The organism is Parvibaculum sp., from assembly GCF_045863935.1.
In the GTDB taxonomy this organism is placed as follows: Bacteria; Pseudomonadota; Alphaproteobacteria; order Parvibaculales; family Parvibaculaceae; genus Parvibaculum.
Map to the genome: position 1 here is coordinate 1 of NZ_BTVP01000006.1, position 53,755 is coordinate 53,755.

Here is a 53,755-nt window from a genome sequence, read left to right on the forward strand (position 1 = left end):
CAAATGGTCACGAGACTCTACTTCCGACTGGATGAAACTTGGGGCGCAGGTCAGCCGGCCTCGCGGAGCCGCTCCGCGGCGAGCAGGGCGCTTGCCACCCTCGACATCCCGCCCCTTTTCCTTCATATTCCGGCGCGCTTACTGACAAAATTGAAGGCAGCGGGAAGCGGCCCGGGTGAGCGCCGTTGACGTAGCGGCTGGAGGGGCTTAGGCCTTTTCAACCTCGTCATGACCCGGCCCTCCCTTGGTGGCTAATCCGCCAAGGGCGGATAAAGGCGGGTCATCCACGTCTTTCTTCCGGCCTTCTGGCAAAGACGTGGATGGCCCGCATGAAGCGGGCCATGACGGACAAGTTCAGAATCTCGCAGACACAATTAGAGCCCGACCCAAAAGGAGCGCGCCCATGCCGAGCTACAAGGCCCCCGTGGAAGACTTCATGTTCCTGTTCCACGAGCTTCTCGAAATCGACAAGCGCGGCGAGGTGCCGGGCTTTGGCGACCTGACGCCCGACATGACGCAGGCGATCCTCGAAGGCGGCGCGAAATTCTGCGAGGAGGTTCTGCAGCCGCTGAACCAGGTGGGCGACGAACACGGATGCGTGCTGGAAAACGGCGTCGTGCGCACGCCGCCCGGATTTAAAGAGGCCTTCCAGAAATATTGCGAGGACGGCTGGAACCGTCTCGGCGCGCCGGAAGCGGCCGGCGGCGCGGGGCTGCCCTCCGTCATCACCTTCGCCTTCACCGAAATGGGCATGTCGGCGAACCAGGCCTTCTCGATGTATCCGGGGCTCACGACGGCGGCTTACTCGGCGCTCTGGGCGACGGGCGAGCCCTGGATGAAGGAACATGTCGCCAAGAAGATGATCTCCGGCGAATGGACCGGCACCATGTGCCTCACCGAGCCGCATTGCGGCACCGACCTGAAGCTGATGAAGACCAAAGCCGTGGAGCAGGAAGACGGCACCTACCGCCTCTCGGGCACGAAGATCTTCATCTCGGGCGGCGACCACGACATGACCGACAACATCATCCACATGGTGATCGCGAAAATTCCGGGCGAGGACGGCAAGCTCGCCAACGACCTCTCGACCGTGAACTTCTTCATGGTGCCGAAGATGCTGGTCGACAAGGAGACCGGCGAGATCATCGGCCGCAACGGCGTTTCCTGCGGCTCCATCGAAAAGAAGATGGGCATCAAGGGCAACGCGACGGCGGTGCTGAATTTCGACGAGGCCGTGGCCTACCGCCTCGGCGGCGCGCCGAAGGAAAAGAAGACCGAGACCGGCGAAGTGAAGAAGTCGAAATCGGCCGGCATGGCCGGCATGTTCGGCATGATGAACGGCGCGCGCATGGGCGTCGGCATTCAGGGCATCGCGATCGGCGAAGTGGCCTATCAGAACGGCGTCGCCTACGCGAACGAACGGCTCGCGGGCCGCGCGCTGACCGGCGCGAAGAACCCGGACGGCCCGGCGGACCCGATCATGGTGTTCCCGGATGTGCGCCGCCTGCTGCTCTCCTCGCGCAGCTTCGTGGAAGGCGCCCGCGCGCTCGCCATGTATGTCTCGATGCTCTTCTCGCTCCAGGTCTTCGGCAAGGACGAGAAGGAACGCGAGGAAGCCGCCGACATGGCGCAGCTCATGACGCCGGTCATCAAGGCCTTCTTCACCGACCGCGGCTTCCAGGCGGCGAACGATTCGATGCAGGTCTTCGGCGGGCACGGCTATGTGCGCGATCACGGCATGGAGCAGTTCGTGCGCGATGCGCGCATCAACCAGGTCTATGAGGGCGCGAACGGCATTCAGGCGCTCGACCTCGTCGCCCGCAAGATGACCGCGAAGGGCGGCCGCGCGACCATGACCTTCTTTGCGAAGGTGGAGGAATTCATCAAGGCGAACGAGAACGACGCCGAGATGAAGCCCTTCGTGGAACCGCTCCGCGCCGGCTACAAGCGCCTCGGCGAGGCGGCGGGCTGGCTGATGGAGAATGCGCCGAAGAATTACGACAATGCGGGCGCGGCCTCCTACGACATGCTGAACATCTTCGGCACGGTGGCGCTTGGCTGGATGTGGGCGCAGATGGCGAAAGTCTCGCTCGCCAAGATCAAGTCCGGCGAAGGCAACCAGGACTTCTACAAGCGCAAGCTGACGCTGGCGCGCTACTGGATGGAACGCGAAATGCCGCTGACAAGCGGCTGGCTCGAACGCGCCAAGCAAGGCGCGGACGGCTTCATGGAACTCGACGCGGCAGCCTTCTGAGGCTTCGTTCGACGAATTGCAGGAAGGGCGCTTCGCAAGAGGCGCCCTTTTTGTTTTTGCCCAATTCCCCTGCGTCAGATAGCTTTCGCGCCATCGAAAATCCATCAGGGGAAACGCAAGCATGAAAAATCTCTTCAGCGTCGAGGGCAAGACTGTCCTCGTCACCGGCGGCTCGCGCGGCATCGGCGAGATGATCGCGACCGGCTTCGTGGAAAACGGCGCGAAGGTCTATATCACCGCGCGCAAGGCGCAGGCCTGCAACGAGCTTGCGGAGGAACTGTCGAAGAAGGGCACCTGCATTTCGCTGCCCTTCGACCTCGGCACGATGGAGGGCATTCAGGGCATCGCGGCTGAACTCAGCAAGCGCGAGCCGAAGCTCGACGTGCTGATCAACAATGCGGGCGCGGCCTGGGGCGAGCCGATCGACGAGTACACGGAGAGCGGCTGGGACAAGGTGCAGAACATCAACCTGAAGGGCGTGTTCTTCCTGACGCAGAAGATGCTGCCGCTCTTGAGGAAATCGGCGAGCGCGGCAAACCCCGCCCGCGTGATCAACACGGCGAGCGTGAACGGCATCGAGCCGCCGGACCTCGAGACCTATGCCTATTCGTCCTCGAAGGCGGGCGTCATCATGCTGACGCGGCACCTCGCCAAGCGCCTCGCGCGCGAGCATATCCTCGTGAATGCGATTGCGCCCGGACCCTTCCCGAGCCAGATGATGAAGGCGACGCTCGAAACCTTCGGCGACGCGATCAAGGCGGGCAATCCGCTTGGCCGCATCGGCACGCCGGAAGACGCGGCGGGCGTTGCGATCTTCCTCGCCTCGCGGGCTTCGGCCTATACGACCGGCGCGACCATTCCGGTCGATGGCGGCTCGGCGGAGGTTTGATACCGTTTCGGCACTGCTACTTATAAAAACCTGTCACCCCCGGGCTTGACCCGGGGGTCCAGGGGCGACGGGTGAAGGCGGTTACCGAAACGCCGAAGAGTCTTTGTGAAGAAGGACGCCGCTCACGCGGCTACTGGATTGCCGGGTCAAGCCCGGCAATGACATTCATTTTTTGAAGCGAATGAAATAGCTCCGCACCTTCGTCCACCAACGGCGGAAGAAGCCCTCGCGCGGGGGCACGTCGAAGACCGGCGCTTCGGCATCCGGCGCGAGCGTCTCGGGCAGCGCCTCCGTGACGGCGGGCTCCTTGAAGGGACGCTCCGGCGCGGGACGCGGCACGGGGCGCCGCGGCCCCGTCGCGCGCTCCGCCGCCGCGACGATGGCATCCGCGATGACGGGCACGAGCGCAATCGGCATGTCGTGGCCCATGCCCTGCACGACGCGCATCTCGGCGCCGGGAATATTCGCCGCCGTGTCGAGCCCGCCTGCCACCGGCACCAGCGGATCGTCCTCGCCATGCACTACGGTGGCCGGCACGGCGATCCTGCGCAGCTTCGCGCGGCGGTCGCCATCGGCCATCACCGCCGCCATCTGCCGCATCACGCCCGCAGGATAATAGGCGCGCGAGGCATCGCGGATCACCCATTCGCGCAGCGTCTCGCGGTCGGTCGGGAAGCCGGGTGAGCCCAGCACCTCATAGGTCTTCACCCCGCGCGCGACGATCGCATGGGTGTCGTGGGCGGCGGGCGCGGGCGAGAGGAAGAGACTGTAGACGCGGGGCTTGGCGGGCGGCAGCAGCGGATTGCCCGAACTCGACATGATGGAGGTGAGGGAGAGCGTCCGGTCCGGGAAATCGAAGGCGACATGCTGCGCGATCATGCCGCCCATCGACGCGCCGACGATATGCGCGCGCGCAATGTCCAGCGCATCGAGCAGGCCGGCGGCATCCGCCGCCATGTCGGTGAGCGTGTAGGGCACGAAGGCGGACTTGCCTTGCATCAGCGCGAGCACCGCATCCGGCCAGACGAGCGCACGGTCGCGCTCCATGCGCGAGGAGAGACCGACATCGCGATTGTCGAAGCGGATGACGCGGTAGCCGCGCGAGACGAGCTCGCGGCACAGTTCGACGGGCCATTGGGTGAGCTGCGCGCCGAGCCCCATGATGAGGAGGATCGCTTCGTCCTTCTCGGAACCGAAGCTCTCATATTCGATCTCGATTCCGTTGGCACGGACCTTCGGCATGCGCTGGATGCTCCATTCAGGGCGCATCCTCCCCGAAAGAGTATGGGGATTCGCCAGGGCGGTGCCAAGGGCGGCGTCTCACTCTCGCATTGCAGTCCACCCTCCCCTTGGGGAGGGTCGAAATTCGTGCAGTGAAACGGAACGAATTTCGGGGCGGGGGCCGACCGGAACGCTGCTCCCCGCCCCGAGAAATTCTTCGCAAGCTCGAATTTCCCGACCCGCCCCAAAGGGGCGGGTGGGCTGCTAATTCAGAGACTCTGCTACTCCGCCGCCTGCTGCTTCAAGGCGTGGAGCGCCATGAGCATGCCATGCGCGACGCCCTCGGCCGAGGCCGGGTTCTGGCCCGTCACGACGCGGCCCTCGCGGCAGACATGGCGCTCGAAGGGCTTGCCGCCATCGAAACGCGCACCGAGACCGCGAAGCTGCGTTTCGAGCAGGAAGGGCACGATCCTGTCCTTCTCCGCCTTGCGTTCCTCCTCGTCGGTGAAGGAGTTGATGAGCCGGTCCTTCACGAATGGCGTGCCGTCGGAGAGCCGCGCGCCGAGAAGACCGGCAGGCCCGTGACAGACCGCGCCGACCACCCCGCCCTTCTCGTAGATTTCCGAGACGAGACGCGACAGCGCGTCATTGTCCGGCATGTCCCACATGCAGCCGTGACCGCCGGGAAGATAGACGGCATCGAAATCCTTCGCCGCGAGCTTCGCGACAGGCACCGTGTTGTTGAGCGCCTTGACGGCTTTCGGGTCTTTCAGGAAGCGGCGCACCGATTCCGGACGCTTCGCCTCGTCGTCGGGAAGGCTCGACGGGTCGGCCGGCGGCTCGCCGCCCTCGATGGAACCGAGCGTTATCTCCGCGCCGTCATCGGCGAAGACATACCAGGGTGTCGTGAGCTCCTCGTAATGGAAGCCCGTTTCCTTGCCGGTGTCGCCGAGCTTGCCATGGGAGGTGAGGACGATTGCAATGCGTGACTTCGCCATCTCTCGCTCTCCTTTCTCCAATATGGAAAGCGCCTCGCGGAAGCACTCCGCGAAACGCGAAAGCCCCCTTGAGGAGAGAGATAGGTTTTGCGAATGGCAGGAAAAGCCTTATGGAGCCGGCACGCTCATGTTTCGCATAATGCGGGAGCACACCACCCTCCCCATGTCATCCCGGCGCCAGTCCCGGCGAAAGCCGGGAACACCGGGATGACACCTGAGATGAACGGAGACGATGTCGAGATTACTCCGCCGCCTGCCGCGCTTCGGCGGCGCGGGCGTGGGTGACGATGAGTTTCACATATTGCGGGCAGAGCTCGGCGGGCAGGTCGTGCCCCATGCCTTCGATCAGCACGTGCTTCGCGCCGGGAACGCATTTCGCCGTGTCCTCGCCACCGGCGGGCGGGACGAGCGGGTCGGCATCCCCGTGAATGACGAGGAAGGGCACGCGCACCTTTTTCAGATCGTCCACGCGGCTGCCGTCGCCGACGATCGCGGCATATTGCCGGACGCCGCCTTCGGGGTAGTACATGTGGTCGTATTCGCGCGCGACGAGTTCATAAAGATCGTCTTCGGATTTCGGATAGGCCGAACTTTGATAGACGCGGCGGCCCTTCATGCGGTGACGGATGATGGCCTCGCGCTCTTCCGATTCCGGCTGCGCCTGCAGCGCCGTCATCGCCGCATCGGTCGCTCGCGGCAGGTCGGGATTGCCGGTGGTGGACATGATGGAGGTGACGGAGAGCAGACGCTCCGGGAAATGGATCGCCATGCGCTGCACGATCATGCCGCCCATGGAAATGCCCATGATGTGGGCGCGGGCAATGCCGAGCGCATCGAGGAGGCCGATGCCGTCCGCCGCCATGTCGGCAAGCGTATAGGGCATGTCGGGCGTCCGCCCTTCGCGCACGGCCGCGGCGACATCCGCCATCTTCGGCAGGCCGGTGAACTTCTCCGACTTGCCGACATCGCGATTGTCGTAGCGGATGACGCGGAAGCCTTCGGCCCGCAGGCCCTCCATCAACTCTTCCGGCCAGCTCATCATGGTGGAGGTATAGCCGTTGACGAAGAGAATGGGCGTGCCGTCCGCCGGTCCGCGATCCTCGTAATTGATCGTGATGCCATTTGCCTTCACGGTTTTCATGTTCACGCTCATGGACATCACTCCGCCGCTTTCGCCGCGGCAGCGCGCCGCGCCGCCGCTTCGATGGCATCGGCGAAGGTGCCGACCAGCGCGAGCGGGAAATCGTGGCCCATGCCCGGCACCTCGCGAAGCTCCGCACCCGGAATGCTCTTCGCCGTGTCGCGCCCGCCCTCGACGGGGACGAGCGGATCGTCGACGCCGTGCAACACGACGGTGGGGATCCGGACATTCTTCAGCTTCGCGCGGCGGTCGCCATTGGCGACGATGGCGGCCATCTGGCGCGCGACGCCGACGGGATAGAGCGAGCGGTTCACATCGCGCGTGACCCACTGGCGCAGCGTTTCCTCATCCGTGCGGTAGCCGGGGCTGCCGATCGTGTTCCAGGCGAGAATGCCGCGCTCGATGGCGGCGGGGATGTCGCCTTCGGGCGCCGGCGTCATCAGTACGGCCATGGCTTCGGGCTTGCCCTGCGGCACTTCCGGATTGCCGGTGGTGGACATGATGGAGGTGAGCGAGAGCGCGTGGCCTGGATGGTTCGCGGCGACGAGTTGCGCGATCATGCCGCCCATGGAGGCGCCCGCGATATGCGCGCGCTGAACGCCGAGCGCATCGAGGAGACCGACGGCGTCCTTCGCCATCTCGTCGAGCGCATAGGGCGCGGTGGCGGGCTGGCCCGTCATCAGCGCCGTGAAGATCGCCGTCATGTCCGGCATGCCGAGATCGTCGAACTTGTGGGAGAGGCCGACATCGCGATTGTCGTAGCGGATGACGCGGTAGCCGCGCGAGACGAGCTCGTCGCAAAGCTCGACCGGCCACATGGTGAGCTGCGCGCCAAGGCCCATGATGAGGAGGATCGTTTCGCGGTCCTCCGGGCCGAAGCTTTCATATTCGAGCGTGATGCCGTTCGCTTTTACCTGCGGCATGGATGGTCCTCCCTGATGACGATTTCGTGCGTTGTTTTGTCAAAAGCCTAGCAGCACTCTTGCGCGCGCCGCATCCCAAACGATACTAATGAAAAACATTAAAGGCCGGACGGGAGAAGCCGGCAAGCCCTTAGCCCGAGGAGACACCGGACCATGACGCTCGAATACGATCTCTTCTGGTCGTTCCGCTCGCCTTATTCCTATCTCGTGACGAAGCGCCTGATGGAATTCGAGCGCGACTACGACGTGAAGACGAATGTGCGGCCGGTCTATCCGATCGCCGTGCGCATTCCGGGCTTCTTCAAGCAGGTGAACCCGATGTGGCCGCCCTACCTGCTGAAGGACACGGTGCGGATCGCCGCAATGGAGGGCCTGCCTTACGCCTGGCCCTCGCCCGACCCCATCGTCATGGACATCAAGACGGGCGAAGTGCCCGCCGAACAGCCCTATATCCACCGGCTCACACGCGCGGGCGTGCTGGCGGCCGAGCGCGGCAAGGGCCTGCCTTTCCTCTATGAGGTCTCGAGCATCATCTTCGGCGGCGTGAAAAACTGGCACGAGAGAAGCCACCTGAAGGACGCCGCCGCGCGGGCGGGCCTCGACATGGCCGAACTCGACGCCACCGCCCTGAAGGAGAAGGACCGGCTCGAAGCCGTGATCGCGGAAAACGAGGCGGCGCAGAAGGCGTCTGGCCATTGGGGCGTGCCGCTGATGGTCTTCGAGGGCGAGCCCTTTTTCGGCCAGGACCGCTTCGGCCACCTCAAATGGCGGATGGAGCAGAAGGGGCTGGGGAAGCGGGGCTGACGCGGCGGCAAGCGCTGGACCCCAAGGGCCGCTCCGGATAGCCTCCGGGCTCACTCACAGAACCCGGACGGACCCCCCGAAATATGCAACGCGACCTCGAGAGAATGAGCGCCACCGACTACGACCTCGTGATCGTGGGGGGCGGGATCACCGGCGCGAGCACGGCCTGGGACGCGAGCTTGCGGGGGCTGAAGGTGGCGCTGCTGGAGAAGGACGACTTCGCCCATGCGACGACGTCGGGCTCCTCAAAGCTCGTGCATGGCGGGCTACGCTACCTCGTGAACGGCGAACTGAAGCTTGTGCGCGAATCGCTCCGTGAACGGCGCATCTGGGAAAATGTCGCGCCGCATATGGTGCATCCGCTCCCCTTCGTCATCCCGACCTATGGCTGGGGCATGAAGGGGCCGCTGGTGCTGGGGCTCGGGCTCGCGCTTTACGACCTCCTTTCCTTCGACCGCAACTGGCTCTCCGACGACGACAAGAAACTGCCGGGCTTCCGCCGCCTCTCCAAGGGCAAGGCGCTCGACCTCGTGCCCTCGCTGCGGCGCGAGGGGCTGACCGGCGCGATGATCTATTACGACTGCCAGATGTTCGCGCCCGAGCGGCTCTGCCTCGAATGCATCGAAGGCGCGGTCGAATATGGCGCCGATGTCGCAAATTATGCGGAAGTGACGGGCTTTACGACGGAAGCGGCCTTCGGGCGCGGCGTGAAGGTGACCGGCGTCACCGTCATGGACGAGGTGACGGGCGCGACGCATACGATCCGCGGACGCGTGGTGGTGAACGCCGCCGGCCCCTGGGCCGACAAGACGATGGCGATGGCCGACGAAACGCCGGCGCGCCGCCTCATCCGCTCCAAGGGCATCCACATCATCACGCGCGATCTCTCGGGCACGCATGCGCTGGCGATCCAGTCCGCCATTGGCGGGCATTTCTTCGTCATTCCCTGGCGCGGCTACACGATCATCGGCACGACCGACACCGTGTTCGAGGACGACCCGGACGAGCTTGGCGTGACGGAGAAGGACATCGAGGATTTCCTGCGCGTCGTGAATGACGGGTTGCCGGGCCTGCATCTGAAACGCGAGGACGTGATCCATTTCTATGCGGGCATCCGCCCCCTCGTCGACACGACGCCGCAGGAAGTGCCGGGCGTCGAGCAGGGCGAGAGCGCAAAGGAAGCCGAGAAAAAGGACAGCTACAATGCGAGCCGCGCGGCGGAGGTCTACGACCATGCGCCGGAAGACGCGATCGACGGTTTGATCTCGGCCATCGGCGGCAAGTGGACGACATCGCGCCACCTCGCCGAACAGGTGGTGGACCTCGCGCTGAAGAAGCTCGGGAAGAGCGCGAAATGCGAGACGCAATGCACGCCGGTCTATGGCGGCGACATGGCGCGGCTGAAGACCTATGTGGAGCGCGCGCAGAAGCGGCACGCTCATCTCGCGCCCGACATCGTGGAAAATCTGGTGAACTTCTATGGCAGCCGCATCGACGAGGTGCTGGCGACCGCGGATGAGCGGCAGGGCGAGCGCGATGTGCTGCTGAAACGGCTGGCGCCGGACAATCCGGTGATCGGCGTGCAGGTCGTCCATGCGGTGCGGCACGAAATGGCGCAACATCTCGACGACGTGATCTTTCGCCGCACGGGCCTCGGGACGCTCGGCCATCCGGGCGTTCCCGTGATCAAGCAGGTGGCCGAACTGATGGGCCGCGAACTTGGCTGGGACGAGACGGCGCTCGCAAACGAGATTTCCGGCACAGTGCGCCTGTTCGAGACGATACCAGGGCGCTAGATCGTTTCCGCTGAAACGACCTAGCCTCTTTGATTTACGCAATTCCGGACGGAAAACCGCCATCTCCTTTTCAAGGAGGCACTTTTCCTGGAATTGCTTTGAGGAGGAGGAGCCGATGAGCGGGGGGATGCCGCATGTTGCCGCGATCGTGAACCCGCGTTCGGGAGGCGGCCGGACGGGCCGCGCCTGGCGCGTGATCTCGGAGACGATCGAAAGGGAACTGGGCCCGGTGCGCGCGCATTTCACGGGCGGCCCCTCGACACCCCATTATCTGCCAGCCGCCGAACTGACGCGCGACGCGCTGCGGGCCGGTGCGCAGCTCGTGATCGCGGTGGGCGGCGACGGCACCATCGACGAGGTGGTGAACGGATTTTTCGAGAACGGCATGGCGATCAACCCGGAGGCGCATCTCGCGGTTCTGAATGCGGGCACGGGCGGCGACTTCCGCCGCACCTTCGACTTGCCGGAGGACGCAGCCGAAGGCGTGACACGCATCACCGCCGGCACGACGCGCCGGATCGACATCGGCAAACTCTCCTTCATCGCCGAAGACGGGCAGGAAACCACGCGCTACTTCAACAATATCGCGAGCTTCGGCCTGTCCGGTGAAACGGTGCGCGCGGTGAACGAGGCGACCTGGCAAAAATCGTTCGGCGGCAACTTCACCTTCACCTGGGCAACGCTGATGACGGCATGGCGGCACAAGCCGCGGCCTGTGAAGATCGAAACGGACGAAGGCTTCGAGACGGTGGCGAATATCGGCCTGACCGCAGTGGCGAACGGACGCTATTTCGGCAGTGGGCTCAAGATGGCGCCGGACGCGGAGCCCGATGACGGATTGTTCGACGTCGTCATCATGCGCGACCTGAAATTCATGGACCTGCTGACGGGAAGCGGAAACCTGCGCGAAGGCACGCATGTGAACGGGCCGAAGGTGCAGGTGGTCCGCGCGAGGACGGTGACGGCGACGCCGCTCGGCCCGGAGCCTGTGCTCATCGACGTGGACGGCGAAGGGCCGGGACGGCTTCCCGCGCGCTTCGAGATGATGCCCGGCGCGCTGACGCTGAGGTGTTGAGGTGTACAAGATACAATGCTGCATTCCTTTATCGTCATGACCCGCTTTATGCGGGTCATCCACGTCTTTGCAGTTGTTCATCAAGGAAGACGTGGATGTCCCGGACAAGCCGGGCCATGACGAATTAAGTTTAGGCGAGACGAACAAAGGGCGCTGAAACATGACCATCGACCGCACCACCCTGCGCTGGAACGGCTGGGGACCTGTGAAGCAGGAAAATCCGCTGCCGGCGGACGCGCCGCAATGGGCATGGATCGAGGAGGCGCTCGGCGTCTCGCGCCTGCCCTCGACGCCGGCCGTGGCGCTCCACGACATCCGCCTGCCGCATTGCCGCCTCTCCGACGATGTGCTCGGCAGGCTCAAGGGCATCGTGGGCGAGAACCAGCTCCGCACCGACGATTACGAGCGCGCCTTCCATGCGCGCGGCCGCAGCTACCACGATCTCCTCTATCTTCGCGCGGGCAAGCTCGACATGGCGCCGGACGCGGTCGCCTATCCGCGCAGCGCCGACGAGGTGCTCGCCATCGTGAAGCTCTGCGAGGAAGAAGATATCGCGCTCATTCCCTTCGGCGGCGGGTCGTCGGTGGTCGGCGGCGTCAATGCCGTGCCGAAATCGCTCGGCGGCGCGATCCTCACGCTCGACACGACATTACTCACGCGCGTGATCCAGATCGACAAGGTGTCGATGACGGCGCGCATCGAGGCGGGCATCTACGGCCCCGCGCTCGAAGAGCAGTTGCAGAACCACGGCGTGACGCTCGGCCACTATCCGCAGAGCTTCCCCTGGTCGACGCTTGGCGGCTGGATCGCCGCGCGCGGCGCGGGCCAGCAGTCGAACCGCTATGGCAAGGCGGAGAAGTGGCTCGTCTCGGCGAAGCTCGCGACGCCGAAGGGCTTCTGGACGACGGAGGCGACGCCGGCATCTGCCGCCGGGCCGAACCTCAACCAGCTCGTCGCGGGCTCGGAAGGCACGCTCGGCGTCATCGTGGAAGCGACGGTGAAGATCCACGACCTGCCGGAGCGCAAGGACTATCGCGGCTATCTCTTCAAGACCTTCGCGCAAGGCATCGAAGCGGCGCGGCGCATCAACCATGCGGAAATTCCCGTGGCGATGGTGCGGCTTTCGGATTCGCCGGAGACCTTTTTTTTCCAGGCGCTCTCCTCGTCGGGATCGGGCGGCCTGAAATCCAAGCTCCAGCGCATGTACCTCAAGATGAAGGGCTTCAACGACGCGCCCTGCCTCATGCTGATCGGGCATGAGGGCGAGAAGGAGACGGTTGTCTGGGCGCAGGAGCAGACGGAAGCGGTCTGCAAGCGGCTCGGCGCGCTGGCGCTCGGCACCGGGCCCGGCAAGCGCTGGTATCACGGCCGCTTCAACGGACCCGCCGTGCGCGACCCGATGATGGACCGCGGGCTGGGCGTCGAGACGCTCGAAACCTCGACGCGCTGGTCGAATATCGCGAACCTGCACGACAAGGTCGTGAGCGCGATCACCGATGCGATTGCCGCCAATGTGCCGGAGCAGAATGCGCGCGGGATCGTGATGGCGCATGTGAGCCATTCCTATCCCGACGGCGCGAGCCTCTATTTCACGTTCGTCTTTCCGCGCCAGCTCGACCGCGAGGTCGAACAGTGGCAGGCGATCAAGCGCGCGGCGTCCGACACGATCGAGATGAATGGCGGCACGATCAGCCATCATCACGGCGTCGGCGCGGATCACGTTCCCTGGCTCGGCGAGGAGAAGGGCGAGATCGGCATGTCGATCCTCAAGGCGACGAAGCGCGAGATGGACCCGAAGGGCGTGATGAATCCGGGGAAATTGCTGGGTTAGGGCTTTCGCTCAAGCGGAATCCCATCCGCCCGCCAAACCGCCCTCACCCCTCCTTCACCATCTCCCGCGCGATGTCGATGGCGCTCGCGAAATCCGGCGCGCGGGTGATGCGGGCGAGCACGCCCATGTCTCCGAGAATCCGCTCGGGCTGCGGCTGAAGCGCGGTGACGATGACTTTCGTTCCGTTGCGCTCGCAGCGGTCGATCATGGTCTGGAGCGCCGAGACGCCCGTCGCGTCGATGATCGGCACGGCGCGCATGCGGACGATCAGCACTTTCGGTGTCGCGCCGATGCGGTCCAGCGTTTCGCCGAGCCGCATGGCGACGCCGAAGAAGAACGGCCCGCGAATGAGGCTCGCCGCGACACCCGGCGGCAGCTCGAATTCCTGCATGGGAACGAATTCATGCGGTGTCTCGTCGCTCACATCCTCCTCGACGAGATGGAGATGCGCCTGCACCTCGACCGCCTCCGACATACGGTGCATGAAGAGGACGGCGGCGAAGACGACGCCGACTTCGATGGCGACCGTGAGATCGACAAGGACGGTGAGCGCGAAGGTGATGAGGAGGACCGCCCGGTCGCCGAAGGGCGCGCGCATCATATGCGTGAACTTGTCGATCTCGCTCATGTTCCAGGCGACGACGAGCAGAACGGCCGCGAGCGAAGCGAGCGGAATATAGGCGGTGACCGGCCAGGCGACCGCCATGAAGCCGAGCAGGAACACGGCATGCAGCATGCCCGCGATGGGACCGCGCGCACCGGCGCGGATATTCGTGGCCGTGCGCGCGATGGCGCCCGTGGCGGGCAGGCCGCCAACGGCGGCCGACGCGCAATTCGCCACGCCCTGCGCGATCAGCTCGCTGTTCGAACGGTGGCGGCGTCCGGTCATGCTGTCGGCGACCATGGCGGAGAGAAGCGACTCGACGCCCGCGAGGAAGGCGATGGTGAAGGCACTCGGGAAGAGCGCGACGATGCGCTCCATCGAAACATCGGGAAAGGCGGGAAGCGCGAATGAGGGCTCGAGCCCGGCAAAGCGCGAGCCGATCGTGTCGGTCGGCAGCGCGAAGAGCCAGACGAAGAACGAGGCGCCGACGACCGCGATGAGGAAGCCCGGCCAGTTCGGCCGCTTGCCCCTGAGCCAGACGATGAGTGCGAGCGAACCGGCGGCGACGGCAAACGTCTGCGGCGCGATGCTGGGCAGCGCCTCCCAGAGCGCCGTCACCTTTTCGATGAACTCCGCCGGTTCATGCGCGAGGCTGAGGCCGAGGAAATCCTTGATCTGGCTCGTCGCGATGATGACGGCGATACCCGCCGTGAAGCCGGTGACCACGGGCTCGGGAATATATTTGATGAAGGTGCCGACGCGCAGGAGCCCGGCGCCGATGAGCATGAGCCCGGCCATGGCGCTGGCGATCACAAGCCCATCATAGCCGTGAACCGCGATGACGTTGAAGACGACGACGACAAAGGCGCCGGTCGGGCCGCCGATCTGGAAGCGGCTGCCGCCAAGCGCGGAGATGAGGAAGCCTGCGATGACCGCCGTGACGAGGCCCTTGTCCGGCGTTGCGCCGCTCGCGATGGCAAGCGCCATGGAGAGCGGCAGCGCGACGATGGCGACGGTTAGCCCGGCGATGAAATCCGCCCGGAAAGCCGAAAACCCGTACCCCTCCCTGAGAACGGTGACGAGTTTCGGCATGAGGAGTTGCGACGGCGAGGTCTTTCCGCTTGTAGCCAGTTTCCTGTCCCCCGGTTGCGCCTATCCTTCGTCGACGATCCGGCGGAGTTCGGCCTTTGCTATCTTTTCGAGCGTCGAGCGCGGCAGCTCGGCAACGATCCGAATGTCGCGCGGTCGCTTGAAGTCCGCAAGCCCCTTGGCGCAGGCTTCGCCGATCTTTTCGACGAGATCTTTCGGCGCGGCGGCCTCCCCGCCCGGCACGAGAACGAAGACGACGGGCACCTCGTCGAGCATCGGGTCGCGCCTGGCGACAACGGCGCATTCCTGGATGCCCGGGACGGTCATGACGACACGCTCGATCTCGGAAGCGGCCACGTTCTCGCCGCCCACTTTCAGCATATCCTTGTCGCGGTCGGCAAAGGCGATGAATCCGTCCTCGCCAAGCGTCACGCGGTCGCCGGTGATGAAGTATCCCTGCTCATCGAAGCTCTTGGCCGTCGCTTCCTCATTGTTCAGATATTCGAGGAAGAGCGAGAGGCCGGGCACGCCGCGCACCAGAAGATTGCCGGTCTCGCCGGGCTCGACCGGCTCGCCGCCGTCGCGCAGGATCGCGATCTCGTAGGAGGTGGCGGGCTTGCCGATGGACATGGGCCGGTTCGGCAGGTGGATATCGCCGACAATGCCATGCGTAATCGTTTCCGTCATGCCCCACCAGCCGATGGTCTTGACGCCGAAATAGTCGTCGGTGGGCGGCGCGGAAATGCCGTTGCCCCAGTAGCGGTAGGCATGCGACTTCGGTTTCTCCTGTCCCATCAGCGCGCGCACGCAGAAGGGAACCATGGAGGTCCATGTGCAGCCATGTTTCTGCGAGACGGACCAGAAGCGCGAGGCCGAGAAGCGCGGCTGCAACACGACCGTGGCACCGACCCAGAGCGCGGCGAGCACGGAATAGGACTGCGCATTGGTGTGGAAGAGCGGCAGATAGGTAAGATGGACATCCGACTGCCGAAGGTCTTCGTGCATCGCGCAGAGTTTCGCGCCCCAGAGCGCATTCGCGTGCGTCCAGACGACGCCCTTGGGCCGCGAGGTCGTGCCCGACGTGTACTGAATACCGACGGGCAGCATGGGGTCCGGCGCGCGCAGCGGTACGTCCGACGCATCGCCGTAAAGCGCGGCGAAGCTTTCGGACTTCGCGGGCATGTTCTTGTCCTGCGGTGCGGCGCCATTATCCGTTTCGGTGACGGCGAGCCATTTGATGCGCGCGCAGGAGGAGGCGACGAGCGAGGCGAAAGCCGGCTGCGTGATCGCGCCGACGACGTCGGCATGGCCGCTGAAATAGACGAGATCGTCGGCGACGGAACGCGCATTGGTGGTGACGGCGACGGCGCCGAGATGCGCGCAGGCATACCAGGCGATGAGGCTTTCCGGGCAGTTGTCGAGATGGATGAGAACACGTTCGCCCAGCTTCACGCCGCGCTTCTTCAGGCCTGCCGCGACCTGGCGCGCCTCATGCTCGAAGCGGGCATAGGACCAGATGCGGGCTTCGCCCTCGAAGGGCTCCCAGATGAGGAAGGGATGATCCGGCCGCGCCTCGGCATGGACACGCAGAAGATGCGGCACGTCGAAATTCGAGAACGGATGGATGAGCGGCGAACGGAGCGCGGGCATTGATGACCTCCCCGGGACATTTCTTCGAATGGCGTCCTTCGTCCTATAGCGCATGCCTGTGCCGCATTCCATTCCCGCCCCGGACTTTTGACCGGGGGTCAGATCGGGCAGGAACGGCGCGGACGGCGAAACGCGCAAAAAAAGGCGGCGATCTCGTCGCCGCCTCTCTTGGCACACCCGCCGGAGAATTCCTTCAGGCGAGCGCCTCGCGGAGCGCCTTCGCCGCCGCCTTCACCGCATCGCGCGACACGTCGAGCGCGCCCTGCAGATTGAAGAAGCCGTGGATCATGCCTTCGTAGTTCACATATTCGACCTCGACGCCGGCCTTCCTGAGCGCTTCCGCATAGGCCTTGCCTTCGTCGCGCAGCACATCGAAACCGGCGGTGACGACATAGGCGCGCGGAAGTCCCGCGAGCGATGCCGCATGAAGCGGCGCGGCGTGGGGATCCTTCGGGTCGGCGCCAGCGCTTGTCACATAATGGTTCCAGAACCAGTCCATGCCGTCCGCTTCGAGGAAATAGCCTTCGGCAAAATCCTTGTAGGACTGCGTGCCGCGCGGCGCATCCGTCACCGGATAGATGAGAAGCTGGAAGGCGATCCGCGGCGTCTTCTCGGCCTTGGCCTTCTGGCAGACGGCGGCGGCGAGATTGCCGCCCGCGCTGTCGCCCGCGACCGCGATGCGGTTCGGGTCGATGCCGATTTCGGATGCGTTCGCCTCCACCCATTTCACCGCCGCATAGGAATCGTCGAAGGCGGCGGGGAAGGGATGTTCCGGCGCGAGGCGGTAATCGACCGCGATCACCTTGCAGCCCGCCTCGTTGGCGAGGGTGCGGCAGAGCGCATCATGCGTATCGAGATCGCCGATCACCCAGCCGCCGCCGTGATAATAGACGAGCGCGGGGCACGTACCCCCTGCGGCAACGGGCGTGTAGAGGCGGACGGGAATGTCGCCGGCGGGACCGGGAATGGTGCGGTCCTCGATCTTGCCGATGGCGACGCCCTGAAGATCGAGCATGCTCGCCATCGCGCGATACATCTCGCGGCCGCCCGCAGGCGGCAGGTCGATGAGGCGCGGCGCCTCGGGATCGGCACCGAGCTGTTCGAGCAGCGCCTTCACCTGTGGATCGAGTGACATGTCCGGTGGTCCTCCCCGTCTTGTTATTGTCGCGAGGGACCCTTTTATCCGCCGGGCGCCGGACACGCCAAGCGGCAAGTTTGCGGCGGCGCGGCAAACCCGCACCGCCCCAGCGTCAGGCGAGGGTCAGTGGAGGACCTCGCCCTCGCGGCTACGGCGGCCCTCGACCATGTCCTCGACCACGACGCGCAGCATCCGCCAGGCATCCGCGCGCATTTTCTCGCCGATCTGCTCAAGCTCGCTGACGGCCGTATCGGCATAGGAAAGCGCCTTGCGGCCATGCGTGTCGACCATATAGGCGGCGAGCAGGTTGATTTCGCGATCGGTGATCATGTCTCGGGGTCTCCGGTTGGACTTGTTTGCCAACCGGATTGCAACCCCCGGACCAGACCGAAAATCACAATAAAATCAAATACTTAAATCTGATTCACACGGGCGCACCGAACCGGCCCGGCAAGCTTTGCCGGAACGAATGGGACGGGAACCGGCCGATTTTGCCGCTACCCCTTGAAACCGCCCTCGTCGAGGAAGCTCCGTTCCTCCGGCGTCGTCTCGCGGCCCAGGATCGCATTGCGATGCGGGAAGCGGCCGAAGCGGCGGATGATGTCGCGGTGTTCGATGGCGAACTTCATCGTCTCGGGATCGTCGAGACGCTGGGCGAAATAAGTCAGGCCCTGCTCCTGCGCGGCGAGGTCTTCGGCGTGCATATAGGGCATGTAGAACCATTTGCGCGCGGTGGCAGGCGTCTCGACATCGAAGCGGCGGCGCACGCTTTCATCCGCAAGCGACAGCGCCTTCCCGTCCTGCAGGAAGGCGCGGTGATCGTTCCGCCAGAGATTGCGCGAGAACTGGTCGAGCACGAGGATGAGGGCAAGCATGCCTTGCGCATCGCCCGCCCATGCGTCGAGCCTGCCTGACGCCGCCTGCGCATGTGTCTCCGCGAAGCGGCGGCGGATATCGACGTCGAAGGCATCGCTCTTCGCGAACCATTTTTCCGGTCCGGCCGCGAACCAGAAATCGAGAACGTCGCGCGGGCGGCTGGTCAATTGACCATCCGGGTCCGGCCTTCCCAGTAGGGCGCCCGCAACTCGCGGCGGAGAATCTTGCCCGACGGGTTGCGGGGCAGCGCGTCGATGAAGTCGACCGACTTCGGCACCTTGAAGCTCGCGATGCGCGTCTTTGCGAAGGCGATGATCTCGTCGGGTGTCGCCTCCTCGCCGGGCTTCAGCACCACGATCGCCTTCACAGCCTCCCCCCATTTCTCATGCGGCACGCCGACAACGGCGGCATCGGCAATCGCCGGGTGACCGAACAGCGCGTTCTCGACTTCGGCCGGATAGATGTTCTCACCGCCCGAGACGATCATGTCCTTCACGCGGTCGTGGATGAAGAGGAAGCCGTCCGTGTCGAAGAAGCCGGCATCGCCCGAATAGAACCAGCCGTCGCGAACGGCATCCTCAGTAGCTTCGGCCCGGTTCCAGTATCCCTTCATCACCGAACCGCCGCGAATGACGATCTCGCCGACGTCGCCCACCGGCACATCCTTGCCGTTCTCGTCGACGACGCGGATTTCCATATCGGGATTGGGCAGGCCGCAGGAGCGCAGCTTGCCCTTCGCCGGATCATGCGCGTCCGGCGGCAGGCTCGTGGCGCCGCCCGAGGTCTCGGTGAGGCCGTAGAGCTGCACGAAGCCCGCGCCCTTGAAGGTTTCCTGCGCGCGGCGGAGCACATCTTCGGCGATGGGCGACGCGCCGTAGAGGATCTGGCGCAGGCTCGAAACGTCGACCTCGCCTATATTCGGCTGCTGCAGCAGGAAGAGGATCACCGCCGGCACCATGAAGGAGATGGTGAGCTTTTCCGTTTCGATCAGCTTCAGGATCACCTGCGGATCGACATCCTTCAGGATCACGTTCCGGCAGCCGTGCAGATTGCCGAGAAGGCCGATATTGACGCCCGCGACATGGAAAAGCGGCATGCAGACGAGCACGACGTCTTCTTCACCCCAGTTCGCCCAGCCCGCGCCCTCGCCCTGCCTGAAGACGGAAATGTAGTTGGCGTTGGTGAGCTGCACGCCCTTCGGATGGCCGGTGGTGCCGCTCGTGTAAAGCTGAATGACGTCGTCGTCCAGCGAAGCGGGGAGCATCGGGTCTTCCGCCTTCGCGGCATCGCGCCAGTCGTCGAAGGACTGCCAGTCGTTGCGGCCGCCATCGAGCGCGATCACCTTGCGGACCGTCGGGCAGTCCGGCAGCACTTTTTCGACGAGGTCGTAGAACTCGGCGCCGACGAAGAGGATTTCGGTCTTCGAATCGTTCAGCACATAGGCAACTTCCGGCGCCGCGAGACGCCAGTTGACGCCCACCACCACGGCCTTGGCCTTGAAGGCGCCATAGAGCATCTCGAAATAGCGGTCCGACCCCTTGCCCATGAAGCCGATGCGGGAATCGGGCTTGCAGCCATCCGCGATCAGCGCCTGCGCAACCTGGCTGGCTCGCCGGTCGAGTTCGGCATAGGTCGTTTCCCGGCCCTCGAAGACCTGCGCGACGGCGTCCGGCCGGACGGCGGCCTGCGCGCGCGTAACGTCTGCAACACATTTGATCCGTTCGGCGTCGAACATGGCGTCGTTTCCTCTCCAGATTTCTCGGCAATGGTGCCGTTTCGCGCGGGCAGGCCCTCCGCCCCGGCGCGTTCATGCCATTACCGGCAGCCCTTTTCGGGTTCTCTTGTGCGCCAGTGTAGCCACCCTTGCGGGCGGGGCAAGAGAAGCCGGAAGCGCCCAAAAGGGGAATGCGGCTGGACGCAGCGTCGGCGCGGGTTAGACTGCCCGGCAAAGAAAACAACACTCAGGGAAGGAACAAGCGAGCATGGCCCGCATCCCCTATTTCGACACCGCAAAGGCAACCGGCCGCGCAGCGAAAACCTACGAGAAGCTGCCGAACCTCAACATCTTCCGGATGCTCGGCCATTCGGGCGACATGATCGACGGCTTCATCAAGCTCGGGAATGAAATCCTCATTCACGGCGACCTCGATCCGGTGCTGCGCGAAATCGCAATCGTGCGGACGGGCGTGCTGCGCGGCTCGACATACGAGGTCTACCAGCACGAGGAAATCTCCCGGAAGATCGGCATGTCCGAGGAACTCATCAAGGCGATCCATGAGGGACCGGAAGCGAAGGTCTTCGACGAGACGCAGCGGCAGGTCATGCGCTTCACCGACGACGTTGTGAGGAACACGCGCGCCTCCGACGCGACCTTCAATCCGCTGGCGGAAAAGCTCGGCTACAAGCAGCTCCAGGAACTCATCATCACCATCGGCTTCTACACGCTGGTCTCGAACTTCCTCGAAACCTTCGACGTCGATATCGAGGATCCGGGCCACAAGTCGGGCGTGAAGCTGCCCGGCATGCAGGACTGACGCCGATGGCACGCCTTCCCTATCCCGACCCCGCGACCCTGCCGCCTGCCGCGCGCGAACTCTCCGCGCGGCTCCCGCAACTCAACATCTTCCGCATGCTCGCAGGCAGCGGCCCCTCCTTCGTGCCCTTCATGGCGCTGATCAATGCCTATCTGAACGAAGGGCTTCTCGACGCGGAACTTCGCGAGCTGGTGATCCTTCGCGTCGGCCACCTGTGCGGATCGGGCTATGAGCAGCATCAGCACCGCCGCGTCTCCGGGATGCTGGGCATGAGCCCGGAACGGATCGCGGCGGCCGAAGGCACACTGCCCTCGCCTCTCTTCAACGAGGCGGAAAACGCCGTCCTCACCTTTACCGACGATCAGGTCGCGAATGTGAAGGCGGATGCGACGCTCTTCGCCGAGGCGAGAAAGCATCTCGGAGACGCCGGGATGCAGGAACTCGTCATCATCATCGGCATCTACCTTCTCGTCTGCCGTTACCTCGAAACATTCGAGATCGAACTCGAGGAGACGGATATCTCCACGAGCGGCCTCGACGAAATCAGGCGGAGCATGGAAGGCCATGGCTGACAAAGGGGCGGACAAGGAAGGCTATGTGAGGCCGCTGCCACCGGAATCGGAAGGCAGGGCGCCGGGACGCGGAAGGCTCGCGGGCCGCCATATTCTCGTGGTCGGCGGCGGCCAGCGCGTGCTCGATGCGGCAACCGATCCCGTCGGCAACGGGCGCGCCATGTCGCTTCTCTTCGCGCGGGAAGGCGCGGAAGTCGCGGTTGCCGACATGAACCTCCCCTCCGCCGAGGCAACCGTGTCGCAGATCGTCGGGGAAGGCGGCAAGGCGCATGCGATCGAGGCGGATATTTCGAAGCCCGCCGACATAACGGCCATGATTGCCGAAGCGGAGACGGCGCTCGGCACGCTCGACGGGCTCGTCCTTAATGTCGGTATCGGCGTCGGCGGGCTCGGCCTTGAAGGCGCGACACCCGAGGACTGGGACAAAGTGCTCGCCGTGAACCTCCGCGGCCCCATGCTCTGCTGCAAGGCGGCGCTGCCGAGGCTCGCGGACGGTTCGCCCGTCGTCTTCATTTCGTCCATTGCCGGGCTCGTCGCGGGCTCGCGGCTCCCCGCCTATGACGCCTCGAAAGCGGCGCTTGGCGGGCTGATGCGGCATGTCGCGCTCGAAGGATCGCGGCGCGGCATCCGGGCGAACATCGTGGCGCCGGGCCTTGTCGACACGCCGCTTGGCCGCCTGGCAACGCAAGGCCGCCCCTCGCGCGGACGCACGCCCGTTCCCTTCGGGCGGCAGGCGACGGCCTGGGAAATCGCCTATGCGGCGCTCTTTCTCGTGTCGGACGAAAGCGTCTATGTGACGGCGCAGACGATCGCCGTCGACAGCGGGCTCACGGGCATTTCCTGACGTTCGGCGTTTCCGGCGTTCAGGAACCGGGACCGTAACCGAAATAGCGCGCGACCGGGGACGTGCGGTCGCGGATGGCGTGGAGGTCTTCCGGCGGGAAGTCGGGCTGGTAGTAGTCGGGCACATGGAGACGGGTTCGCGCCCGATCCACGAGAGCGTCCGAATAATCCAGACCGCAATGATCGAGAATCCGCGCCATCACCGCACCCGGTTGCTCGCAGAGATCTTCGTAGCGCACCACGAGCACCGCCTCGGCAAGCGCAGGGTTTTCCTCGATCCGCTCAGCGAGATAGCCATAGACCTCGCGCCACTGCAGCGCCCAGCCTTCGGCCTCGCGGCCCTCTGCCCACAGATCGGCGATTTCCGTCGCAACCGCCTCGCTGCCGCAATTGACCGGCGCGCGGTCGAGCCCGAATTCGAAATGTCCGGCGCGCGCAAGATGCGCCCGGGACTCTGGATGCTCCACTTCGCCTTTCACGAACAGACGGTGTTGCTTCATCAGCGAAGCGACATGCCAGATGGGTCCGCGCACGGGAACGACGAAGCGCGCATCGGGAAACATGCGCAACAGATAGTCGAGACGCGTGATGTTGTAGTTCGCCTTGGCGAGATAGCGCTCGCCGCCGCGCACGAAGAGAAGCTTGCGAATATGCGCCCGCAGGAAATCCTCGAATTCCGGATGTATCGCATCGCCGCCGAAGGTTTCGTCCCAGAGACGCTTGTGGAGATGCTGAAAGAAACTCATCCAGATCGGCTCTTCGAAAGCTTCCGGGCTTTCCGAGGTGACATAGATGCCGTCCTTGTGCGCGCGCTCCTCCGGCGCGTCTTCCTTGAAGGGCATGTAGTCGACAAGCTTGTTCCAGAGGATCGGCGTGAAGAGGGGCGGAAAATCGCGATAGCGATGTGTCGCCACCTGAGGATGGTCGGCAAGAAGTTCGAGCAGGACCGTGCTGCCGCTGCGTGCAAGACCGCTGACCCAGACGGGCGCGCGAACGGGAATGTCGTCGAAGCGGTCCTCGAAGAGACGTGTCTCGATCTTCGCGAGCGACTGCATGAGCTTCGGACGGCGGTAGAGAATGCGGCCCATCACATCCATCCAGGGCGTGACGGCGAACTTGTCCGCGGCCGGAGTATCCTGCTTCGTCACATGTCCCTGGACACTCATGCGATCCTCCCGGCCTTCTTGATGATCAGTGAAAAAAGCAGGAAGAGCCCGAAGAAGAGCACCTCCCAACCGCGCAGCCATGAAGGCCCGACCGGCAGCACTTCAAGTGCGGGAAGCGCCACCTCGACCCGGTCGATCGGAACGCTTTCGGGAAGATATCCGGCGGGGTTTGCAATCAGCCAGTTCCACCATCGGCGCTTCTCGATGACGGGGACCGGCGCACCCATGGCGACATCCGAGACGATGTCGCCTTCCGGTGCGCGCACCACGACACGCCTGCCCTCGCCGCCGCGCTCGACGATGGCGGCCTGATAGGCGCCCGGCGCCGCCGTCGCCGCGGCATGTTCGCTCTCGCCGGGAAAACGATGGCCATAATCGTTGGACAACCAGACGATGAGCGCAATTATGGGCAGCGACGCCACAAGCGCCGAAGGCAGAGCGAGCGCCACGCGCGCCCAAGCGCTCCGGAACATGCGCGCGATGAGGGGCCAGGCCTCGTCCATGTCGCCGTCGAATGCGTTGAGTTCCCGCCGCGCCACAAGCGCTTCCGTCTCCGCGGCGGCAAGACGCCTCTGCGGCGAGAGAAGCTTGTAGAGCCACATGGAAAGCGCCGCCGCCACCATGGCCCAGACGACGAGCCTCACTGCGGCCGGCAAGGGAGACATCAGCGCCTCGACACCGCGAAAAACCGGCGCAGGAAGATCGAAGAGACCCATCGGCACGGCACACCTCGCTATCGCATGGAGGAAGACCGCGTCTCCTGCTGCGCTAATCTCCGCGTCGCCGCCAGTTTCCGGCGGCGCAGCATGCGGCGGATCGGCCAGCCGATAACGAACACAATGGCGGCCCCGACGGCGAGCAGAACGCCTATCAACGCGCTGACGACACTGAGCCCCGCACCGGGGCCGACATAGGCCGCCGCAGGCGCGGCATAACCCGCCACCGCGACGAGGATCATGAGAGAAATACGCAACTTCATGACTTTCTCCTTTACCGGTACACGCCGGCGCTGGATTGAGAGACGGGCGCGAGCGCGAAGTCGAGTCCGGACGGCGTGTACCGCCGCCCCCAAACCACGATCGGAAGTTTCTTGTCGCCTTCGCCGCCGCGAACCGGATTGACGTATTGCCAGACGACCTTGCCTTCCGGAGTGACCTCGATGAGGCGGCCGCCCTGCGACTCGGTAATGAGCGTATTGCCGTTGCCGAGGCGCTGCACCGAAGCGCGGAGCACGCTTTTCAGCGGATCGTCCTTCGTACCTTCGTACTGCCAGACGATTTCCATGGTCTCCGGATCGAACTCCATGACGCGGGAGCCGGCCGGACCGTTGTAGTTGCCGTTGTTGTCGAAAAGTAAAACATTCCCGCTGGCAAGCGGTTCCACGGAATGCTGCCCCACCCAGGGACCGAGCGTGCCCCAGACGAACTTTTCCGTTTCCGGGTCGAGTACGGCGACAAGCTTCAGGTTGCGGATGCTGAGCATCAGGTCACCTTCGCGCGCCATGCTCATGTGAGCCGCCGCCTCTTTGCCCACCTCCCTGACGGAATTCGTGTGAAGCGGATCTTGCGCCGTGCGCCGGTTGAGGCCCGATAGCAGCCACTTGAAGCGGGAATTCGCAATGGCCTTGAGAAGCGAAATACGCTTCTCGACCTTGCCCTCGGGCGAGAGGATGACAAGGAAATCCTCGATCAGCGGCGGTTCCAGTCCTCCCTGCCCTTCAACGGGTTCGTGTCTCATCTCATGCGTCAGGGCATAGATCGTGCCGTCCGCGCCGATACCGACATCGTGATGCGCACGCTCGTCGAGATAACTCCAGACGACATTCGAGTCCTTGTCGAGCTTGACGAGCCCGAGTCCCCAGGGCGTGTCGCCCGACCCTTCGTAAACGGCAAGGAGATCGCCGTTCGGATACATGTAGGTCCTGCGCATATAGACGAACGGGCCGAGGGACCCGGCCGTCGCTTCACTGCCGGTCCATATTTTCTCAGGATCGATATGCCAGCGATGAACCACATTGCCTTTCATATCGACAAGAAAGGCGCTGGGCTTATGCGAGGAGGAATAGAGCGTGTAGCCTTCTTCAACCTCGTCGGGCAGAAGAGTCGTCACGCCCTTGTCGTCTGTCAGTGCGTCGTACCAGAGGTCGGTCTTGTAAGGGTCGCTGTACTCGGTCGCTTTCGCATAGAGAGCACCCGCCGCGTCATAGGCATTGGTAAGGAGCTTCGAGGGCGGAAGTTTCGCAAGCATCACCACAGAGCCGGCGATGAAGGCGATCAGCGCTATCGAGAGAAAAAAGACGAGCGGGCCGATCCACCGGCTCCCGAACGTCCCGTGGTCGTCTTCGCCTGCCTTTTCGCCATGGCGGATCTCAGCATGCTGGTATGCCATGCCTGTTCCTCCTCTGTCCGCCCATCCAGATCGAAACGTGAGGTCGTGGCGACAACAAGACGGAAGCTGGGCAATTAGGGGGCGGAACCGGCAGCGCCGCGCCGGTCAATGAACGCTTGAAGCGGGCGGCCTGCGGCCCGACACTCTGCACAACAACTCATCAGGGGGATTTCCATGGGTCTGGGATTGAACCGCTTTCAATACACGAAGGGTCTGCACGACCTCGGCAATGGCGGTTATGCCTGGCTGCAGCCCGACGGCGGCTGGGGCTGGTCGAATGCGGGGCTCATTGTCGATGGCGGCGAGTCGTTTCTCGTCGACACGCTCTTCGACGTGCCGCTGACGCGCGAGATGCTCGGCGCGATGCGCAAGGCCGAACCGAAGGCCGCCGCCGAGATCAGGACCGTCGTCAACACGCATCACAATGGCGACCACTGCAACGGCAATGAATGCTGCCATGGCGCCGAGATCATCGCCCACAAGCTCGCGGTCGAAGCCATGCGCCACGAACCGCCGGCATTGCTCGCGGGCTTCCTCGACCTGGCGCCGGGCCTTGGCGACCTCGGGAAATATGTGACGCAATGTTTTGGCCCCTTCGACTTCAAGGGCGTCACGCAGACATTACCGACCACGACATTCGAGACGGAGCTGACGCGGCATGTGGGCTCGAAGGAAATCCGCATCATGCATGTCGGGCCCGCGCATACGCCGGGCGACTCGCTTGTCTACGTACCGGCCGACAAGACCGTGTTCACGGGCGATATCCTTTTCATCGAAGGCCACCCCATCATGTGGGAAGGTCCGGTCTCGAACTGGATCTCCGCCTGCGACAGGATCATGGCCATGGATGTAGAGACCGTGGTGCCGGGGCATGGGCCGATTACGGGGAAGAACGGCGTGAAGGCCGTGCGCGACTATCTCGTCTATGTCCGCGACGAGGCGAGGAAGCGCTACGATGCGGGTCTCTCCGCCTTCGATGCGGCAGTCGATATCGATATGTCCGATTATGACAGCTGGGGCGACGGCGAACGCATCGTCGTCAATGTATCGACGCTCTACAAGGAGTTCTCCGGCGACGACACGCCGAACGATGTGCCGACGATCTTCGGCCAGATGGCGGAACTCACGAAACGGCAAGGCCGCCTGCGCGGCTGACGTCGCGTCTTCCGGCGTTCCGCGGAACGTCACGCACCCGTGATCGTTCGCCCTGTGGACAGGCGCGGAGCGGTCCCCGATGATCCGCGCAACAACGCCGGGAGGTCGCAATGCCCATTCTTTACGAACACCCGCTCTCGCCCTATGCGCAGAAGGTGAAGATATCCGCGCGTGAGAAGAACATAGACCTCGAACTGAGAACGCCGGACGGGATCGGTTCGGGAGCGAGTGCGGGTGAATTCCTTGCCGCAAATCCGCGCGGCGAGGTGCCGGCGCTCATCGACGGCGATGTCCGCGTCTTCGACTCCACCATCATTCTCGAGTACCTGGAAGACCGGACGCCATCACCCGCCATGCTCCCGGCAACGGCCGCTGCGCGCGCAAGGGTGCGCATGATCGAGGATGTCTGCGACACACAATATGAAGCGATCAACTGGGGTCTGGGCGAGATCGCCTGGTTCGGCCGCGTGACGGGCGACAAGGCGAAGGAAATTCAGAAGCGCGCCGCCGACCAGACGGCGAGAATTCAGGGCTGGCTGACAAAGCAACTCGGCAACGCCGACTGGTTCAACGATCGCGCCTTCGGCTGGGGCGACCTCTCCGTGGTGCCATACGTCAACGGCTCGGCAGGCTTCGGCAACGCACCGGATGAGGGCTCACCCCTCGGCAAATGGCTTGGACGCGCGAACGAACGCGCAAGCGTTGCACGCACGGCGCTTGAAGCTCGCGACAGCATCGCCGGCATGCAGCAGGTGGCGAACATCCTCGAACAAGGCCTCTTCAAGCGCGAATATCGCGACCATCGTCTCGAATGGATGATGAAGACCGGCGGACCGGAGATCGTTCTCGACGGCCTGAAGAAAAACAACATCCGCTTCAGTTACGAATTCGAATAGGGGAACTCATGGCCGCGACCGCGCAATCGATCATTCTGCATCAATACGATATTTCGCCCTTCTCCGAGAAAGTGCGTGTGGCGTTCGGCATCAAGGGGCTCGAATGGTTCGCTTGCGACGAGCCGGTCATCATGCCGAAACCCGAACTGCTGGCACTGACCGGGGGCTACCGGAAAATTCCCGTCATGCAGATCGGCGCGGATATCTATTGCGATACGCAGATCATCCTGCGCGAGCTCGAAATGCGCTTCCCCGTGCCGACGCTTTTTCCGGGCACCGGCAAGGGACTCGGATGGGGTGTCGCCATGTGGACGGATCGCATCTTTTTCCAGGCGGCCGTCGCGATCATTTTCGGCGGGGGCACGCCGCTGGCGGACGAGGCCTTCATCAAGGACCGGGAAAAGCTGACGGGCCGTCCCTTCGACATTGCAGGCATGAAAGCCGCCGCGCCGATGATGGCCGAACAGTTCCGCGCGCAGCTCGGCTGGCTTGAAGACCAGCTCGCCGACGGCCGCCGCTTCCTTCCCGGAAACGATCCCGGGCTCGCCGATGCGAGCGCCTTTTACAATTTGGCCTTTGTGCGCTGGACAAGCCCCGCAGGCGCGAAACTGATCGATGGTTTTCCGGGCGTCGCCGCCTGGGAGAAACGCGTCGCCGGGATCGGGCATGGGCGGCGCAGCGAGATTTCGCGCGACGACGCCCTCGATATCGCGAAAGCGGCGACGAGCACGGAAGCCGCGAAGGCCGATCCCGGCGAACCGAACGGGCTGAAGCCCGGCGATGCGGTGACCGTGATGGCGGACGATTACGGCCGCGATCCCATCGCCGGCGAACTCGTCTCCTCCTCCGCCCAGCACATCGCGCTGAAGCGGAGCGACCCGCGCGTCGGTGAAGTCGTGGTTCACTTTCCGCGGGCGGGCTTTCTTGTTCTGAAGTCGTGATACGCTCGCGGCCATGATTCCCGAACTTGGCACCATCGAAGGTTTTTACGGACGACCCTGGGACTGGGAGGCGCGCGCCGCCCATGTGAGCGCGCTCGCGCCGCATGGCTACCGCTTCTTCCTCTACGCACCGAAGGCCGACACATTTTTGCGCCGCCGCTGGAGCGAACCGCATCCGCGCGAGGAAGTGGAGCATCTTTCCGCTCTCGCCGCCCATTGCCGGGCGGAGGGCGTGCGCTTCGGCGTCGGGCTGAGCCCCTATGAGCTCTATCTCGATTTCGACGACGCGGCGCGCGAAGCCTTGGCGCAGAAGCTCCGCTGGCTCGATGAAATCGGCATCGACGACCTGGCGATCCTTTTCGACGACATGCGCGGCGACCTGCCGGGCCTCGCAGACAAGCAGATCGAGATCGTGGATTGCGCGGCCGAACGCACCAAGGCGGGGCGGCTCATCGTCTGCCCCAGCTACTATACCGACGACCCGATCCTCGACCGCGTTTTCGGGCAGCGGCCCGAAAGCTACCTCGACGAGCTGGGAGAGCGGCTCGATCCGTCAATCGAGATTTTCTGGACAGGCCCCCGCGTCTGCTCGAAGGAGATGCCGGCCGATCACCTCGCCCGCGTCGGCGAAACGCTGAGGCGGCGCCCCTTCATCTGGGACAATTATCCTGTGAACGACGGGCAGCGCATGTCGCCTTTCCTGCATCTGCGCGGCTTCACCGGACGCAGCGGAGAGATCGGCCCTCTCGTCTCCGCGCATGGCGTCAACCCTGCATCGCAGCCGTTGCTCAGCCTCATTCCGATGCTCACGCTCGAAGCGGTTTACCGGAACCCGGAATACGATGCCGAGACGGCTTTCCTCGCGGCGGCCGAAACGGTTGCGGGGCCGGAGCTTGCCCGCATGCTGGCTGAAGACCTGCCGCTCATGCAGGACAAGGGCCTCGACGGCATGAGCGAAAAGGAAACGGCGGCGCTGCGAACCCGCTACGCCGCCGTCGACAATCCTTGTGCCCGCGAGGTCGTCCAGTGGCTCGATGGCTACTGGCGCATCACCGACGAAATCGTCCAGACGCAGTAAACGTCCCTCAGCGGGCCGTCATGCCACCATCGATGACGAGTTCCGAGCCCGTCATGTAGCGCGACTCGTCGGAAGCGAGGAAGACAATGCCCGCCGCGATGTCGGCAGGAAGCCCCGCATAGCCGAGCGGCGCACCGACCAACGCGATGGCGTTCGGGTCGATCGTGTTGGCGCCTTCCGGCAGTTGCAGCACGCTGGAAGAAACGGCGCCGACGCCACCGCCACCCTGCGGAATCTTCTGCCAGATCGCCGTGTCGATGATGCCGGGATGAACCGAATTCACGCGCACATTCATCTGCGCCTGCGCGCATTCGAGCGCGACGGCCTTCGTGAACAGGCGGACCGCGCCCTTCGTCGCGCAGTAACCGGCAAGCCCCGGCGCGCCCTGGAGACCGGCGATCGAGGAAATGTTGATGACCGAGCCGCCGCCGGATGCCGCAATGAGCGGAATGCCATGCTTCACGCCGAAGAAGACGCCGTCGACATTGATCGCCTGCTGGCGGCCCCAGTCTTCGTAGCTCATCTCGAAAATCGAGGCGCCGATGCCGATGCCGGCATTGTTGACGAGAATATTGAGGCCGCCGAACTCGTCCTTCACGGCGGCGACGACTTCCTGCCAGCGCGCCTCGCTCGTCACGTCGTGACGGTGAGCGCTTGCCGTGCCGCCTGCCTTGGTGATGATCTCGACCGTTTCCTTGAGGCCCGCCTCGTCCACGTCGGTCACCACGACCTTGGCACCCTCGGCAGCCAGCGCGACCGCCGCCCCCCGGCCGATACCGCTCGCCGCGCCCGTGACCAGCGCTACCTTGCCGCTTACCCGTCCCATGTTTTTCTCCCGGAAGCTTCTTATGGTTGATGCCTGAGTCTTAGGGTAAGAGCCCTAGACAGGCAACGCCCCACCCCATCCCGGCCTTCCCGGGCAAATGCGGACTTGTGAAGAAATATACCACAGTCTATTTTTGTCCCGAGGAGATCGCCGAGCCAATGACAAGACTTCTGAAATCGAAAGCAGCGCCGAAGATGGAGGGCGCCCCACGCCGGTCCAGCAAGAAGGAACGCACGCGGCAGGAGATTTACCGTTCCGCGATGCGGCTCTTTGCCGAGAGCGACTACGACAAGGTGACCATCGAGGAAATCTGCGCCGCGGCCGGCGTCGCCAAAGCGACCTTCTTCCTCCATTTCCCCGGAAAGTCCGCCCTCATTGCCGTTTTCAACGAGGAAGTGACCCGCTCGCTCGCCGAACGGCTTGCAGGCTACGAGGGAAGCGCGGAGGAGGAGTTGCTCCTTCTCGTTTCCGTTCTTCGCGAAGCCTGGGAACTGAACGCGCCCGTCATGCACAAGATGCTGAGCGACTTCCTGGACCAGCCGGCCCTCGTCAGCAAGGCTGCGGTGGTGAACGAAAGCGTGCTCGACCTCGTGACCCACATCGTCGAACGCGGCCAGAAGCGCGGCGAGTTCACGACCGGCTGCCCCCCGGAAATGGCCGCCATCGCCCTTGTCGCCGCATGGAGCGCCTTCACCGCCTGGTGGCTCCAGAACCCTGAATCGGACACGGACGAAATCAACCGCGGCCTTCTCGAATTCCAGCTCAACGGTCTCAGGAAGAAGACCTGAAGGAAGACAAGCACGGCGCCCGCCGGGGACGGCATCTAACCTATGGACAAAAGGGCCGCCCGGCGGTCCGATAGGGCCAGACGACATTCACAGACTGAGGAAACGCAATCATGCCAGGACAGAAAATGCGGTTCGGCGCCTTTATCGCGCCGTTCCACCCGCTCAACGAAAATCCCACCCTCGCACTCGAACGCGATATCGAACTCGTCCAGTTGATGGACAAGCTCGGCTATGACGAGGCATGGATCGGCGAACACCATTCGGCGGGCTATGAACTGATCGCCAGCCCCGAACTCTTCATCGCCACGGTCGCGGAGCGCACGCGCAACATCAAACTCGGCACCGGCGTCTCCTCGCTCCCCTATCACCATCCGCTGATGCTCGCCGACCGCATCAACCAGCTCGACCACATCACGCGCGGCCGCGTGATGCTGGGCGTGGGCCCCGGCTCGCTTCCCTCCGATGCCTTCATGATGGGCATCACGGTGGCAAAACAGCGCGACATGATGGACGAAGCGCTCGACGTGATCGTTCCCTTGCTGCGCGGCGAGAAGGTGACGGCGAAGACGGACTGGTTCGAACTGAAGGACGCGCAGCTTCAGATGACACCCTGGTCGCGGCCCTCCGTCGAGATCGCGGTCGCCAGCCAGGTTTCGCCCACCGGCGCAACGGCCGCCGGCCGCCACGGCCTCGGCCTGCTCTCGATCGGCGCGACCTCGGCGGGCGGCTTCAATGCACTCGGATCGAACTGGGCAATCTGCGAGGACACCGCCAAGGACAACGGCAAGACCGTCGACCGCAGCCAGTGGCGCCTCGTCGGCCCGGTTCACATCGCCGAGACGCGGGAAAAAGCGCGCGAGAACGTGCGCTTCGGCCTCGAACAGTGGCTCTACTACTTCCGCGAAGTGGCGGCCCTGCCGCTGGCACCGACGGACGGCTCCGATCCGGTGGATGCGCTTATCGCTTCCGGCATGGCCGTGGTCGGCACGCCGGACGACGCCATTGCCCAGATCGAGCGCCTGCAGCAGCAGTCGGGCGGCTTCGGCTGCTTCATGCAGCTCGCGCATAACTGGGCGAACTGGGAGAACACCAGGCACTCCTACGAACTCATGGCACGCTACGTCTTCCCGAAGTTCCAGCAGCTCAACGACAATCGCGAAGCTTCGCTCAACTGGGCACGCGACAATCGTCCGGAATTCATGGGCCAGGCGATGATGGCTGTCGGCAGCCGCGTCGCGCAGCATATCGAGAAGAAGGGCACGGAGAACATCCGTCCCGAAATCCTCGCGGCAATGGGCCTCGACAAGAAGACCGACGCCGCCGAATAAGGCGCCACAGCCTGAATGCGAAAAGGGCGGCTCTTTCGAGCCGCCCTTTTTGATTTGCAGTTCGAGACCGCGCTAAAGCCTGAACTCGCCCGAGCATATCTTGCCGTAGAGATGCTGGTCGACCGGCACGTATTTCTTCTGCACGGGGCAGTTGAAGAAGATCGGTTCAGGAATAGCCGACGGATCGAAACCTTCCCTCACGAGTTCCACCTTGCGGTGCTTGAAGGTGCCGGTGACTTCCATTTCCGGCTGGATGCGCAGGAAGACCGGCACGGCATAGTCCGGCAGCTCCTTCTGCATCTGGACGCGGAACCTGTCGAGGTCGAGCGAACCGTTCTCGGCAACGATCGAGGCCATGCCCGCGCGCCCGTCCGCGCCGGGCACATGCACGCCGTAAACATTGGCTTCCTTGACGCCCGGAAAGACGGAGATCGCTTCCGCGACTTCGGAAGTCGCGACGTTCTCGCCTTTCCAGCGGAACGTGTCGCCGATGCGGTCGACGAAATAGAAGTAGCCGAGATTGTCCCGGCGCAGAAGGTCGCCCGTGCGGAACCACATGTCGCCCTTCTCGAAGACGTCACGCAGGATCTTCTTCTCGGTTTCTTCCTTCTTGGCGTAGCCATCGAAGCGGCCCGTCGGCTGATCCGGATTGTCCGAAATCTTGCCGAGCGCCTCACCGGCTTCGCCGGGCTCCGCGACCATGCAGAAACCGTCCGCGCCGCGCAGCGGCTGCTCTTTCTCGATGTCGAACTTCACGATCTCCACGTTGAACTTGTTCTTCGCCCAGCCCGGAACCCGTCCGATCGCGCCCGGCGTGCCGTCGAAATTCATCAGCGCCACGTTACCTTCCGTGGCGCCGTAGAACTCGAGCACCCGCGGAATGCGGAATCGCTTCTGAAAGGTCGTCCATATCTCGGGCCTGAGCCCGTTGCCGACCGCCATACGGAGTTTGTGCTTCCGTTCCTTCGGATGCTTCTCCGTGTTGAGAAGATAGCGGCACAGCTCGCCAATGTATTGGAAGAGCGTCGCCTTGTACTTGTGGGTATCGTCCCAGAATTGCGTGGCCGAAAATTTGCGCCGCAGGATCACCGAGCCGCCGACCGTGAGCGTCGTACCGACGGCGCAGACGCCGCCAGCCGAATGGTAGAGCGGCAGCACGATGTACATGCGGTCCTTCTCGCTCGCATTCGCCCCCGCGGCGAAGCCTGCCATCATGCTTCTGAGACGAACATGCGGAATGCGGGCCGCCTTCGGGTTTCCCGTCGTGCCGCTTGTGTAGATGAAGAGCGCGTTATCGTCCTGCGTCACGTCCTTGCGGATGTCCGCAGGCAAGGGATCGCCGGACTGCTGCGCGAGTGCGGCATCGAGGTCGTGCGCTCCTTGCATCTGCCCGCCTGTCGTCCAGACGGTCATCGGCCGCTCAATCTGATCGGCCGCCGTCGAATAATTCTCCGCAAGCTCCGCGCCAAGCACCAGATGGTTCGCGTTTGAAATATTGAGGCAATGCGCAAGCGGACCCTTGGTGAGGTTCGTGTTGATCAGGGCCGCCGTCGCGCCCGTCTTGACGATGCCCAGCCAGGCGATCAGATATTCCGGACGGTTCTCCATCATCAGCGCAACGACGTCGCCGCGACCGAGCCCCTGCTCTTTCAGCCAGCGCGCATAGCGATTGGCCTCGGCGTTGTATTCGCGATAGGTGACCGTGCGGTCCTCGAAATAGATGGCGATGTTGTTCGGCTTTTCCGCTGCCAGCTTTTCGATCGTGTCCGCGAAGGTATGAGACGCGTCCTCCCTGATCTCCTTCAGCTTCCCCAGCGAACGGAGCGCCGCGCGCACGAAGATGATTTCATTGCCGACCCGTTTGACAAGACCCATCTCGACCCTCCTCCCGTTGCATTATGCGTATTCCGCGCTTTTGTCAGTTATGCCCGTCCCCCGGTTGGAGCGTCAAGAAAAGCCACATTTCGGGGCGTAAAATCGGCGTTACTCATGCCGGACGTGACAGCAAGGCGGGACGGCCCCATTATCAGCCGCGAAATCCACGGCGGCACGCATGGACCTGCAAATGAGCGGCGAGACGACAGATGAAAGCGCGCCGGGCGACCCCGGCGAGGTTCTGCTCGATGTGATCGGCCAGCGTTGCCCGCTACCCGTTCTGCGCGCCCGCAAGCGGCTCATCCGGCTGGAACCCGGACGGCTTGTAAGGGTATTTGCGAGCGACCCGGTCGCGCGGATCGACATGCCGCATTTTTGTGCCGAGGCAGGCCATGAACTCGTCGAGGTCCGGGACCGGGGAACCTGGGTCGAATTCCTGATCCGCCGTGGCGAGAACATTCGCGAACCGGACGACGAACTCCTCTCGAAGCCTGTGAGCGACCTCTAGCGAAGAAATTCCGCCGCGAGTATCGCGTAGAGGAACTCGTCGCGCCACTCGCCCTGAATGTATTTGCTCTGCCGGAACACGCCTTCGCGGCGCATGCCGAGCTTTTCCATCACGCGGGCGGACGCCTTGTTGCGCTGGTCGCAGGTCGCGATGATCCGCTGCAGACCGAACTCGCTGAAGCCCGCATGAACGATCATGCGGGCGGCCTCCAGCGCATATCCCTGTCCCCAGTAGTCCGGGTGCAGCGCGTAGCCGACCTCTCCGGTGAGGTTCTCCCCGTCGCAAAGTTTGAGCCCCACGCCGCCGATAAGCTGTTGTCTTGCCCCGCGCCGGCCCTCGCCCTTGCGGATGACCGCAAGGTCGAAATTCTGTCGCGGCTTTTCCTTCTGGTCGTCGAGATAGGCCTGGATCGTCTGCTTGCTCTGCAGCGGCGTGTTGGGACCCCAGACAAGGAACCGCGTCACCTCATCGAGCGAGGAATAGGCGTGTACGGCCTCGAAATCCCGCGCGACGAAATCGCGGAGAAGGAGGCGCGGCGTTTCGAGCGGAAGGGCGAGCGTCGGTTCGTCAACGCTCCGGCGCCGCATCTTCATTTGCCGGCCGCCTTCAGAACGGCCTCCTTTTGCGGGTCGCGAAAGCCGGCGACCACCTCCCCCTTGCCGAAATCGAAGACGGGACGCTTGATGAGCGCCGGGTGCTCGGCCATGAGGACGACCGCCTCAACTTCGCTTACATCGGCCTTCTGCGTGTCGGGCAGGCCGCGCCAGGTGGTTCCGGCCTTGTTGAGAAGTGTCTCCCAGCCCGCGGATTTGGCGAAGCGCTTCACTTCGGCGAGCTTGATACCGTCGGCGCGCAGGTCGTGGAACCTGTGGGGAATGCCTTCCGCCTCAAGCCATTTGAGCGCCTTGCGGCAGGTATCGCAGTTCTTCAGCCCGTAAACGGTCAGCACCGGCCCATTCCCTTTCAGTCTCGCTGTCGCGAGCATAGCGGGGGACGGGGCCGGTGCCAAAATCCGGAAGAGATATGCCTTGTCAGGCGATCAGGCGGCCTGCTTTTGCTGCTGCTCGGCCCGCATGGCCTTGAAGGCCGCTTCGGCCGCCAGGGAATGAGGCTCGGCTTCGCGATAGGCCTTGGGGTCTTCGATCTTGAGAAGCGCGCGAACTTCCGACAGCGGCTTCGATAGCATCGCTTCCCAATCCGTCTCGGGGAGCCAGGCAGCACGCTTGCCGTTCCTGAAACCTTCGCGAACGATACGCCAGGCATCCACCTGCGGGAGGTTCTTGCGGGTAATCCGCGCGCCGACGAGAACGATGAAGCCGATGCCGCGATTGCGCGTCTGCGCGTAGGTAAAGGCAAGAAGCGCAAGCTCGCCAAGACCGTCGCGGCCATAGCCGGTGCTCACATGCCAGAGGTCATGCTGGTCGCGGAGACGGTAACCGAAGATGCGCTCTGCTTCTGTGCGGTCGTCGCGCTCGGGAATCACTTCACTGGCGGCAACGAGGCCATCCGCCGTGAGGTTCTCTTCGGCCATGAACTCATAATACGTGTGGCCGAGCGTGCCCTCCGGCAGGCTTGAGAGATAGTCGCGATCGCTGAGGGCGGTGATGAGATTGCGCTTCTCGGCGAGAATGCGCTGCCCGGTCTCCGTCTTCACGAAGCGCTGGAACTGCCGGTCGTTGGCGCCGCCCGACAGGGCGTCGATGATCCTGAAGACCTGGCTCGTATCTTCCTTGTCGGCGATGAGTGCCCGGATCGCGCGCAGAGCCTTGAGCGGCTGAATGCGCTTGCGCTTCCGTTTCGCCACAAGCTTGCCGTCAAACTCTGTTGGGCTTGCAATCGTCATGGGTTATGTCCCGTTGCTATACTGAGCCTGCTGCCGCCAGCCTTGGATGGTTATATAGCCAGTACTGACATTCTTGTCAATATTAGAGCGGCATGATAGGAGTATCGTGTGTCCAGCGTTGCAAAAAATTCCGCCGCGGCCAGCGCCGCAGCCCCCGAAACGGCCGAAAAGCCGGCTGCAAAGCGGGTCCGCAGGACGGCGGAGGAAGCCCGCCGCCTGATCCTCGATGCCGCGGAAGCCCGCCTTGCGAAACAGGGGCCCGAAGGGCTCAGGCTTCAGGACATCGCGCGGGACGTCGGTATTTCGCATCCCGCCATCCTTCATCACTTCGAGAGCCGGGAAGGTCTCGTCCGCGCGCTTATCGCGCGCGCCAATACGCAGCTCAGGGACAGGCTGCTTGGCGCGCTCGGCAGCGACCATCCAAGCCAGGACGCCGCCGACCATATCGGCCATGTCTTCGAGGCGCTGAGCGACAGGGGCACAGCGCGGCTCCTGTCCTGGTTGCTGCTCACCGGCCGTGCCACCGAACAGTCGGACGCGCACAATGTCATGGGCGAAATCGTCGACGTGCTCCAGGCCCGCCGCGAGGAATATTCGAAGGAGAAAGGAAAGCCTGCGCCCGACAAGGAGGACACGCTCTTTGTCGCCATGCTGACGGCAAACGCGGCCTTCGGCGAAGCGATCGTCGGACGCCAGCTCGCCGAAGCAACGGGTCTCGATCAGGACGGCATCAAACGTTTCCGCGCCTGGTTCGCCAAGCTTCTGAACGATCACCTCGAAGACAAGCGCTAACGCGCCTTGCGCTTCAGCAATCCACGCATCAGATCGACAAGCCTTTCGGAGTCGATCTCCGGGCGCACGATGCGCGCCACCATGATCCCGTCGAGGAAAACCGAGACGAGACGCGCGAGATCTTCAGCCTCGCCGGATGCAGCTCCCTCCTCGCCAAGCGCATGCGCGATGAGCCCGGTCTCGGTCTCGTAGAAACGGGCAATCGCGGCATCGGTCTGCGCCGAGCGCTGGCCGGAATGGGCATAGTCGAGGATAATCTTGAGAAAGCGGGTAATCTCGCCGAACAGGAGAAGATTGCTCGAGAGCCACGCATCGAGATCGTCGATCCCGCCCTTTTCCTTCTTGATCTCGTCATAGGCGGCAAGGGCGTCGGCGAGTGCCTTGCGCACGACGAACTGGAAGAGGTCGTCCTTGTCCTCGAAATAGTAATAGATGAGGGCGGGGTTGATGCCCGCCGCTTCGCCAAGCTCCTTGTTCGAAACAGCTGCAACACCAGACCGTGAAAAAAGCTCGAGCGCCGCTGCGGCGATCGCATCCCGCTTCGCTTCGTTAGGCCCTTCCGTGGCCGGTCTTCCCACCTTGCGCGCAGGCTTCTTGCCGTCCTGCCGCCTGTCTCCTTCCGTCACATCTGACCGCCTTTCACGGGTTCGGGAATCTCCGGCCAAACTTCACCTTCAGCCTGCTCCAGCAGCTTTTCGAAATCGCGGATGATCGTATCGAGCATCTCTCTACCAAGACTAGCAGAGGATTCGCTCGGCCGCCCCACGACGCCGTTCTTCGTGACGGCGGGCATGGCATAGCGCCAGACCAAGCCAACGGTCACGTCTTCCACATCCTCTGCCCTGTCCATCTCGACGCACTCCGGATCGAGCGCCAGCACCATCGACGTCTCGGCAACATTCGCATGGATGTCGGCCGCATCGAGCGTGTAGAGCCGCAAGGCTTCCTCCGAAATCTCCCAGAGCCCCCGCGTCGCGAAGCGTGCCTGCGGATACTTGTAGCGCAGCCGCAGGATGGCGCTTTCGATGGAGGGCCCATTCGTTGCGTGGCCGGAGATGAAGATGAGACGGTCGATGCCGTTCGCATCGACCGCCCAGGAGGCGACCTCGCAGAGAACAGCCGTCAGCGTCTCCGGCGACAGCGAAAGCGTTCCCGGCCATACATCCGAATGGCCGAAGGAGCAGCCATAGGGAATGGCGGGCAACATCAGCACGTTTCGCCGGCGGCAGGCTTCCCCGCAGATCGCTTCGGCAAGCATCGTATCCGTGCCGGTCGCAAGATGCGGCCCGTGCTGCTCCGTCGCGCCGATCGGCAGGACCGCGATGGTGCGGCCCTTGGCGGAAATCGCCTCGCCCACCTTCGGTCCCGTCGATCTCGCCCAGGATGTCATGGCGCTTCTCCGTTGCCGACCGCGGTTCAAACGAAAGTGAGAAAGCGGTCGCGCTCGCTTTTCGTCACCATGTAGAACTGCGCATCCCACTCTTTGCGCTTCTGCGCGACGAAGATGTCCACGAACTCTTCACCAAACACACTGCGCGCGAAATCGCTTTCCTCCAGCGCGTCGGATGCTTCGAGGAGCGTGCGCGGCAGGCGGCGCATGTTGCGCCCGCGCGAACGAACGTCGCGTGCAAGATAGAGATTGTCGTTGAGCGGCTGGCCCGGATCGGCTTTTCGCTCCAGACCATCGAGACCCGCATAGAGGCTGAGCGCGGCAGAGAGATAGAAATTGGCGCTCATGTCCGGCGCGCGGTTCTCGATGCAGGGGCGGTTCATCGGCAGCCGCAGCATGGCGGAGCGGTTGTTGCGGCCATAGGCCTGCAGCACCGGCGCCCAGGACATGTCGGGCATGTCGCCCTGCGCGATGAGACCCTTGTAGGAATTGTAGCTCGGGCATGTGAAAGCGCAGAGCGCCTGCGCATGTTCGAGGAGCCCGGCTGCGAAATGAAGCGTCTCGTCCGTCGCATCAAGCCCGTAGCTCCGCGCAAGCTCGCCCACGGGGCGCACCGACGCATCAAACAGGTTTTCTCTCGTGTCCATATCCATCAGCGACATGTTGTGATGCGCACCGGAACGAAAGTCGTTGCTGAAAGGCTTCGGCATGAAGCTCGCCACCGCCCCATGCTTGCGCGCTATGCTTTTCACCATGAAGCGGAAGAAAGTGAGCCGGTCGGCCGTCGTCAATGCGTCCGTATAGCCGAAATCGATTTCGAACTGACCGTGTCCGCCCTCCTGGTCGAAAGAATAGAGCCCCCATCCCAGCCCCTCGACATAACGCGTCAGCTCTTCGAGGAAGGGACCGGCAAGTGAAATCTGGTTGAGATCGTAAGCAGGCGTCGGCCCATGGAAGGTTTCGCCCTGCAACGGGGCAAGCGTGTCGCCCTCGCGCCGAAGCACATAGAATTCGGGCTCAATGCCGAGATTGAAGATGAGCTTCTTCGCCGCAGCTTTTTCCGAGGCGCGCTTGAGGATCACCCGGCTGCAATTAGCGTAGGGTTGCCCGTGGAAATGCATGTCCGAGGCGAACCAGCAATAGCGCTTGTCCCAGGGCAGGATCGTGGCGCTGGCGAGGTCGGGCACGGCAGCGCATTCGTCGAAGTGCGGACCGACGAGGCCCATGCCTTCGAGCGCACCGACCGTGAACAGTTCGGAGCCGCCCATCATGTGCGCGAGATGGCTCACCGGCACGCATTTCGTCTTGGAGACGCCGTGAACATCCACATAGGTGGCGTAGCAATATTCGACGCCCTCGCTCGCGAGCTTTTTCTGAAGCTCCTTCGCCAGCTCCCCGTTCACCTGGATATTGTCGGTCATTCCGGAAATCCTCTCCATCGCCCTCAGGCCACGCTGCACAACAAGGGCCCTGCGCACCGCGTCTTCAGGCCCTGAAGAAGAATGCTATAAATTTAATTGACTGGTCAATTAAATTATTCGAGAGACCGGATTGGGTATGATGCTTCCGAACCGGAGAGGTCGCGGAAGGGCCGCGCTTCGCACCCAAGGCAACAAGATGACGGCACCTTCAATTTCAATACGTCACGCAGAAGAGGCGGACCTTCCCGGCATTCTCGCGATCTACAACGATGCTGTCGTGAACACGACGGCGATCTGGAACGAAACGGAATCGGACCTCGAAGGACGCCGTCTCTGGTGGCGTGAGCGCACGTCGCGGGGCTTCCCCGTACTCGTCGCCGTGGATGAGGAGCGCATTGCCGGCTACGCGACCTTTGGCGACTTCCGCCCGCATGAGGGCTATCGCTTCACCGTCGAAAATTCCATCTATGTGCGGGCGGATCTGCGAGGCCGCGGGATCGCCGGATTGATGATGGCGCCGTTGATCGAGGCCGCCGAGACGCTCGGTATGCATGCCATGGTGGCGGGCATCGAGGCAGGCAACCTCGCCTCCATCCGGCTTCACGAGCGTTTCGGTTTCCGCGAAGTGGCGCGCATGCCGGAAGTGGGCATCAAGTTCGGCCACTGGCTCGATCTCGTCCTGATGCAGAAAATGCTCGGCTGACGAAAGGAACCTTTCCGCTACTGCGCGACGAACCCGCCATCGACCGGAATATTCGCACCGGTCATGAAGGATGCCCGGTCCGAACAGAGCCAGACGATCAACTCCGCGACCTCGTCCGGCGTGCCGATCCGCCCGATCGGATGCATCGGTTTCATCAACTCGCGGCTCGTCGCCTTGCCGCTGGTCGACTGCGCCGCGAGGGAATCGAGCATGCGCGTGTCGATACCGCCGGGACAGACCGAGTTCACGCGAATACCCAGCTTGCCATATTCAAGCGCCGCATTCTTGGTCAGGCCGTTGACGCCATGCTTGGAGGCAACATAAGGCGCAAGCCCCGGAAAGCCGATGAGCCCGGCAATAGATGCGAGATTGACGATGGCACCGCTGCCATTCTTCAGCATCTGCCTTATCTCGGATTGCAGACAGAGAAAAACGCCGCGCAGATTGACCGCTATGACACGGTCGAAATTGTCGAGCGGCTGCTCGGCGAAGGGCACGATTTTGCCCTCGATACCGGCATTGTTGCAGGCGCAGTCGAGACGTCCGAACCGCTCGACCGTCTTTGCGACCAGAGCATCGACATCTGCAGGATTGGCAACATCCGCCGCCGTGAAGAAGGCGTCACCGCCCTGCTTCCGGATCAGGTCCGCGGTTTCTTCGCCGCCTTCGACATTAACGTCGGAATACGGCGACTTTGGCTCCCTCCGCGGCAAATTTGAGCGCGGTCGCCCGCCCGATCCCCGCACCCGCGCCCGTCACTATCGCAACCTTGTCCTGCACCATTCCCATAACCCGCCCCCCACGATTGCTTCCGAGCTTTTTTCGAGAATGGCTTCGCCGCATGGATCGTTCATTGATCCCGGTCAAAGACCTTCCCGGCCACAGGCTTTAGAAAAAGACTGCGCAAAGCTCTGCCGTTACTTCCGCAAAGGAGAGAAGCGATGAGAGTCTCAGACGCCATGCACAAGACCGTCTCATGGGTATCGCCCAAGACGACCGTCCCCGAGATAGCGAAGATCATGAAGGACAAGGACATCGGCGCCGTGCCGGTGGGCGAAAACGACCGGCTGATCGGAATGGTGACCGATCGCGATATCGCGCTCCGGGCCCTTCCGAATGGACGCGACGTCGCGTCCATGACCGCCCGGGACGTGATGACATCCGGCATCACATGGTGCCGGAGCGAAGACACGCTCGAGGATGCCGTCCACCTGATGGAATCGAAGAAAATCCGCCGCCTGCCGGTCATCGATACCGACAAGCGGATGGTCGGCATGCTCAGCCTCGGCGACATCTCGCATTCCGCGAGCAAAGCTCTGACCGACGAGTTCGTGAAGGCAGTGAGCGATCACCACGCCTGAGCCAGCTCCGGAACCCGGCCGGAGAATGGTGCCCCTGGCCGGACTCGAACCAGCACGTTGTTGCCAACAACAGATTTTGAGTCTGCCGCGTCTACCATTCCGCCACAGGGGCACTGAAGCGTCGGGCGCGCATCATAATGAGCCCGGGCATGCCTTCAATGGAAAAGAAGGCAGGAGGGGGCCGGCATGCCCGAATGCGGCGAGAAGGCGCGGGACAGCGGCGGCCCGCCATGCTTGAATGCGCCCCATGCTGGACCGGATAACGTCGAACGCCATCCCCTGGATCCTGATTGCCGCGAGCGCCGCGGCCATTGGGGGCGCGCTCTTTTTTCAGCACGTGCTGGGCTATGTGCCCTGCTCGCTCTGCTATCTCGGTCGCCAGCCGCACTATTTCGCGATCGGTGCCGCGCTCATCGCGGGCATCCTCTCACGCGAGGCCAATATCGGCATCGGCGTGCTCTTCTTTCTCGGCCTCTGTGTCGCCGCCTACCTGACGGGGGCGGGCATCTCCGCCTATCACGCGGGCGTCGAGTATCACTGGTGGGAAGGCCCCGAAACCTGCGCCGGCGGCAGTCTCGTCTCGAACTCTCTCCAGGACCTGCAGTCCGCGCTTGAAGGCGGTGCGAAGCCGCCGCGCTGCGACGAGGCCGCCTGGTCGCTTTTCGGCGTCTCGCTCGCCGGTTTCAATTTCCTGATTTCGCTGGTGCTTGCCGGTCTTTCGGCGCTGCCGCTGTGGCGCTACTTCCGAGAGAGCAGAGGAGAAATCTGATGGCCGGTTCCGGCACCAAAACATATCCGAAATCGCCGCGCGTTTCCGCGCAACCCGGCCGCCCGCGGGAATCTGCTATCGACGAAATGCTCCGCGTCGACCACGCCGGCGAGTATGGTGCCGTGCGCATTTATGCGGGCCAGCTTGCCGTGCTGCGCAATATGCCGGGCAAGGAAGACCTCGTCGCCAAGCTTGAACACATGGCAGAGGACGAGGAAGTGCACCTCGCCCGTTTCAACGAACTCATCAATGAGCGCCACGTCCGGCCGACGGCCTTTGCGCCGGTCTGGCATGTGGCAGGCTTCGCGCTCGGCGCGGCGACGGCTCTGCTCGGTGAAAAGGCGGCCCACGCCTGCACGGCGGCCGTCGAGGAAGTGATCGACGAACATTATCGGTCGCAGGTGCAGCGTCTCGATCAGATGGGCGAAGAGGAAAAGCCGCTTCGCGACACGATCGAAAAGTTCCGGCTTGAAGAGGTCGAGCATCGCGACGAAGCGCTCGCTTCGGGCGCCGAGCAGGCTCCCGCCTATCCGCTGCTGTCTGGCGCCATCAAGGCCGCCTGCCGCCTTGCGATAAAGGTTTCCGAAAAGGCCTGACGCCGAACGCTTACGGCTCCAGCTCGCTGTCCCAGTAGAGATAGTCCTGCCAGCTTTCATGCAGATAGTTGGGCGGGAAGGCGCGGCCGTTCTTGTGCAGATCGCTTACCGTCGGACGGAAGGGCCACTGCATGGGGATCATCTCCGCATGCGCCGGCATCTTGCCGCCCTTGCGGAGATTGCACGGCGCACAGGCCGTGACCACGTTATCCCATGTCGTCTGTCCGCCGCGCGAACGCGGGACCACGTGATCGAAGGTAAGCTCGTGCCGCGCGCCGCAATATTGGCAGGTGAAGCGGTCGCGCAGGAAAAGGTTGAACCGGGTGAAGGCAGGAAACCGAGCGGGCTTCACATAGGATTTGAGCGAAACGACGCTCGGCAACTGCATCTCGAAATTCGGCGAACGCACCAGCGTCTCGTAGGACGAGACGATGTTCACACGGTCGAGAAAGACCGCCTTGATTGCGTCTTGCCATGACCAGAGCGAAAGGGGGTAATAGCTGAGCGGCCTGTAATCCGCATTCAACACAAGGGCCGGACAGGCGTCCGGCGTAGCAAACGATCCTTGCACGCCAACCCTCCCGGGGCCGAAAGCTACCCATCGCAGCGGGCCCCTCTTTCGAGAGTTTACTATATATGGTGCAACGGCTTTGTGAAGCCGCCAGTCCTTGGCACCGATTTTACCGGGCGGCGGTCGCAGGCCGCAGACGCCCGGCAAAGGCATCGGCAATGAAGCGCGCCCCGAATTCAAGGCCGGTCTGGTCGATGCCATGGCCGAGGCCTGGTGAGACATGCCACTGCACCGAAAGCCCCGCCTCGCCGAGAGCCTGCACCGCCTCGTGCATCCGCGAGACGGGGAGCATGTCGTCCGCATCGCCATGGATCATCAGGATGGGCGGCTCTCCCGTCATCTCCCCGGAAAGCCGCTCCGGTACAGCCAGCGCGCCGGAATAGCCGACAATGCAGGCAGGCGGCACGGAGCGGCGAAGACCGACATGGAGCGCCATCATGGTCCCCTGGCTGAAGCCCACAAGCGCAAGCTGCGACCCGTCGAGCCCGCGCAGGCGAAGCTGCTCGTCGATGAAACGGTCGAGAAGGGGTGCGGCCGCCTCGACCCCGCGGGCGATCTCGGTTGGGTCTAGCCGCGTGATCGGAAACCACTGATAGCCCATCGGATTGCCGTCGCAGCGCGCGGGCGCATTGGGCGCGATGAAGGCCGCATCGGGCATCGTTTGCTGCCAATGGGGCGCAAGCGCAATGAGATCGTTCCCATCCGAGCCATAGCCGTGACACAGAATCACGAGTTGCCGCGTGGTGCCGCTTCTCGCGGCGACGCTCGGTCCCGTCAGCGTCATTCTCCTTGCCTCCCCTTTCGTCACGGCCCGTCGCGGGCTATCAATGCGACACCCTATGCCTCCCGGAGCGACCGTTTCAATGCAGGATGACATGCGCGGGCGCGAGGTGCTGCGCTTCGCACCGAGCCCGAACGGATGGCTGCATCTCGGCCACGCCTATTCCGCGCTCTTCGCCTTCGAAACGGCGAAACGGCTCGGCGGCCGCATGCTCCTTCGCATCGAGGACATCGATATCGGCCGCTGCCGCGAAGAATATGTCGAAGGCATATACGAAGACCTCGCCTGGCTCGGCATCGAATGGGAGGAGCCGGTCCGCCGCCAGTCGCAGCACTTCGCCGAATACGAGAAGCTGTTGCGCGAGTTGCGCGACAGGGGTCTCGTCTATCCCTGCTTTGCGACGCGAAAGGAAATTCAGGACGCGATCGCGGCGAGCGGCATTCCACTTCAGGCCTGGCCGTCCGATCCGGACGGCGCGCCGCTCTACCCCGGCATCTACAAGGGCATTCCGCAGGAACGCGTAAATGCGCTCATGTGGGAAGGCCGCACCTATGCCTGGCGCCTCGACATGGAGAAGGCGCGCGCAGAGGCCGAGCGGATCAATGGCGGCCCCCTGACTTTCCGCGAGGAAGGGTCGAGCGCGCGAGGCGACACCGGCCTTCTGGACATCGAACCGGAGCTCTTTGGCGACGTCGTCATTGCGCGAAAGGACGTGCCCACAAGCTATCATCTCGCGGTCACGGCGGACGACGCCCTCCAGGGCGTGACGCTTGTGACCCGCGGTCAGGACCTCTTCCCGGCGACCTATATTCACCGCATCCTTCAGGTGCTCCTGGGGTTCCCGGAGCCGCGTTACCACCACCACGGCCTCATTCGCGACGAAGCCGGGCGGCGCCTGTCGAAAAGCGCCAGGGACATGGGATTGCGAGAGCTCCGCGCGACCGGGCACAGCCCCGCCGACATCAGGCGCATGGTCGGCCTTTAACCATGCCGGCGGCGTCGATCCGATGGCGCGAAACCTGCTTCTCCTGCTTGTACACACGGCTTCGTTCCCGCCTGGGGACGAATATCGTGCCTTTATGAGCCAGAGGAGCGCCTGATGGCGAGCGCGGACACAGCAACTGTTTCGAAACAACGCATCGGCTGGATCGACGCGGCCAAGGGCCTGACCATCATCCTGGTCGTCATGGAGCACACGACCTTCGGCGTCGAAATCGCGGTCGGCCACCTGCCGGTCATATTCGGAACGATTGCCGAGTTCGCGAAGCCCTTCCGGATGCCGCTCTTCTTCCTTGTGGCCGGCCTCTTCGCCTACAAGGCCCTCTTCGGCGATTGGCGGAAGTTCGTGGACGGCAAGATCGTTCACTTCGCCTATTTCTACGTGCTCTGGTCCGTTATCCAGATCGGCATCAAGATACTCGTGCCCCATAATGTCGGCTGGAAAGTCACCTATGTCGATCTCCTGATGATCCCGATCCAGCCCTTCGCCGTGCTCTGGTTCATCTATTCGCTCGCGATGTTCTTCGTCACGCTGAGGCTCCTGCGCAGCGCACGTCCCTTCTTCGTCTTCTTTTTTGCCGTCGCCCTCTACTTCACGCAGCTCGACACCGGCTGGATGCTGATCGACGAATTTGCCTGGCGTTTCGTCTGGTTCGTCGCCGGCGTCTACGGCGCGAAGCAGATCTTCGAGATTGCGGACTGGGCCCGCGCGGAGCCTGCTAAAGGCCTTGCTCTCGCCCTCCTCCTGCTTACCTGTCTCGCGACCGTCGTATTCTCGCACCTGATCGATATTCGTGCTCTGGAACTCCTCATGGGGTTCGCCGGCGGTGCCGCTGCCGTGATGCTGGTCAGCATCGCGGCCTCCAAGGGACTTGTGGGACCGCTGTCCTTCGTCGGAAAGCACTCGCTCTACATCTTCCTCTCGTTCTTCCTACCCATGGCCGCGACACGCGTGGCGATGGTGAAGCTCGGCTTCGAGAATGGCGATCTCATCACGCTTGTCGCGACGACGATCGCCGTCATCTCACCGATTGTCGCCTTCAAGATCGTGGAGAAAACGCCGCTCGCCTTCCTTTATGTCAGGCCGGATGCCTTCCGCGTGACCGCTTCGCGCAACGCATCGCCGAAGGTCATGATGGCGGCAGGTGGCGACTGACTTATCCGAGGAACCAGCCGAGCAGCACGGTCAGCGTGACGAGGCTGAGCCCCGTCGACAGCACGACCGTGCTCGACGCGGCGCCCGGCGCGGCGCGGTAGCGGCTGGCGAGGATCGACGAATAGACGCCGGTCGGCATGGCGGCAAGCAAGGTTGCCGCCGCAACCCAGAGCGGCTCCAGCTCGAACACATACTGCGTCATCGCGAAGACGAGCGCCGGGTGAACGATCAGCTTGAAGAAAGCCGTGATCGATGCCGCCCCGACCGAACGGCGAATGCTGTAGCGGGTCAGCATCGCGCCGAGCACGAAAAGGGCGCAGGGGATAGCCGAACGCGCAACCATTTCAAGCGCCGTGTCGGCAATGCCGGGAAGCGGAACACCGAGCTGACCGTAAATGACGCCGCAAGCAATACCGATGATGACCGGATTGCGCGCCGTATTGACCAGCCCCTCTTTCAAGATCGCACCAAAACTCGGCCGTTCCGCATCTTCGCGCGCGCGAGTGAGTTCCAGAAGGAAAGTCGCGATGGTGAAGAGGATGATCCCGTGAAAGGCGAGGATGAGGAAGACAGGCGTTCCGGCCTCCGCTCCGAAACCGGTCAGGATGATCGGCAGCCCCAGCATGATCGTGTTGCCCTGCCCGCCGCCAAAGCCGAGCATGACGGCATCGGACGCCGGGCGGCGCAGGACGAACAGCGCAATCAGAGACCCCACCGCCCAGACGGCGAGCATCGCGCTGTAATAGGAAATCCAGAGGCCCCAGGGGAGCGTTGCCGGAAATTCGGTATGCGCGAGATTGCGGAAGAGCAGCACCGGCATCGCGAACGTGAAGACGTAGGTGTCGAGCCCGTCGACGCCCGCATGGCTGATGAGCTTCGAGCGTGCGCCCGCATAGCCGAAGGCGATGATGCCGAAGATCGGCAATACGAGTGAGAGCGCGAGGGACATGGGGCAAACCGGCGGAGGGAGAAAATCGCGCGGACACTAGCCCCGAACCGCCGCACCGTCAAAAGACGCCGCTCACCAGTCGTAAAGCCCCGTGAACTTCTCGAAGCCCGCCTTTTCCGCCCAGGCCGCCCATTGCTCGCGGACGCGCTTCGTCGCGGTCGGGCTACCGCCACCCTGACCGAGCCCGAGCATCGTCAACTCAGCACAGCCCGGATAGAGCTTCTCCGGTGCCGGCAATACGCCTCCCCTCGCAAGCTTCGCATACTCCGAATCCTCGAAGCCGTCCGTCAGCAGAATGATATGCACCTCGGACGCTTCGCAGTCGACGATCTGCGACATGGTCTCGAGGAAAGAGACGACGTTCGTATACCCTTGCGCCTTCAGTTTTCCGTCAGCGACGAGCTCGGGCACCGCGGCGATGATCGCGGACATGCCTTCCGCGACGGCCGGCGGCTTTGAGCGGGCAGAGATGACCTCATCGATCTTCAGCGCATTGGCATTCGTGTCGTAGGAACCGAAGGTTCTGAGCATGACGCGCGATTTGAGCGGCAGGTCGCCGATCTCGGCCGCGGTACGCTGCGCGACGCGGGCCGCATAAGCCGAATCTTCGACAAGCGGATTGCTCTTCGACATGTCGAGGCCGATGACGACCGTTTGCGGCCGCCGCACTTCTTCAGCAGCGTCCGCGCGGGGCGCGGCAAGAACGAGAACCGCGAGGAAGACGGCAGCGGGTGAAAGACGCATGAGCCTACTCACCCGCCGAGCCGATGGGGATGCGCCGCGAAGCCGGGGGCGGCAGGATCTCGCCAATCGGCTCACGTACCGCCTCGAAGCGCGCGGGCCCCGCCTTCATCGCATTGCGCGAGCGGCGCTCCCACCATTCGTCGAAAAGCTTTTCGTAGCGCCCGAGTTGCCGCGACTGCTCGCATGCCTTGAGCCTCTCAGTGAACGGGCCCTGCGCACCGTTGGCGAGCGCGGGCGCCTGCTTCCGGCGGCCGAGAAGACCGCGCGCATTCGACGCCTGCGCCTGCGAGAGCCTGTTGCCGTCGCGCCGGGCCTCGTCGAGGCCCTGCTCATAGGAACGGCATTCGCGCATCAGGCCCGTCCAGAGAAGGTGCCGCCTGTTTTCAGGTCCTTCCATTTCGGAAAGCGAATGCCGGTTGCCGTCATATTCCGCCTCGAGCGAGGCAAGACGCTCCATGGCCGCGCGGCGATGCTTGAAGTCGCGCGCATGGAACACGCGCCGGAGCGATGCCACGGCGTAATGAATGCACAGCGCCGCAACGCCCGTTACCACCAGAAAGACGATACCGAGCGAAGAAAGCCAGGCGAGCGGCTGCCAGCCGCGCATCTGGTCGATCTCGCTTGTGGTACGCGCGGTCTCCTGCGCGGCGTCCGTCGTAATGCCGAGACCGGCAAGCGCATTGCCGAGCGAGGAGCCGACGCTGCCATCGCTCGTTGCGGCGATCCCGTTGGGCAACGACATCAGCGCGAGGAGAACGCCGACGCCGAGAAGCATGGCGAGCGCCAGCACGAAGACGATCCGCACGAAGAGCGCCTTACCGAACGGGCCGAGCTGCTCATAGAGGATGTGGGCCGCAACGGTTGCGAAGAGAACCTGCATCGACTTGAAGGCGACGGAAGACCCGAGCGCGCCCGGCAATTCGAGAAACTCGTTGGCAAGCGCCCGCGTCCAGAATTCGCTGACGATCATGTAGTCGACGACAAGCGCGCCGAAAGCAATGAGACCGACGAGCAGGAACGCCATGAAATGGAAACTTGCAAAGCGCGCCTCGCGCTCGCTCTGCACATAATTGCGCGACATCCGGGCGCGCATCTCTTCGGAAATCAGGGAAACGCCGCTCATGACTGCGACCTCCGGCCGAAGAAACCCTTCTTTTTCGGTGCTTCCTCAACAGCTCCCTCAAGCGGCGCGGCGAGCCGCTTCGCAAGTTCGCCGATTTCGCGTTCGAGCGTTTCCTGCCGCGCGCGTCGCCGCGCAAGCTCCGCGGCATAGGCCGCATCGAGCTCGGAAAGCCTCGAAAAGACATGGAGTTCCGGCAATGGCTCGGCGTTCCGCCCGTAGTGCCATGCCGTCTGGTCTTTCTTCTGACCGCCCTGTCCGCCAGCGGTGTCGAAACCGTCACTCATCAGCCGGTCCTTTCCTCACGCACCCCGCGTTAACGCTTTTTTAACCGTAACATTCTGGGGGCGTGGGCGCGAAGTCCGGAAGAAACCGAAGACCTTGAAATAACAACCGCCACAGGGATCGATGAAGCCCCATATGCCCCAAACTGCATTGTGCCATTGAAGGACTCCAATGCGGCGGAAACATTATGGGAATATGGCAAGAATGTGATCCGTGCCAGCCGTGCCCGGCCTCAGGCCGCTTCTTCCGTGTTGTAGTCCACGAGGCGGACGACCTCGATCATGATGTCGTTGATCTGGAAATCCTTCGGCGTGTAAATCGCGGCGACGCCGGCGGCGCGGAGTTTCTCTTCGTCATCCGCCGGAATGATGCCGCCCACCACGACCGGAATATCGCCGAGACCGGCCTCGCGCATCCGCGTCATCACGTCTTCCACCAGCGAGACATGGCTGCCCGAAAGGATCGAGAGGCCGACGACATGGACGTCGCCCTCCTGCGCTGCCTTCACGATCTGCTCCGGCGTCAGGCGAATGCCCTCATAGACGACATCCATGCCGCTGTCGCGCGCGCGCACCGCAATCTGCTCGGCGCCGTTTGAATGGCCGTCGAGGCCTGGTTTGCCGACAAGGAACTTGAGCCGCCGTCCGAGTTTCGAGGAAACGGCATTGACCATTTCGCGCACCCGGTCGAGATCGCCCGGCGCATTGCGCGCGGCGCGGCTGACACCGGTCGGCGCGCGATATTCGCCGAAACTCGCACGCAACGCCGTACCCCACTCGCCCGTGGTCACGCCCGCCTTCGCGCAGACGATGGAGGGCTCCATGATATTGCGGCCTTCCTTCGCCGCCGCGCGCAGATCGGCAAGCGCCGCTTCGACGGCGGCATTGTCGCGCGTCTCGCGCCATTTCTTCAGCGCCGCGATCTGCTGGGCCTCGACGCCATGATCCACCACATGAATGGAGCCTGCGCCGGTCGAGAGCGGCGACGGTGCCGACTCCTCGTATTTGTTGACGCCGACCACGATCTGGCGGCCCGCCTCGATTTCCTCAAGACGCGCGGAATTGGATTCGACGAGGCGCTCCTTCATATAGGCGCTCTCGACGGCGGCGACCGCGCCGCCCATTTGCTCTATGCGCGCGAGTTCTTCCCGCGCTTCCGCCTTCAGCGCCTCGACCTTCGCGTCCATCACCTTCGATCCGTCGAAGATGTCTTCATATTCGAGAAGGTCGCTTTCGTAAGCGAGGATCTGCTGGGCGCGAAGCGACCATTGCTGATCCCAGGGACGCGGAAGACCGAGCGCTTCATTCCACGCGGGAAGCTGCACCGCGCGGGCGCGCGCATTCTTCGACAATGTCACCGCCAGCATTTCGAGCAGGATGCGATAGACGTTGTTTTCCGGCTGTTGTTCGGTGAGGCCGAGCGAATTCACCTGCACGCCATAGCGGAAGCGGCGAAGCTTCGCGTCGGTCACGCCATAGCGCTCACGGCAGATATCGTCCCAGAGATCGACGAAAGCCCGCATCTTCGCGATCTCGGTAATGAAGCGCACACCGGCATTGACGAAGAAGCTGATGCGGCCCACGACCTGTGGAAAATCCTTCTCGGGCACCTGCCCGCCCGCCTTCACCCGGTCGAGCACGGCAATCGCCGTCGCGAGCGCAAAGGCAAGCTCCTGCACCGGCGCCGCGCCCGCTTCCTGCAGATGATAGGAGCAGACATTGGTGGGGTTCCACTTCGGCACTTCCGTATAGGTGTAGGAGACGACATCCGTCAGCAGACGCATCGACGGTGCGGGCGGGAACACATAAGTGCCGCGCGAGAGATATTCCTTGATGATGTCGTTCTGAACCGTGCCCTGAAGTTTCTTCCGGTCGGCGCCGTGCTCGTCGGCAACGGCGATGTAGAGCGCGAGCAGCCACGCTGCCGTCGCATTGATCGTCATGGAGGTATTCATCTGCTCCATGGGGATACCCTCGAAGAGGGCCCGCATGTCGCCGATATGCGAGACGGGAACACCCACCTTGCCGACCTCGCCTTTCGCCAGCACATGGTCGCTGTCGTAACCCGTCTGGGTCGGCAGGTCGAAGGCGATGGAAAGTCCCGTCTGCCCGCGCGAAAGGTTCGTGCGGTAGAGCTCGTTTGAGGCCTTGGCCGTCGAATGCCCGGCATAGGTGCGAAAAATCCAGGGCTTGTCCTTCTTCGGACCGCCCGCACCGCTTTCACCATTCCCGCTCATCGCCTGACCTCGCGTCAACAAACCTTTGAGAGCCCATTATCACAGGCTTTGCTGCGCTGCAAAAGGGGCTCACGCAAAGAGCGCGACGCAATGGATATCGCGCCGGGGTCTCTGTACCCTGCGCGGATCGAAACTCAACACGAAATGGGATGGACGCAATTCATGTCAGCCCTGAACCAGTATCTCTTCCAGCTTGCCATGTCGGACGAGGCCCGGCCGCTGATGGCCGCGGTGCAGAAGCATATCGCCGTCGAGCTCGGCAAGTCGCCGCTCGCGTCGGAATCTCTCAATTGCAGCGCGCCGGACACCGGCAACATGGAAGCCCGCGTCTATGTCAGCGCGGTGAAGGCGATGGTGCCGGAAAAGGTCTGCCTCATCATCGATCAGGCGATCCAGATGCACGGCGCCGCCGGCATTTCGCAATGGACGCCGCTCGCCGACATGTATAGCGGCATGCGCCACCTGCGATTCGCCGACGGTCCCGACGAAGTGCACCACATGGTCCTCGGCCGCGCCGAAGTGCAGAAACACGGCCTCTGGTAAGTCTCGGGCTTGGCCGCTGCGCGGGGTAACGTCCCCGCGCGGCGGCTTCGGCTTTTCCCTCAGAATGCATCGCTGAGAATATCGACGATGATGCCCGTCGCAATCGAGACGAGCAGGATGTCGTCGCCGACGATAAGCCGCTCATAATCCGCGCGCACCGGAAGCCGCGCGGCAAGATCGCGTGGCAGATAGCGTTTGGCGATGCCGGGCGGAAGCGGTTTGCCGCGCGCAAGGTTTTTCGCAATGCCGGGTGGCAGCGGTTTTGCGTCGTATGGGGACGCCGCGAAATAGTCCCGGATGATGCGCGTC

Annotated in this window: 55 protein-coding genes, 1 tRNA gene and 1 pseudogene (1 of these 57 cut by a window edge); 24 read left to right on the forward strand and 33 right to left on the reverse strand. The window is 63.5% G+C overall.

The genetic code is table 11. The features are described from left to right. The first annotated feature begins 403 nt into the window (after positions 1-403). Positions 404-2,254 carry an acyl-CoA dehydrogenase C-terminal domain-containing protein gene (locus ACKUUH_RS03840; protein ID WP_407948540.1) on the forward strand — a complete coding sequence of 617 codons (1,851 nt, stop codon included), beginning with the start codon at positions 404-406 and terminating at the stop codon, positions 2,252-2,254. Between the two features lie 121 nt (positions 2,255-2,375). After that, positions 2,376-3,143, forward strand: coding sequence for an SDR family oxidoreductase (locus ACKUUH_RS03845; RefSeq protein ID WP_407948541.1), 768 nt, complete (start codon positions 2,376-2,378; stop codon positions 3,141-3,143). Positions 3,144-3,308: 165 nt separating this feature from the next. Here the strand turns inward: ACKUUH_RS03845 and ACKUUH_RS03850 are convergent, their stop codons facing one another. From ACKUUH_RS03850 to ACKUUH_RS03865, 4 genes are all read right to left on the reverse strand, one after another. Continuing rightward, positions 3,309-4,385, reverse strand: coding sequence for an alpha/beta fold hydrolase (locus ACKUUH_RS03850; protein ID WP_407948542.1), 1,077 nt, complete (start codon positions 4,383-4,385; stop codon positions 3,309-3,311). A 260-nt stretch (positions 4,386-4,645) separates the two neighbouring features. Next, the gene (locus tag ACKUUH_RS03855; protein ID WP_407948543.1) at positions 4,646-5,362 is read right to left on the reverse strand and encodes a type 1 glutamine amidotransferase domain-containing protein; all 717 of its coding nucleotides are present in this window, start codon (positions 5,360-5,362) and stop codon (positions 4,646-4,648) included. Between the two features lie 241 nt (positions 5,363-5,603). Beyond that, positions 5,604-6,515 carry an alpha/beta fold hydrolase gene (locus ACKUUH_RS03860; protein WP_407948544.1) on the reverse strand — a complete coding sequence of 304 codons (912 nt, stop codon included), beginning with the start codon at positions 6,513-6,515 and terminating at the stop codon, positions 5,604-5,606. 5 nt (positions 6,516-6,520) lie between these two features. Next, positions 6,521-7,426, reverse strand: coding sequence for an alpha/beta fold hydrolase (locus ACKUUH_RS03865; RefSeq protein ID WP_407948545.1), 906 nt, complete (start codon positions 7,424-7,426; stop codon positions 6,521-6,523). A gap of 153 nt (positions 7,427-7,579) precedes the next feature. On the opposite strand from ACKUUH_RS03865, the gene ACKUUH_RS03870 reads away from it, so the two are divergent. The 4 genes from ACKUUH_RS03870 (at position 7,580) to ACKUUH_RS03885 (ending at position 12,932) form a co-directional block, all read left to right on the forward strand. Next, positions 7,580-8,230 (forward strand): 2-hydroxychromene-2-carboxylate isomerase, encoded by a 651-nt coding sequence (locus ACKUUH_RS03870; RefSeq protein WP_407948546.1) that lies wholly within the window; start codon positions 7,580-7,582, stop codon positions 8,228-8,230. A 104-nt stretch (positions 8,231-8,334) separates the two neighbouring features. Beyond that, positions 8,335-10,026: an FAD-dependent oxidoreductase gene (locus ACKUUH_RS03875; protein ID WP_407948547.1), complete on the forward strand. Its 1,692-nt coding sequence runs from the start codon at positions 8,335-8,337 to the stop codon at positions 10,024-10,026. A 115-nt stretch (positions 10,027-10,141) separates the two neighbouring features. Beyond that, positions 10,142-11,101, forward strand: a complete 960-nt coding sequence (locus ACKUUH_RS03880) for a diacylglycerol/lipid kinase family protein (protein ID WP_407948548.1) — start codon at positions 10,142-10,144, stop codon at positions 11,099-11,101. A gap of 160 nt (positions 11,102-11,261) precedes the next feature. After that, on the forward strand, positions 11,262-12,932 hold the full coding sequence (locus ACKUUH_RS03885) for an FAD-binding oxidoreductase (protein ID WP_407948549.1): 1,671 nt from the start codon (positions 11,262-11,264) through the stop codon (positions 12,930-12,932). Positions 12,933-12,975: 43 nt separating this feature from the next. On the opposite strand, the gene ACKUUH_RS03890 is transcribed toward ACKUUH_RS03885, so the two are convergent. From ACKUUH_RS03890 to ACKUUH_RS03915, 6 genes are all read right to left on the reverse strand, one after another. Then, a complete protein-coding gene (locus ACKUUH_RS03890; RefSeq protein WP_407948550.1) occupies positions 12,976-14,628 on the reverse strand; it encodes a SulP family inorganic anion transporter in 1,653 nt (550 codons plus the stop codon). A 60-nt stretch (positions 14,629-14,688) separates the two neighbouring features. Continuing rightward, entirely contained in the window at positions 14,689-16,275 is a 1,587-nt protein-coding gene (locus tag ACKUUH_RS03895) for an AMP-binding protein (protein ID WP_407948551.1), read from the reverse strand. A 193-nt stretch (positions 16,276-16,468) separates the two neighbouring features. Further along, positions 16,469-17,410, reverse strand: coding sequence for an alpha/beta hydrolase (locus ACKUUH_RS03900; RefSeq protein WP_407948552.1), 942 nt, complete (start codon positions 17,408-17,410; stop codon positions 16,469-16,471). 126 nt (positions 17,411-17,536) lie between these two features. Continuing rightward, on the reverse strand, positions 17,537-17,743 hold the full coding sequence (locus ACKUUH_RS03905) for a hypothetical protein (RefSeq protein ID WP_407948553.1): 207 nt from the start codon (positions 17,741-17,743) through the stop codon (positions 17,537-17,539). Positions 17,744-17,910: 167 nt separating this feature from the next. Further along, positions 17,911-18,456: a DUF924 family protein gene (locus tag ACKUUH_RS03910; protein ID WP_407948554.1), complete on the reverse strand. Its 546-nt coding sequence runs from the start codon at positions 18,454-18,456 to the stop codon at positions 17,911-17,913. Next, positions 18,453-20,024 carry a fatty acid--CoA ligase gene (locus tag ACKUUH_RS03915; protein ID WP_407948555.1) on the reverse strand — a complete coding sequence of 524 codons (1,572 nt, stop codon included), beginning with the start codon at positions 20,022-20,024 and terminating at the stop codon, positions 18,453-18,455. The genes ACKUUH_RS03910 and ACKUUH_RS03915 overlap by 4 nt, the downstream gene beginning before the upstream one ends. A 247-nt stretch (positions 20,025-20,271) precedes the next feature. On the opposite strand from ACKUUH_RS03915, the gene ACKUUH_RS03920 reads away from it, so the two are divergent. The 3 genes from ACKUUH_RS03920 to ACKUUH_RS03930 are packed head-to-tail and all read left to right on the forward strand — an operon-like array spanning position 20,272 to position 22,239. Then, positions 20,272-20,823, forward strand: coding sequence for a carboxymuconolactone decarboxylase family protein (locus ACKUUH_RS03920; protein ID WP_407948556.1), 552 nt, complete (start codon positions 20,272-20,274; stop codon positions 20,821-20,823). Between the two features lie 5 nt (positions 20,824-20,828). Then, the gene (locus tag ACKUUH_RS03925; protein WP_407948557.1) at positions 20,829-21,395 is read left to right on the forward strand and encodes a carboxymuconolactone decarboxylase family protein; all 567 of its coding nucleotides are present in this window, start codon (positions 20,829-20,831) and stop codon (positions 21,393-21,395) included. After that, positions 21,388-22,239: an SDR family NAD(P)-dependent oxidoreductase gene (locus tag ACKUUH_RS03930; RefSeq protein WP_407948558.1), complete on the forward strand. Its 852-nt coding sequence runs from the start codon at positions 21,388-21,390 to the stop codon at positions 22,237-22,239. The genes ACKUUH_RS03925 and ACKUUH_RS03930 overlap by 8 nt, the downstream gene beginning before the upstream one ends. A 19-nt stretch (positions 22,240-22,258) precedes the next feature. Here the strand turns inward: ACKUUH_RS03930 and ACKUUH_RS03935 are convergent, their stop codons facing one another. From ACKUUH_RS03935 to ACKUUH_RS03950, 4 genes are read right to left on the reverse strand one after another with little or no spacing between them, the layout of a single operon-like run. After that, the gene (locus ACKUUH_RS03935; protein ID WP_407948559.1) at positions 22,259-23,404 is read right to left on the reverse strand and encodes a sulfotransferase family protein; all 1,146 of its coding nucleotides are present in this window, start codon (positions 23,402-23,404) and stop codon (positions 22,259-22,261) included. Beyond that, the gene (locus ACKUUH_RS03940) at positions 23,401-24,126 is read right to left on the reverse strand and encodes a hypothetical protein (protein WP_407948560.1); all 726 of its coding nucleotides are present in this window, start codon (positions 24,124-24,126) and stop codon (positions 23,401-23,403) included. The genes ACKUUH_RS03935 and ACKUUH_RS03940 overlap by 4 nt, the downstream gene beginning before the upstream one ends. Before the next feature lie 11 nt (positions 24,127-24,137). After that, a complete protein-coding gene (locus ACKUUH_RS03945; RefSeq protein ID WP_407948561.1) occupies positions 24,138-24,383 on the reverse strand; it encodes a hypothetical protein in 246 nt (81 codons plus the stop codon). Between the two features lie 11 nt (positions 24,384-24,394). Continuing rightward, the gene (locus ACKUUH_RS03950) at positions 24,395-25,792 is read right to left on the reverse strand and encodes an arylsulfotransferase family protein (protein WP_407948562.1); all 1,398 of its coding nucleotides are present in this window, start codon (positions 25,790-25,792) and stop codon (positions 24,395-24,397) included. A 174-nt stretch (positions 25,793-25,966) separates the two neighbouring features. Here ACKUUH_RS03950 and ACKUUH_RS03955 point away from each other — a divergent pair, with 174 nt between their 5' ends. From ACKUUH_RS03955 to ACKUUH_RS03970, 4 genes are all read left to right on the forward strand, one after another. Further along, the gene (locus tag ACKUUH_RS03955) at positions 25,967-26,947 is read left to right on the forward strand and encodes an MBL fold metallo-hydrolase (RefSeq protein ID WP_407948563.1); all 981 of its coding nucleotides are present in this window, start codon (positions 25,967-25,969) and stop codon (positions 26,945-26,947) included. 110 nt (positions 26,948-27,057) lie between these two features. Then, complete coding sequence (locus ACKUUH_RS03960) at positions 27,058-27,843, forward strand: glutathione S-transferase family protein (protein ID WP_407948564.1); 786 nt, start codon at positions 27,058-27,060, stop codon at positions 27,841-27,843. An 8-nt stretch (positions 27,844-27,851) separates the two neighbouring features. Beyond that, a complete protein-coding gene (locus ACKUUH_RS03965) occupies positions 27,852-28,784 on the forward strand; it encodes a glutathione S-transferase family protein (protein WP_407948565.1) in 933 nt (310 codons plus the stop codon). 13 nt (positions 28,785-28,797) lie between these two features. Beyond that, the gene (locus ACKUUH_RS03970; RefSeq protein ID WP_407948566.1) at positions 28,798-29,862 is read left to right on the forward strand and encodes a beta-N-acetylglucosaminidase domain-containing protein; all 1,065 of its coding nucleotides are present in this window, start codon (positions 28,798-28,800) and stop codon (positions 29,860-29,862) included. 7 nt (positions 29,863-29,869) lie between these two features. On the opposite strand, the gene ACKUUH_RS03975 is transcribed toward ACKUUH_RS03970, so the two are convergent. Then, complete coding sequence (locus ACKUUH_RS03975; RefSeq protein WP_407948567.1) at positions 29,870-30,688, reverse strand: SDR family NAD(P)-dependent oxidoreductase; 819 nt, start codon at positions 30,686-30,688, stop codon at positions 29,870-29,872. A gap of 158 nt (positions 30,689-30,846) precedes the next feature. Between ACKUUH_RS03975 and ACKUUH_RS03980 the strand changes: the two genes are divergently transcribed. Then, positions 30,847-31,476, forward strand: a complete 630-nt coding sequence (locus tag ACKUUH_RS03980) for a TetR/AcrR family transcriptional regulator (RefSeq protein WP_407948568.1) — start codon at positions 30,847-30,849, stop codon at positions 31,474-31,476. 110 nt (positions 31,477-31,586) lie between these two features. Then, positions 31,587-32,804: an LLM class flavin-dependent oxidoreductase gene (locus tag ACKUUH_RS03985; protein WP_407948569.1), complete on the forward strand. Its 1,218-nt coding sequence runs from the start codon at positions 31,587-31,589 to the stop codon at positions 32,802-32,804. Between the two features lie 72 nt (positions 32,805-32,876). Here the strand turns inward: ACKUUH_RS03985 and ACKUUH_RS03990 are convergent, their stop codons facing one another. Beyond that, positions 32,877-34,679: a long-chain-acyl-CoA synthetase gene (locus ACKUUH_RS03990; protein WP_407948570.1), complete on the reverse strand. Its 1,803-nt coding sequence runs from the start codon at positions 34,677-34,679 to the stop codon at positions 32,877-32,879. A 178-nt stretch (positions 34,680-34,857) separates the two neighbouring features. On the opposite strand from ACKUUH_RS03990, the gene ACKUUH_RS03995 reads away from it, so the two are divergent. Then, on the forward strand, positions 34,858-35,187 hold the full coding sequence (locus ACKUUH_RS03995; RefSeq protein WP_407948571.1) for a sulfurtransferase TusA family protein: 330 nt from the start codon (positions 34,858-34,860) through the stop codon (positions 35,185-35,187). Here ACKUUH_RS03995 and ACKUUH_RS04000 read toward each other — a convergent pair. The 3 genes from ACKUUH_RS04000 to ACKUUH_RS04010 all read right to left on the reverse strand — a co-directional run bounded on the left by ACKUUH_RS04000 (position 35,184) and on the right by ACKUUH_RS04010 (position 37,030). Further along, positions 35,184-35,780 (reverse strand): GNAT family N-acetyltransferase, encoded by a 597-nt coding sequence (locus tag ACKUUH_RS04000; RefSeq protein ID WP_407948572.1) that lies wholly within the window; start codon positions 35,778-35,780, stop codon positions 35,184-35,186. The two genes, ACKUUH_RS03995 and ACKUUH_RS04000, sit on opposite strands and share 4 nt — an antisense overlap. Beyond that, positions 35,777-36,136 (reverse strand): arsenate reductase, encoded by a 360-nt coding sequence (locus ACKUUH_RS04005; protein ID WP_407948573.1) that lies wholly within the window; start codon positions 36,134-36,136, stop codon positions 35,777-35,779. The genes ACKUUH_RS04000 and ACKUUH_RS04005 overlap by 4 nt, the downstream gene beginning before the upstream one ends. 90 nt (positions 36,137-36,226) lie before the next feature. Further along, complete coding sequence (locus ACKUUH_RS04010; RefSeq protein WP_407948574.1) at positions 36,227-37,030, reverse strand: Coq4 family protein; 804 nt, start codon at positions 37,028-37,030, stop codon at positions 36,227-36,229. A 108-nt stretch (positions 37,031-37,138) separates the two neighbouring features. On the opposite strand from ACKUUH_RS04010, the gene ACKUUH_RS04015 reads away from it, so the two are divergent. Then, the gene (locus tag ACKUUH_RS04015) at positions 37,139-37,822 is read left to right on the forward strand and encodes a TetR/AcrR family transcriptional regulator (RefSeq protein ID WP_407948575.1); all 684 of its coding nucleotides are present in this window, start codon (positions 37,139-37,141) and stop codon (positions 37,820-37,822) included. Here ACKUUH_RS04015 and ACKUUH_RS04020 read toward each other — a convergent pair. Genes ACKUUH_RS04020 through ACKUUH_RS04030 form a run of 3 tightly spaced genes read right to left on the reverse strand, consistent with a single transcriptional unit; the run spans position 37,819 to position 40,633 of the window. Then, positions 37,819-38,448 carry a TetR/AcrR family transcriptional regulator gene (locus ACKUUH_RS04020; RefSeq protein ID WP_407948576.1) on the reverse strand — a complete coding sequence of 210 codons (630 nt, stop codon included), beginning with the start codon at positions 38,446-38,448 and terminating at the stop codon, positions 37,819-37,821. The genes ACKUUH_RS04015 and ACKUUH_RS04020 overlap by 4 nt on opposite strands. Continuing rightward, entirely contained in the window at positions 38,445-39,212 is a 768-nt protein-coding gene (locus ACKUUH_RS04025; protein WP_407948577.1) for a creatininase family protein, read from the reverse strand. The genes ACKUUH_RS04020 and ACKUUH_RS04025 overlap by 4 nt, the downstream gene beginning before the upstream one ends. 26 nt (positions 39,213-39,238) lie before the next feature. Next, positions 39,239-40,633, reverse strand: a complete 1,395-nt coding sequence (locus ACKUUH_RS04030) for a glutamine synthetase (RefSeq protein WP_407948578.1) — start codon at positions 40,631-40,633, stop codon at positions 39,239-39,241. A gap of 211 nt (positions 40,634-40,844) precedes the next feature. Between ACKUUH_RS04030 and ACKUUH_RS04035 the strand changes: the two genes are divergently transcribed. Then, positions 40,845-41,336 (forward strand): N-acetyltransferase family protein, encoded by a 492-nt coding sequence (locus ACKUUH_RS04035; RefSeq protein WP_407948654.1) that lies wholly within the window; start codon positions 40,845-40,847, stop codon positions 41,334-41,336. 17 nt (positions 41,337-41,353) lie between these two features. On the opposite strand, the gene ACKUUH_RS04040 is transcribed toward ACKUUH_RS04035, so the two are convergent. Together ACKUUH_RS04040 and ACKUUH_RS04045 are read right to left on the reverse strand one after the other, a co-directional pair. After that, complete coding sequence (locus ACKUUH_RS04040; RefSeq protein ID WP_407948579.1) at positions 41,354-42,049, reverse strand: SDR family oxidoreductase; 696 nt, start codon at positions 42,047-42,049, stop codon at positions 41,354-41,356. Further along, positions 42,009-42,179, reverse strand: coding sequence for an SDR family NAD(P)-dependent oxidoreductase (locus ACKUUH_RS04045; RefSeq protein ID WP_407948655.1), 171 nt, complete (start codon positions 42,177-42,179; stop codon positions 42,009-42,011). The genes ACKUUH_RS04040 and ACKUUH_RS04045 overlap by 41 nt, the downstream gene beginning before the upstream one ends. Before the next feature lie 98 nt (positions 42,180-42,277). Between ACKUUH_RS04045 and ACKUUH_RS04050 the strand changes: the two genes are divergently transcribed. Further along, positions 42,278-42,697 (forward strand): CBS domain-containing protein, encoded by a 420-nt coding sequence (locus ACKUUH_RS04050; RefSeq protein ID WP_407948580.1) that lies wholly within the window; start codon positions 42,278-42,280, stop codon positions 42,695-42,697. 26 nt (positions 42,698-42,723) lie between these two features. On the opposite strand, the gene ACKUUH_RS04055 is transcribed toward ACKUUH_RS04050, so the two are convergent. Next, positions 42,724-42,809, reverse strand: a tRNA-Leu gene (locus ACKUUH_RS04055). 135 nt (positions 42,810-42,944) lie between these two features. On the opposite strand from ACKUUH_RS04055, the gene ACKUUH_RS04060 reads away from it, so the two are divergent. Together ACKUUH_RS04060 and ACKUUH_RS04065 are read left to right on the forward strand one after the other, a co-directional pair. Continuing rightward, entirely contained in the window at positions 42,945-43,466 is a 522-nt protein-coding gene (locus ACKUUH_RS04060; protein WP_407948581.1) for a disulfide bond formation protein B, read from the forward strand. Further along, entirely contained in the window at positions 43,466-44,062 is a 597-nt protein-coding gene (locus ACKUUH_RS04065; RefSeq protein ID WP_407948582.1) for a demethoxyubiquinone hydroxylase family protein, read from the forward strand. The genes ACKUUH_RS04060 and ACKUUH_RS04065 overlap by 1 nt, the downstream gene beginning before the upstream one ends. Positions 44,063-44,072: 10 nt before the next feature. Here ACKUUH_RS04065 and ACKUUH_RS04070 read toward each other — a convergent pair whose 3' ends face one another. Continuing rightward, positions 44,073-44,633 (reverse strand): HNH endonuclease, encoded by a 561-nt coding sequence (locus ACKUUH_RS04070; protein WP_407948583.1) that lies wholly within the window; start codon positions 44,631-44,633, stop codon positions 44,073-44,075. A 109-nt stretch (positions 44,634-44,742) separates the two neighbouring features. Continuing rightward, positions 44,743-45,417, reverse strand: coding sequence for an alpha/beta hydrolase (locus ACKUUH_RS04075; protein ID WP_407948584.1), 675 nt, complete (start codon positions 45,415-45,417; stop codon positions 44,743-44,745). 79 nt (positions 45,418-45,496) lie between these two features. Here ACKUUH_RS04075 and gluQRS point away from each other — a divergent pair, with 79 nt between their 5' ends. Continuing rightward, entirely contained in the window at positions 45,497-46,399 is a 903-nt protein-coding gene (gluQRS, locus tag ACKUUH_RS04080) for a tRNA glutamyl-Q(34) synthetase GluQRS (protein ID WP_407948585.1), read from the forward strand. Between the two features lie 114 nt (positions 46,400-46,513). Continuing rightward, on the forward strand, positions 46,514-47,569 hold the full coding sequence (locus ACKUUH_RS04085; RefSeq protein ID WP_407948586.1) for an acyltransferase family protein: 1,056 nt from the start codon (positions 46,514-46,516) through the stop codon (positions 47,567-47,569). Position 47,570: 1 nt separating this feature from the next. Here ACKUUH_RS04085 and ACKUUH_RS04090 read toward each other — a convergent pair whose 3' ends face one another. From ACKUUH_RS04090 to ACKUUH_RS04110, 5 genes are all read right to left on the reverse strand, one after another. Further along, positions 47,571-48,518 carry an AEC family transporter gene (locus tag ACKUUH_RS04090; RefSeq protein ID WP_407948587.1) on the reverse strand — a complete coding sequence of 316 codons (948 nt, stop codon included), beginning with the start codon at positions 48,516-48,518 and terminating at the stop codon, positions 47,571-47,573. A 72-nt stretch (positions 48,519-48,590) separates the two neighbouring features. Next, positions 48,591-49,262: a hypothetical protein gene (locus ACKUUH_RS04095; RefSeq protein ID WP_407948588.1), complete on the reverse strand. Its 672-nt coding sequence runs from the start codon at positions 49,260-49,262 to the stop codon at positions 48,591-48,593. A 4-nt stretch (positions 49,263-49,266) separates the two neighbouring features. Next, positions 49,267-50,385 carry a hypothetical protein gene (locus ACKUUH_RS04100; RefSeq protein WP_407948589.1) on the reverse strand — a complete coding sequence of 373 codons (1,119 nt, stop codon included), beginning with the start codon at positions 50,383-50,385 and terminating at the stop codon, positions 49,267-49,269. Further along, positions 50,382-50,669 carry a hypothetical protein gene (locus tag ACKUUH_RS04105; RefSeq protein ID WP_407948590.1) on the reverse strand — a complete coding sequence of 96 codons (288 nt, stop codon included), beginning with the start codon at positions 50,667-50,669 and terminating at the stop codon, positions 50,382-50,384. The genes ACKUUH_RS04100 and ACKUUH_RS04105 overlap by 4 nt, the downstream gene beginning before the upstream one ends. 230 nt (positions 50,670-50,899) lie before the next feature. Continuing rightward, entirely contained in the window at positions 50,900-52,903 is a 2,004-nt protein-coding gene (locus tag ACKUUH_RS04110; protein ID WP_407948591.1) for a methylmalonyl-CoA mutase family protein, read from the reverse strand. Positions 52,904-53,212: 309 nt separating this feature from the next. Between ACKUUH_RS04110 and ACKUUH_RS04115 the strand changes: the two are divergent. Further along, positions 53,213-53,446, forward strand: a pseudogene (locus tag ACKUUH_RS04115) (acyl-CoA dehydrogenase family protein); the annotation flags it as partial. Positions 53,447-53,505: 59 nt separating this feature from the next. On the opposite strand, the gene ACKUUH_RS04120 reads toward ACKUUH_RS04115, so the two are convergent. Continuing rightward, positions 53,506-53,755: the 3' portion of an anti-virulence regulator CigR family protein gene (locus tag ACKUUH_RS04120; RefSeq protein WP_407948592.1), read on the reverse strand. 167 nt of this gene lie beyond the right edge of the window; the window shows 250 of its 417 coding nt (coding positions 168-417); its start codon lies off the right edge, out of view; it ends in the stop codon at positions 53,506-53,508.

What these genes read in the sequence shown, in the direction of transcription:
- ACKUUH_RS03885 (WP_407948549.1), top strand. Translation starts at nt 11,262, where the DNA reads ATGACCATCGACCGCACCACCCTGCGCTGGAACGGCTGGGGACCTGTG.
- ACKUUH_RS04045 (WP_407948655.1), bottom strand. Translation starts at nt 42,179, where the DNA reads ATGCGGCGAAGCCATTCTCGAAAAAAGCTCGGAAGCAATCGTGGGGGG.
- ACKUUH_RS04050 (WP_407948580.1), top strand. Translation starts at nt 42,278, where the DNA reads ATGAGAGTCTCAGACGCCATGCACAAGACCGTCTCATGGGTATCGCCC.
- ACKUUH_RS03860 (WP_407948544.1), bottom strand. Translation starts at nt 6,515, where the DNA reads ATGAGCGTGAACATGAAAACCGTGAAGGCAAATGGCATCACGATCAAT.
- ACKUUH_RS03915 (WP_407948555.1), bottom strand. Translation starts at nt 20,024, where the DNA reads ATGTTCGACGCCGAACGGATCAAATGTGTTGCAGACGTTACGCGCGCG.
- ACKUUH_RS03985 (WP_407948569.1), top strand. Translation starts at nt 31,587, where the DNA reads ATGCCAGGACAGAAAATGCGGTTCGGCGCCTTTATCGCGCCGTTCCAC.
- ACKUUH_RS03895 (WP_407948551.1), bottom strand. Translation starts at nt 16,275, where the DNA reads ATGCCCGCGCTCCGTTCGCCGCTCATCCATCCGTTCTCGAATTTCGAC.
- ACKUUH_RS03840 (WP_407948540.1), top strand. Translation starts at nt 404, where the DNA reads ATGCCGAGCTACAAGGCCCCCGTGGAAGACTTCATGTTCCTGTTCCAC.
- ACKUUH_RS04010 (WP_407948574.1), bottom strand. Translation starts at nt 37,030, where the DNA reads ATGACGATTGCAAGCCCAACAGAGTTTGACGGCAAGCTTGTGGCGAAA.
- ACKUUH_RS03945 (WP_407948561.1), bottom strand. Translation starts at nt 24,383, where the DNA reads ATGAAGTTGCGTATTTCTCTCATGATCCTCGTCGCGGTGGCGGGTTAT.
- gluQRS (WP_407948585.1), top strand. Translation starts at nt 45,497, where the DNA reads ATGCAGGATGACATGCGCGGGCGCGAGGTGCTGCGCTTCGCACCGAGC.
- ACKUUH_RS04085 (WP_407948586.1), top strand. Translation starts at nt 46,514, where the DNA reads ATGGCGAGCGCGGACACAGCAACTGTTTCGAAACAACGCATCGGCTGG.
- ACKUUH_RS03995 (WP_407948571.1), top strand. Translation starts at nt 34,858, where the DNA reads ATGGACCTGCAAATGAGCGGCGAGACGACAGATGAAAGCGCGCCGGGC.
- ACKUUH_RS03925 (WP_407948557.1), top strand. Translation starts at nt 20,829, where the DNA reads ATGGCACGCCTTCCCTATCCCGACCCCGCGACCCTGCCGCCTGCCGCG.
- ACKUUH_RS03965 (WP_407948565.1), top strand. Translation starts at nt 27,852, where the DNA reads ATGGCCGCGACCGCGCAATCGATCATTCTGCATCAATACGATATTTCG.
- ACKUUH_RS03970 (WP_407948566.1), top strand. Translation starts at nt 28,798, where the DNA reads ATGATTCCCGAACTTGGCACCATCGAAGGTTTTTACGGACGACCCTGG.
- ACKUUH_RS04110 (WP_407948591.1), bottom strand. Translation starts at nt 52,903, where the DNA reads ATGAGCGGGAATGGTGAAAGCGGTGCGGGCGGTCCGAAGAAGGACAAG.
- ACKUUH_RS03870 (WP_407948546.1), top strand. Translation starts at nt 7,580, where the DNA reads ATGACGCTCGAATACGATCTCTTCTGGTCGTTCCGCTCGCCTTATTCC.
- ACKUUH_RS03900 (WP_407948552.1), bottom strand. Translation starts at nt 17,410, where the DNA reads ATGTCACTCGATCCACAGGTGAAGGCGCTGCTCGAACAGCTCGGTGCC.
- ACKUUH_RS03855 (WP_407948543.1), bottom strand. Translation starts at nt 5,362, where the DNA reads ATGGCGAAGTCACGCATTGCAATCGTCCTCACCTCCCATGGCAAGCTC.
- ACKUUH_RS03920 (WP_407948556.1), top strand. Translation starts at nt 20,272, where the DNA reads ATGGCCCGCATCCCCTATTTCGACACCGCAAAGGCAACCGGCCGCGCA.
- ACKUUH_RS03865 (WP_407948545.1), bottom strand. Translation starts at nt 7,426, where the DNA reads ATGCCGCAGGTAAAAGCGAACGGCATCACGCTCGAATATGAAAGCTTC.
- ACKUUH_RS03845 (WP_407948541.1), top strand. Translation starts at nt 2,376, where the DNA reads ATGAAAAATCTCTTCAGCGTCGAGGGCAAGACTGTCCTCGTCACCGGC.
- ACKUUH_RS03890 (WP_407948550.1), bottom strand. Translation starts at nt 14,628, where the DNA reads ATGCCGAAACTCGTCACCGTTCTCAGGGAGGGGTACGGGTTTTCGGCT.
- ACKUUH_RS04060 (WP_407948581.1), top strand. Translation starts at nt 42,945, where the DNA reads ATGCTGGACCGGATAACGTCGAACGCCATCCCCTGGATCCTGATTGCC.
- ACKUUH_RS04065 (WP_407948582.1), top strand. Translation starts at nt 43,466, where the DNA reads ATGGCCGGTTCCGGCACCAAAACATATCCGAAATCGCCGCGCGTTTCC.
- ACKUUH_RS03880 (WP_407948548.1), top strand. Translation starts at nt 10,142, where the DNA reads ATGAGCGGGGGGATGCCGCATGTTGCCGCGATCGTGAACCCGCGTTCG.
- ACKUUH_RS03850 (WP_407948542.1), bottom strand. Translation starts at nt 4,385, where the DNA reads ATGCCGAAGGTCCGTGCCAACGGAATCGAGATCGAATATGAGAGCTTC.
- ACKUUH_RS03955 (WP_407948563.1), top strand. Translation starts at nt 25,967, where the DNA reads ATGGGTCTGGGATTGAACCGCTTTCAATACACGAAGGGTCTGCACGAC.
- ACKUUH_RS03975 (WP_407948567.1), bottom strand. Translation starts at nt 30,688, where the DNA reads ATGGGACGGGTAAGCGGCAAGGTAGCGCTGGTCACGGGCGCGGCGAGC.
- ACKUUH_RS04025 (WP_407948577.1), bottom strand. Translation starts at nt 39,212, where the DNA reads ATGACATCCTGGGCGAGATCGACGGGACCGAAGGTGGGCGAGGCGATT.
- ACKUUH_RS03935 (WP_407948559.1), bottom strand. Translation starts at nt 23,404, where the DNA reads ATGAGTGTCCAGGGACATGTGACGAAGCAGGATACTCCGGCCGCGGAC.
- ACKUUH_RS03875 (WP_407948547.1), top strand. Translation starts at nt 8,335, where the DNA reads ATGAGCGCCACCGACTACGACCTCGTGATCGTGGGGGGCGGGATCACC.
- ACKUUH_RS03990 (WP_407948570.1), bottom strand. Translation starts at nt 34,679, where the DNA reads ATGGGTCTTGTCAAACGGGTCGGCAATGAAATCATCTTCGTGCGCGCG.
- ACKUUH_RS04095 (WP_407948588.1), bottom strand. Translation starts at nt 49,262, where the DNA reads ATGCGTCTTTCACCCGCTGCCGTCTTCCTCGCGGTTCTCGTTCTTGCC.
- ACKUUH_RS04100 (WP_407948589.1), bottom strand. Translation starts at nt 50,385, where the DNA reads ATGAGCGGCGTTTCCCTGATTTCCGAAGAGATGCGCGCCCGGATGTCG.
- ACKUUH_RS04090 (WP_407948587.1), bottom strand. Translation starts at nt 48,518, where the DNA reads ATGTCCCTCGCGCTCTCACTCGTATTGCCGATCTTCGGCATCATCGCC.
- ACKUUH_RS03960 (WP_407948564.1), top strand. Translation starts at nt 27,058, where the DNA reads ATGCCCATTCTTTACGAACACCCGCTCTCGCCCTATGCGCAGAAGGTG.
- ACKUUH_RS04000 (WP_407948572.1), bottom strand. Translation starts at nt 35,780, where the DNA reads ATGAAGATGCGGCGCCGGAGCGTTGACGAACCGACGCTCGCCCTTCCG.
- ACKUUH_RS04075 (WP_407948584.1), bottom strand. Translation starts at nt 45,417, where the DNA reads ATGACGCTGACGGGACCGAGCGTCGCCGCGAGAAGCGGCACCACGCGG.
- ACKUUH_RS03905 (WP_407948553.1), bottom strand. Translation starts at nt 17,743, where the DNA reads ATGATCACCGATCGCGAAATCAACCTGCTCGCCGCCTATATGGTCGAC.
- ACKUUH_RS03950 (WP_407948562.1), bottom strand. Translation starts at nt 25,792, where the DNA reads ATGGCATACCAGCATGCTGAGATCCGCCATGGCGAAAAGGCAGGCGAA.
- ACKUUH_RS03930 (WP_407948558.1), top strand. Translation starts at nt 21,388, where the DNA reads ATGGCTGACAAAGGGGCGGACAAGGAAGGCTATGTGAGGCCGCTGCCA.
- ACKUUH_RS03980 (WP_407948568.1), top strand. Translation starts at nt 30,847, where the DNA reads ATGACAAGACTTCTGAAATCGAAAGCAGCGCCGAAGATGGAGGGCGCC.
- ACKUUH_RS04030 (WP_407948578.1), bottom strand. Translation starts at nt 40,633, where the DNA reads ATGACCGACAATATCCAGGTGAACGGGGAGCTGGCGAAGGAGCTTCAG.
- ACKUUH_RS04105 (WP_407948590.1), bottom strand. Translation starts at nt 50,669, where the DNA reads ATGAGTGACGGTTTCGACACCGCTGGCGGACAGGGCGGTCAGAAGAAA.